The organism is Algoriphagus sp. PAP.12 (assembly GCF_026652115.1).
Classification (GTDB): Bacteria; Bacteroidota; Bacteroidia; order Cytophagales; family Cyclobacteriaceae; genus Algoriphagus.
Map to the genome: position 1 here is coordinate 1 of NZ_JAPPSQ010000018.1, position 57,671 is coordinate 57,671.

The window sequence follows — 57,671 nt, forward strand, 5'->3', positions numbered from 1 at the left end:
TTATTCAATGCTACTTATTGCTTCAATAATGGCCAAAAAACAGGTTTTACCCAGACCATAATGGTATAAAGTGACTAAATCGATCCGAACTACAACTGGAGATCTGATCAATCAATTTAGGGCAAAACAGTTCCATTTGAAAATAGAAATATCTTTCTAAAAATCATTTTCATACGCAAATCATATGCAAATAAAAAAGGAGTTATGAGATTTTAACTCATAACTCCTTGATAATCAAGTCGGGGCGACAGGATTTGAACCTGCGACCACACGCCCCCCAGACGTGTACGCTAACCGGACTGCGCCACACCCCGAAATTTCAATTCATATCGAATATAAAAGTTTATTGCTTATCCACTTTACTCCCCCACCAATCCTCATTTGGTTTCCAGTTTTTATCCAGCATCTCTTTTCTAGCCTTTTCCAATCTTGGCTTCAAAACCTCTCTATAGGATTTCAGCTTCATGTCCAATGAATCCTGACTGAATTGAGGATCTTGCTCTGGATACAAGGCATTTTCACTTTTAAGCCATTGAAGCAATTCATTATCAAGCTTTTCAGCTAATTGTGAAAATTCAACTGATATATCATTCGTTTCCCCAATGTCTTTTCTCAAATCATAAAGCTCAACTCTATCATCTTCCCAATAATGAATCAATTTCATCCCTTCCTTTTGAATAGTAGAATTTGGCTCGCCTCCTTGATTGCCATAATGAGGGTAATGCCAGTAAAGCGCCCTAGATTCCATTTCCTCACCATTCAGTAAAGGAACCAAGCTTTTACCATCAATTTCATTTTCATCAACTTCCACTCCAGCTATTTCAAGGATAGTTGGGAAGAAGTCAGCACCTGAAACGGGAGTTTCAACGACTTCTCCATTATCTCCTTTCCAAGGAATGTATATAAAGTAAGGAACCTTAGTTCCTCCTTCCCACTGATATCCTTTTCCACCTCGCAAAGACAAGCTATTGGTTGAATAATTATCTCCTGAAGCTACTCCTCCATTATCGGAGGTAAAAATCACAATGGTATTTTTATCCATACCTTGTTCCTTTAAGGTTTGAAGTACTGAACCTACCGCTTCATCTACCTGTTCAATCAATCCAGCATAAACTGGATTATCCTGTTTTTTGCGTAAAGGGAGTATTCGTTCCATTTCAAAACCTTCTTTTTCAATCCCCATAGCCTCGGCTTTATCACGATACTTTGACCACTTTTCCTCACTCGTCTGGATAGGTGCATGGACCGCATAAAATGCCAAATAAGCCAAGAATTGAGAGTCTTTGTTTTCAGTAATAAATTGAGAAGTTTCTTTCGCCAATTTCATAGACAAAGTCATCCCTTTTTCCTCGGGAAGGTCTTCTAGATAGGGATTATTGAAAGGAGAAAAATACCCTCCAGTATAAGGCCCTCCGGCATGAAAACCTCCCTTATTAATGTCAAATCCATGATTGGTTGGCAAGGAGGATTGCTCTTCCCCTCCCAAATGCCACTTTCCGGCAAAAAATGTTTTATACCCGACAGTTTTTAAAGCTTCAGGAATAGTTACATATTCATCTTTCAAATAATGAGGATAATCCGGTGGAAGCAGCTTAGTAAACCTGCCATATTTCCTCCACTCTTCTCCAACTGGTGCCCCAATCCAATCAGTCACTTGATGAGTTGCAGTAAATTTCCCTGTCAACAAGCTGGCTCTTGAAGGACTGCAGACGGCACTGGTTGCATATCCATTGACAAAATTCACTCCTTTATTCGCTAGTTCGTCAATATTTGGAGTTTCATAAAACTCACTCCCATTGACGCTCAAATCAGAATATCCCAAATCATCGACTACTATAAAAAGGAAATTTGGTTTCTCTGGAGCTACTTTTTCAACTTTTGAATTGCAGGCAAATAAGGATAAACCAAAAGCTAGGCTATAGAAAGGCTTAAAAGAGTTCATTAAGATATTAATCAGGTAATTCATCAAAAACAGGAATCAAACACTCCCATTTATCTGCATCAGAATCACAAAAAAATGACAACGCCTTTCCTATTTTCAAACTTAGTAGAAAAAATGAATTTAGGCTATTTACCCTAAAAACAAATAGCCGAATTACTCCTAATCACTCACTCCCCAAAATCAATTGGGGTTTCTCTCCTTAAAGAAAACTGAATGAAAAGTATTGGAACAGCAAGTTGGGCATAAACTTGCCATTGGATTTAACTCCTGCGCTTTTCTCATAGCTTCAGGTCCATTATTAAACGGACCCAGATAATCCCTGTCCAAGGATCCGGGAATGGATTCACAATCCCTTTCATGGATTTCAAAATTTCCTTCTTGATTAGGTTTTGAAGACAGGTAAAAGAATTTCATAAGGAGTAGTTAAAATTTATAATCAAAAATACACCCCTTACTAACAGGAGAAAATACCCTATACAGGGTATTTTGCAGCTGAAACTCAAAATTTTTAAGCTCCAAAAATCATATTATATAACTTTTCTAATAAAGCCTAGGAATTATACCTGTCAAATAATTCAAGCCATTCTTGGTCTAAAGTCAAACTAGGTCTTTTCTCTCCAGCTCTTCGATACCAGTAATCAGCATTCCATTGGTCCCCTTCTTTTCTATGCAGATAAGCGTGTATTCTTGCCGCTGATTTCCCTTCCAATTGGTCCACTTGATCATGAGCCAAATCCCAATTTCCTTTCAAATCGTACCACAAAGACTTTAACTCCGGAGAGAAAGTATTTAATGGTGCTTCGAGATTTTTAAAGGTTTCTAAATCCATTTTTAATAGTAAGATTTAATACATTCAATACTAGGTTCACTCAAAATTGTAAATTCTTTGAATTAAGATGAAAAATAAACGAAGCTTTCTCCATCTCTCAATTCTTTTTTCCGTCATTTTTTGGTTATCGAATTCAGCTTATAGCCAATCCACCAAAAATCTTGAGGTAGAAATAAAAAAATTAGTGGAAGGATTTCATGGAGATGTAGGAATTTACATCCAGAAGCTTGGCAATGATGAAAAAATCGAAATAAATTCTGACACAGTATTCTCTACCGCTAGTATTGTCAAAATACCCATAATGCTCGGGATTTTTGATAAAATAGAAAAAGACGAACTCTCATTTCATCAAACCTTGATGTACCGAGATTCTATTAAATATGGTGGATCTGGGTTAATGCAGTTTTACCAAGATTCAACCCAAACAGATTTGAGAACATTAATTGCCTTGATGCTAAGCTATTCCGATAATACTACATCTTTATGGAACCAGGCATTGGCAGGAGGAGGCGCTCAGATCAATGAATTGATGGATAAACTAGGATATACTCACACTAGGGTCAATAGCCGAACTCCAGGCAGAGAAAAAATTTGGGAAAAATACGGTTGGGGACAAACCTCCCCTAAAGAAATGGCTGACATCTTGATTCGTATCTACCAAAAAGATTTGATTTCACCAGCTGCATCAGAAATGATGTATAGATTACTTTCCAATACTTTCTACAATGATTATGCTCTAAGCCAAATTCCACCGGGAGTTAATGTTGCGAGCAAACAAGGGATGGTAAACGCATCCAGATCAGAGGTATTTCTTGTAAATGGACCGGAAAGTGACTTTGTGGTAGCAATATTCACTGATCATAATGAAGATACAAGCTGGAGTCACAACAATGAGGCGTGGGAATTAACCAGAAAAATCACTCATCTTGTTTGGAATCATTTCAACCCCAAGAATCCCTATTCCCCAGCTGCTGGATCACAAAAATATTTGGAAGGATTAGGCTATGAATGATCATTATCATCTATTTACCCCGTTTTAATAAATAGATAATTTCTAGACACTTAAACGAATACGCATCAAACCCAATCAATCACTGCCAAATAATTAAAAAATCAAATCATTTTTTAATTTAATGACAATAAACATCGTAATACCTCGATAAAAACCACTTTTTATTCGGAGTTGGCAGGTTTCTTAGAAATTATATATTTGCTCAATTAATAATTAACCAAAACAACTGAGTAAATAAATTTATGGAACAAGCGGTGATATATCTGGTCCCTGCATTAGGCATACTGGGATTGATCGTAATGGCGATCAAATCCGCCTGGGTTAGCAAGCAAGCCACGGGCGACAAAAACATGATGGAATTAGCAGGCTACATCGCCGATGGAGCTATGGCATTCCTCAAGGCAGAATGGAAGGTTTTAATATATTTTGCCATCATAGCTGGAATTCTTTTGGCCTGGTCCGGAACCACTGTGGAAACCTCCAGCCCAATCATCGCAGGTTCATTTCTTATAGGTGCAGTATTCTCTGCTTTTGCCGGCTACATCGGCATGAACATCGCCACAAAGGCCAATGTAAGAACTACACAAGCCGCCAGAACCAGCTTAAAGCAAGCTTTGAAAGTTTCATTTACAGGTGGTTCCGTAATGGGCCTTGGGGTGGCAGGATTAGCTGTACTTGGGTTAGGCTCTCTGTTTATTGTTTTCTACCAAATGTTTGTAGTAAGTGCTGGTGCCGGTGTCAATGGAATGGAAATGGAAAAAGCCCTGGAAGTTCTAGCTGGTTTTTCATTAGGTGCTGAATCAATTGCCCTTTTCGCAAGAGTTGGCGGTGGTATCTATACTAAAGCAGCTGACGTTGGAGCTGACTTAGTTGGAAAAGTGGAAGCTGGAATTCCAGAAGATGACGTAAGAAACCCTGCCACTATTGCTGATAACGTTGGTGACAACGTTGGTGACGTTGCCGGTATGGGGGCCGATCTTTTTGGTTCTTATGTAGCAACCATTCTTGCCACCATGGTATTGGGCAGAGAAATCGTTTCTGCAGACAATTTTGGAGGAATAGCTCCAATTCTACTTCCGATGGTTCTGGCAGGATTGGGTATCGTATTTTCTATCATGGGAATGGCATTCGTCACAGTAAAAGACGAAAAAGGGGATGTCCAAAAAGCCCTGAATATGGGAAATTGGTCTTCTATTGTTTTCACAGGTATCGCATCTTTCTTTGTAGTAAATCATATGCTTCCTGAAAATCTAGAGATCCGAGGATATGAATTCACCAATATGGATGTATTCTATGCTATCATTTTGGGACTTGTAGTAGGAACTTTGATGTCTATCATCACCGAATACTATACTGCAATGGGAAAAAGACCTGTTTCTTCTATTGTAAAACAATCAGCTACTGGACACGCTACCAATATCATTGGTGGGCTTTCTGTAGGAATGGAATCAACAGTACTACCTATATTGGTATTGGCAGGTGGTATTTATGGCGCTTATGAATTTGCCGGTTTATATGGTGTAGCAATCGCTGCAGCTGGTATGATGGCAACAACAGCAATGCAATTGGCTATTGATGCATTTGGACCGATAGCAGATAATGCCGGAGGTATTGCAGAAATGAGTCAACTTCCAGAAGAAGTAAGAGGTAGAACAGACATCTTAGATGCTGTAGGTAATACTACCGCTGCCACAGGAAAGGGATTTGCTATCGCTTCGGCTGCATTGACTTCTTTGGCTCTTTTTGCAGCATTTGTTGGTATTGCAGGAATCGATGCCATTGATATTTATAAAGCGCCTGTATTGGCAGGCTTATTTGTAGGTGGTATGATTCCATTTATCTTTTCTTCCTTGGCAATTGCAGCTGTAGGTAGAGCTGCCATGGACATGGTCAATGAAGTTCGTCGTCAATTCAAGGAGATCCCTGGAATCATGGAATACAAGTCCAAGCCAGAATACGATAAGTGTGTTGAGATCTCAACAAAAGCTTCTATCCGCGAGATGATCGCACCGGGAGCCATTGCCTTGATCACTCCTATTATAGTTGGTTTCGCATTTGGGCCAGAGGTTTTGGGAGGCTTATTGGCAGGTGTAACAGTATCGGGGGTATTGATGGGAATGTTCCAATCAAACGCAGGAGGCGCTTGGGATAATGCTAAAAAATCCTTCGAAAAAGGTGTAGAAATCGACGGTGAGACCTACTTCAAAAAATCCGAGCCGCATAAAGCTTCCGTTACAGGTGATACCGTGGGTGATCCTTTTAAAGACACCTCAGGCCCATCCATGAATATTTTGATTAAATTGATGTCAATCGTAGCCTTGATAATTGCACCACATATAAGTAAAGGTGTTCACGGTGGACATGCTATGGCAGAAAAAGTAGAAGTAAAGAAAGAGATCAAATATGAAAACGGTAAAAAAATAGTGACCGAGACTAAAAAGATATTTAAGTAACAATTACATAAACCCAACTGAAAAGGCTGCCCAATGGTAGCCTTTCATTTTTTATACAGATTATCAGCTTATTGCAAATTTCACATATATATTATTGCATAAACATGCAAAAGAGAATATTATTTTGAACGAGAAAAAAATAATCTCCTCCCATCAAAAAATTAACTTAAAACTTGAATTTAGGTCTACAAACTTTTTAAATTAAGCAATCAATCAAATTAGGAAGGATTTAAAACCCTCAAAAACTTAGAAAACTAGGTTTTTTTAACCCAAACAAAGAAAAAAGCGAAGGAACTTCAACCGCATATTTTGCGCATTTTTGTGCTGTATTTGACTGCATATCTTGAAATATTCATATCTAAAACGGTAAAATAATGCAAGAAGTGATTGATAAACCAATTTTATAATCTATAAACTCAATTCAAATGAAAAACTGCTACAAATCAGCGATGCTTCTCTTGATTGGTTTTTTGGCGTCCATATCATTGTATGCCCAACAAACTGTATCTGGGAAAGTCACCGCATCTGAGGATGGTTCTCCGCTTCCCGGAGTAAGTATTCTCATCAAAGGAACCTCGACAGGTTCTGTTTCAGACATTGATGGAAATTATTCCATCTCGGTACCAGAATCAGGATCGGTTTTGGTTTTTTCCTTCATAGGCTATGAGACTAAGGAGGTTACTGTTGGCTCATCTAGCCAAATAAATGTATCACTCAGTGTCGAAGAATCGGAACTCGATGAATTCATTGTGACTGCTTTTGGTATTTCTCAGGAGAAAAAAGCCCTTGGCTATGCCGCTCAAAGTATTGATGCAAACGAAATCACCAAAACTAAGCAAAACAATGTTGTCAATGCCTTACAGGGTCAAGTTGCTGGTGTACAGGTCACCAATTCTGGTGGTGCTCCTGGTCAATCTGCAAGAATTATCATCAGAGGTATCAACTCTTTGGATCCATCTGCTGACAACCAACCATTATTCGTTGTCGATGGCGTACCGGTAGACAATTCAACTGTTGAAGCTTCTGGTACTCCTAGAGGGATGTCAAATAGAATTGCGGATATCAACCCTAATGATATCGAATCCATGTCTGTCTTGAAAGGCGCTGCAGCTACAGCACTTTATGGTGTCCGTGCAGCTAACGGTGCTGTAATCATCACCACCAAAAAAGGAAAAGCAGGCCAAGTAAGAGTGAATTTTAATTCTTCTGTTGGCTTGGACAACTTGGTGAAAAAGCCTGAACTCCAAAATCAATATGGTCAAGGCTTTAGTGGTGTCAGAGATGATTCTAGTTTCTGGCCTTCCTGGGGTGCTAGTTTTGCTGAAGAAAATGACCCTAACTATGTATATCAGGACAATTGGAACAGAGCTTTTGACACCGGATTACAAGTCGACAATAGCTTAAGTGTTTCTGGTGGTAATGAATCAGCAACATTCTATGCTTCTCTGGGTAGATTGGATCAAAAAGGGATCATTCCTTTCTCCACTTGGGATAGAACAAGTGCGAAGTTTTCAGGAACTGTAAAAGTCAGTGAAAAATTCAATTTCTCTGGATCCATGAACTACACCAATTCAGGTGGTAACCGTGTTCCTCATGACAGATTCTTGGAAAGAATGATGTATTGGTCAGAATCCACTGACGTAAGAGATTACATCAATGAAGATGGTACCATGAAAACTTATGGAAACACCAACCCGATCTATGATGCGAGATTTGCAACCTATAAAGATGATGTAAACCGAGTGATCGGTAACATGAACTTCAATTACAGCCCAACAGATTGGATGACTCTATCTTATAGAGTAGGTATTGATAATTATACTGATTCCAGAGAAGAAATCACTCCTGGACCTAAAGGCATAGACGGAGAGGTAGCCTTAAGCTCAACCGGTTTTATTGAAGAAACTAGAATTGTTTCCCGTGACCTAACTTCGAACTTTTATATCAGTCTGAAAAAACAATGGAATAACGACTGGAATACAAGTTTAAGACTTGGAAATGACGTCTTTGAAAGAAAATATGACAGAGTTTCTCTTTCTGGTAGCAACTTCGTAATACCTGGCTTTTACAATGTAAATAACACAACTCAGGTATTTGCCAGCCAAGGAAAAAGCATCCGTAGACTGGTGGGTTTCTATGGAGATTTGATGGTTGATTATAAAAACTTCTTGTTCTTAAACGTAACGGGAAGAAATGATATCTCCTCAACTCTTCCTAAATCCAACAATTCATTCTTCTATCCCTCTGTGAACTTGGGATATGTTTTCAGTGAAAACTTTGACCTTCCTTCTTGGATCACATTTGGAAAGTTGAGAGCTTCTTGGGCTCAGGTAGGTAAAGACACCAATCCTCACATTTTGGGAGCTACTTTCGTTTCTCCAAGTGTCTTCCCATTGAACGGCCAGGTTGGTTTCTCCAGAAATTCGACTTTCGGAGATCCAGAATTAAAGCCTGAATTGACCACTTCCATTGAATTCGGTACCCAAATGGCTTTCTTCAACAACAAGGCAAATCTGGATGTAACTTACTATAAGTCAAATGCAGTGGATCAAATCATCCCGGTTCCGATTTCAGATGCAACAGGATTTTCATCCTATATCACCAATGCTGGTGAGATTGAAAACAGAGGTTGGGAAATCGTATTAGGCGGAACTCCTGTAGAAAGCGGAGATTTCAGATGGGATGTTACAGCTAACTTGACAACCAATAAAAACGAAATCAAAGCCATTCGTGAAGGAATCGATCAGATCGTCGTTGGATCTCAGTTTGGTTATGTAGGTAGTACAGTAACCATGATTTTGAAAGAAGGTGAAGCATATGGAAATATCTATGGATCTAGCTATGTAAGACCGGGAGCGGCTGAAGGGGCTACTGAATTAGACCGAGACCTTCCTATGTTGATCGGTTCAAACGGTTTTCCAGTAAGAACAGGAAACCAACTTATTTTGGGAAATGCAGTTCCTAAATTCTTTGGAGGATTGAGAAATGAGTTCTCTTATAAAGGATTTGAATTCTCATTCCTGATAGATTTCAGAGCAGGATTACAACAATACAATCAGTTCGCAAACTTCTTGGCAGCATTCGGAAAACAGAAAGACTCTGAAAGAAGAAATGACATCGTGGTATTCCCAGGAGTTTTGGCTGATGGATCTGAAAACACCAAAGAAGTTTGGTTAGGTCAAGGTGTTGGACCTGATGGAGTCGATTATGGAGCTGGATACTGGAGAAATGCCTATCGGGCAATTTCAGAAAACTTCGTAAATGATGCAAGTTTCATCAAGTTGAGAAATGTAACCTTGGCATATAGTCTTCAACAAAATGTATTGGAAAGAACTCCTTTCCGTTCTGCAAGACTTTCTGTCGCTGCCAACAATATCATCCTTTACACCCCATGGGATGGATTTGATCCTGAATCATTCTCTGCCGGAGCCGGCGGAAATGCCGTAGGATTTACCGGTCTGGGCTTCCCAGGCGTACAAAGCGTATTCTTCACTTTGAACTTGGGACTGTAAACCTTAAAGCACGAAAACGATGAAATATAGAAATAAATTAACGGCTATAATGGGAGCATCAGTGATCCTGATGACCTCTGCATGTGACTCCTTTTTGGATGTCAATGAAAACCCCAACAACCCTGAGGATGCCCCTATCACAGGATTGCTGACAAACAGTACCTATGAAACTTCTCTTAATGTTTATAGAGGAGGAAGTGCCATCAGCAATTACGTCCAATATTTGGCTTCTCCAAACCCAAGTAGTTCCTCTGACATCATGGACCCCACTGATTTCAGTGGCACCTGGTTCAGCTTATACAATGTCATGACCGATTTGGATGTGATCATCAAGAAAAGTGAGGAGCAGGATGCTGGTCATTACAAAGGTGCTGCTCAAATCTTAATGGCCCTAAACTTAGGGATGACAGTGGATTTCTTTGGAGATGTTCCATTTTCTCAAAGTTTCAACTTTGAAACTGTAACTCCTGCTTATGATGATGATCAGCAACTTTACAACCAAATTATAAATATGCTTGATGAAGGAATCGCCAACCTTCAAGGCAGCACTTCTATTTCTATGGATGCAGATGACTTTATCTATGGAGGAGATGTGGATGCTTGGATCAAATTTGGCAATACTTTAAAAGCAAGGTTCTTACTTCACACGAAGGGTTCCTCTGCCTACAGTGCCTCAGAGATTCTTTCTGCAGTAGACGCTGGGTTTACATCTAATGATGATGATGCAAAAGTAGTTTTCTTTGAGCAGCGATTTAATCCTTGGGCTCAAGTAGCAATCAATAATGAAAACCTACTATTGGGAGGTTGGATATCCGAACAGTTTGTTCAAGCTTTGGATGGCACTACATATCCAGCAGTCGATCCAAGATTGCCTTTGATGATTGGCACCACTGATAATGGAGAATATATCGGAACTGTCAATGGGGCAGGTAGAGGTGATGCTCCAGAACAAGGCGCAAGATCTACATTGATACCTGGTCAATATTACACTTCTACGCTTTCTCCATTGATGATAGCGACTTTCGCAGAATTGAAGTTTATCGAGGCTGAAGCTGCGTTGGATACCGACAAAGACCGAGCATATGCAGCCTATTTAGCTGGAATTGAGGCTCATATGGATATGTTGGGCGTTTCTAATGAAGCTAAAGCTGCCTATCTAGCAGATGCAAGCGTGAGTGTGGGTGCAGATGCTTTGACAATCGATGACATTATGAAAGAAAAATGGGTTGCTCTTTTCTTGCATCCAGAAACCTGGAATGATGCCAGAAGATTTGATTATGGATACAAAGACATGGATTTGCCTGCAAACTTAAATCCTGACTTGAACAATCAATTCATCAGAAGATTGGCTTACCCAGCCAGCGAAGTCAGTAGAAATGGAAACAATGTTCCTTCTGTGACCCTTTTGGATAGAATCTGGTGGGATCAATAAAATTTAACAATCCTATTAAGTCTCCTGCGCAAATGCAGGAGACTTTTTTATTTTAACAGTATGAAAAAACTTTTACTCGCCCTTGCGGTATTGACTAGTTCCTGTACCGTTCAAAAAATCAATAAAAGCTTCACCAAATCCGATGTTTTTGACAAAGGGCATTTGGGTTTTATGCTTTTGGATCCAGATAAAGACAAAGTTTTGGTCGATATCAATTCTGATAAATATTTTATCCCTGCATCCAATACTAAACTTTTCACTTTTTACACTTCCTACACCGTTTTGGGCGATGAGTTGGTCAACGGTCTGAACTACCTGGAGAGAGGAGATTCATTGATCTTCTGGGGAACAGGTGACCCAAGTCTGCTTCATCCTGACTTGAAAAATGATGTCGTGATCGATTTTCTGAAAAAATCCGACAAGCAACTGTATTTGTTGGACAACTTTGACCAAGTGGATGCATTTGGTCCGGGTTGGTCTTGGGACTGGTACAATGCCTACTATGCTACCGAAAGATCATCCATGCCGATTTATGGAAATGTCGTCCGATTTAAGCAAGAGGATGGTGAAAGTAAGTTCAGAGTAATTCCGGATAAATTCATTTCGAAGCTGGAGGGAAAAGGTACCGAAAATTGGAATGGATATAGATTTCGGAGGGATCACCTCAATAATGAATTCACTTTCCAAATCCCTACCGAAGCTTATACAAAAGAGTTTGAAACAGATATCCCTTTTATCACTTCAGCAAAATTGACAGCACAGTTTCTTTCTGATGAAAGCGGTAAAGAAATCAACTTGATCAAAAACTCCCGTTATCTGGAAATGGATCCAAAAAAGCTCCAAACAGCTCCTGCGGATAGTATTTATGCTCAAATGATGAAAATCTCTGACAATTTCTTAGCAGAGCAACTGATGCTTTTGGTGTCGGACCAGCTGAACAATAAACTCAGCACCAGAGATGCAATTGATTATGCGAAAGAAAACCTATTGAAAGACCTTCCAGATGAACCGATTTGGTATGATGGTTCGGGCTTATCGTCCAGAAATATGTTTACACCTCGCTCTATTATTGCGCTTTTAGGAAAAATCAGAACCGAAGTTCCTTTGGAAAAAATCAAGGCCTACTTCCCTGCCGGAGGAGAATCAGGCACTATCCGAAGCTGGTATCCTGCCGATGAAGGGCAACCTCCCTACATCTATGCCAAAACCGGGACATTAAGCATGACCAATGCTCTAAGCGGATATTTGATTACCAAGTCAGGAAAAATCCTCCATTTCTCTTGTATTTTCAATAATTACGCAATCCCTTCCAGTGAATTGAAAACCGAATTGCAGAAGGCCTTGTACCAAATCCATGACAGCTATTAATTAATGAAAAAGCAAAGCACCTTCCTCCTAGCATTCTTATTCTTCTCCATGGCTTCCTTTGCTCAAAGGTTCACGATGGCTGAAGTGGGAAAATTCTCTTTCCCCTCAGAACTAACCAGTTCACCTAATGGCGAAAAAATTGCCTGGGCTATGAATGAGCAAGGAAAACGAAACATTTATTTCGCCAAAGGTCCAGATTTCAAACCAGTCAAAATGACTCAATTCAATGAGGATGACGGACAGGAAATCAGCAGTCTGCAATTTACAGCTGATGGAAACTGGTTGGTTTTTGTAAGGGGCGGAGACCATGGAGGAGGAAATGCATCCTCAACAGTCAATGCCCAAAACCTACCCACCCTTCCCAAAGTGGAAATTTGGAAAATAGCAATCGATGATCCTCATCCGACTCCGATTTTGGAGGGAGATGATTTTACACTTGGACCTCAAAATCAACTTTTATATCTCAAAGGTGGACAGGTTTGGACTGCAGATTTGGAAGGTATAAACAAGCCCTTCCAGCTCTTTCAGGTTAAAGGGAATGTCAATTCACTGGAGTTTTCCCCAGATGGAAAAAAACTGGCTTTCACCGTTAGCAGAGGAGGCCATCAATTACTGGGAATCTATGAAAATCAAGAGACTCCCATCCATTGGATTGAGCCTTCGTTTCACAGATATTCTCAACCCAAATGGTCTCCAGACGGAACCAAAATCGCTTTTATCAAAACACTAGGTGGTCAGGGAGCAGCATTTTCACTCTTAGAGCCAAGACATGTCCCATGGGAGATTTGGATTGCTGAAGTAGAATCTGGTGAGGGGAAGCAGCTTTGGAAATCACCTGAAACACTAAGAGGTTCTTACCGCTATTTCTTCTTCTCTTTTCCTAATGAAGAGGAGCTGATTTTCGAGTCCTATCAAGATGGTTGGCAACATTTGTACTCTTTGAATTTGAACACTGAAGAAACAAAGCTTCTTACTCCTGGTGATTACATGGTCGAGCAGATCAAATTAAGTCCAAGTAAGAAAAAAGTCCTTTTCTCAGCAAATACAGGTACTCAAAAGGAAGACCTAGACCGGAGGCATATCGGGAGTATTGATTTAGCTACAAAACAACTCACCTGGGAAACTTCTGGAACAGGAATCGAAGCCTATCCAGTAGCTGTCGGAAATAATGGAACACTAGCTTATTTTTCTGCAGATGCTCAAAGATCGCATTTGGTGACAATCCAAAATTCAAAAGGAACCCAACTTTTACAGGAGGAGATCATACCTTCTGACTTTCCTCAAAAATTACTCGTCACTCCAAAACAGGTCAGCTTTATAGCCCCGGATGGAACCACTGTTTACGGCCAACTTTTTGAAAAAGAAGGTGGGCCTGCAAAAAAGCCGGCTGTCGTTTTCGTACATGGTGGACCTCAAAGGCAGATGCTTTTGGGGTGGAGCTATATGGACTATTACTCCAACACCTACTCAATCAATCAATATCTGGCAGAATTGGGATTTGTCGTTCTTTCCGTCAACTATCGCTTGGGAATTGGTTATGGATATGAGTTTCACCGGCCAGCTTATGGCTATTACCAGGGAGCGGTTGAATATCAAGACATCAAAGCTGGAGGAGAGTTTTTAGCATCTCTTCCTCAGGTCAATTCAGAGAAAATCGGGATCTATGGAGGAAGTTATGGAGGCTATTTGACTTCATTGACTCTGGCACGAGACTCAAAACTTTTCAAAGTAGGAGTTGATATTCATGGGGTTCATGACTTGGATGGTAGATACGATTTGCCGGAAGGCTATGAAGTGGCACCCGATTATGAAAAAGCCAAAGAAATTGCCTGGAAATCCTCTCCAATGCCTGATCTGAAAACCTGGACATCACCTGTTCTGTTCATTCATGCAGACGATGACAGAAATGTTGCAGTCAGCCAAACCACAGATTTAATCCGTAGATTTGATGAAATGGGCAAGCCATACGAATCTATTTTGATTCCAGGAGATACACATCATTGGATGAAATGGGAAAATATGATCCGAGTGGATCAAGCTACAGCAGATTTCTTAAAAAAACACCTAATGGATTAAAACATGGCTGAAAACAAAACCCAACCTACAGATGCATCGGTTGATGAGTTCATCAATCTAACCGAATCTCCTAAAAAGCGAGAAGATGCCTTCCGCATCAAAAAAATCATGGAAGAAGAGACCGGTGAAAAAGCCGTGATGTGGGGACCTTCCATCATTGGTTTCGGCCAGTATCATTACAAATATGAATCAGGAAGGGAGGGCGATTTTCTGATTACGGGGTTTGCCCCAAGGAAATCTGCAATTTCTCTGTATCTCTTGGGCTGTATGGAAACCAGTTTTGACGAGCTATTTGCAAGACTAGGAAAATATAAGACTGGGGCATCTTGTGTATATATCAATAAATTATCCGATGTAGACGAGACAGTACTCAGAGAATTAATCAGAACAGCCTATCAATACATGAAAGATAAATATCCGACGAAATGATTTTCCACATCCTCAATGGCGATGCACTTTCCTACCAATTCCCAAAGGACATCCCCGGTGAAAAAATTATTTTTAGGGAATGCCTGGTGGATGGACCAGTCCATGCTGATTCAGAGGAAGAATTTTGGAAAAAGCGAAAAGAATTTATTGAGTTAGAGTTTTCGGAGGCCGACTATGATTCTTATTCCAAGGCTGAAATTTTAAAAATCACACAAATTCCAGCAGAATCCAAAGTTTACTTTTGGTTCGAAGAAGACCTGTTTTGCCAAGTGAATTTCTGGAAGGCCTGCACTTTGTTACCAACTGCTTTTAATCAAGCGTTTTTGGTTCTTCCTGGAAAAGATTCTCCTTATTCTTTTGCTCAGGTAAGTCATGAAAATTTGATTTCCAATTGGAAAAACGCCCAGGAATTAGGCGCGGAAGACATTCCAGTTTTTCGAAACTTATGGAGTTATTTTCAAAATTCCGAGCCTCAAAACGCCTTGAAAATAAGCCCTGAAGTTGAAGTTAAATTCCCTTTTTTAATTCCAGCGATCAAAGCTTGGAAAGAGATGATTCCAAATGAAAACTCTGAAGGTCTTCCAAAAGAAGAGTTGAAGAAAATACAAACAGAACTCCACACAGAGGATTTTGGGGAGATTTTTAGAGAATTCCACCGAAGACTTCCTATCTATGGGTTTGGTGACACGCAAGTGTTTAAACTTTGGGAAAGCATAAAAAAGGGGAGCTGATTGCTCCCTTTACTCATTCAATCCCCTCTAAAAGATCCTGTGCTTTTTGAAGTGCCTTGTCATATTTCCTAAAAGCCCAACTTCCAAAAATATAAACGCATATCAAACCAATTGGCACATATACTATCCAAAACTTCGTATTGGAAATCATATCTACCCTTCCCAATAGCTCGGCCAAAGGTGGTAATATCGTGATTGCAAACATACCTGAAAGAATCAATGTTACTTTTTGGAAATTCCTGAAAAACACACTGTTCTTTTTAAATTTTTGCAACAATTCCATTGGGCTTTCTCCTACGATATCTAGTTTATTCAACTTATATAAAGTAATCAGACTGATCGTAGGAAGAATGATCATAATGGCAGTGTTGAAAACAACAAACACTTGGTTAACAGGCAACTGCAACCTTTCAAACTGGGTAATGAAATAGGCCGCGTAAATAAAGGAGATAACACTCCCTAATATTTCTGGGAGATAGATTTTTCCCAGACTGTTCTGATATTTTTTTCTAGTCATTTTCATTAGTTCTTCTTTCTTGATTTTTTCTTGATTTTCAACTTTTCCACTGAGATCACCCCAAATGGATTTCATTTCTTCGAGTTCCATGATTATGTACAATTAATAGGTTTGAACTCCTTTTCTAAGCTTTTCTTTGATGCGGGAAAGTCGCGTTCCAACATTGGTAACACTGATTCCGACGATTTCTGCTATTTCTTCATGGTTTTTACCTTCCAGAAATAAAAAGACAATACCACGATCCAGCAGTCCCAGTTTCCTGATCTCAGCATACATCTGTCGGATTTGCTCTTCTTTTTGGGAATCGTCGTCCTCCATCAGGTTCAATTCCAAACCATCCATGGGTACTGCAGTTACCCGCTTTTTAGATCGGTTTAGATTGGTTATCGCAGTATTCATTCCCACCCGATATAGCCAGGTACTTGGCTTGGAGGCTTTTTTGAATTGGTCAAAAGACTTCCATGTCTGATAGACTATTTCCTGACACAAATCCTCCTGCTCTTCTCGATCGCGGGTATAGATGGTCGCGATTTTGTAGATCAGTCCCTGATTTTCCTGAATGAGTTGAATAAATTCGTCCTCTCGCTTCATGAATTAGCTTTTGACATATTAGTCTGAAGGAAAAGCAAAAAATCACACTAGCCTCTCACTTTTTTTCAAAAACTAAATAGAAATTTCGATTTGAGCCTCCACAATCTCTTAAATTCACATTATGCAATGGTTTCTGGACTTCCCAATTTCGCCACTTCCCCATCAAATCACCAATCAAAGTAAAATCCTAAGTATGGGTTCTTGCTTCGCTGATGTGATCGGAGGAAAAATGCAAAACGTCAAATTCGACACTTTGGTCAATCCTTTCGGCACCATTTTCCATCCTTTGATTTTGGGCGATCTTTTGGATCATGCCATTTTCAAAGATGAATTGGATATCGAAGGAATTTTAGAAAGAGATGGACTCTTTTTTCATTATGGAGTTCATTCTGACCTAAAAGGAAAAAGCAAAGTAGATCTTGGTCAGAAATATTTATCACAAATTCAGCGAACCAAGGAATATCTAGAAAAAGGAAGTCATTTGATTTTGACTTTTGGAACTTCATGGATCTATGAACTTCCTGAGTATGGAAGAGTCGCCAATTGTCACAAGCAGCCTCAAAAGCTTTTTGAGAAAAGGCTTGCCTCACTGGAGGAAATGCAAAGTCACCTAGCTCATGTCTTTGGAAACATATCCAGAGCCTTCCCCCAACTCAAAATCATCTTGACAGTCAGCCCAGTCAGGCATACTAAAGATGGTATTTCCGAAAATCAACTTAGTAAGAGCCTTTTGAGAGTCCTTTGCGGTAACCTTGAAAAGCAATTCGACTTTGTAAGCTATTTCCCCGCATATGAAATTATGATGGATGAATTACGGGATTACAGGTTTTATAAATCCGATTTGATCCATCCAACAGCGGAGGCTGAAAATTACATTTGGGAAAAATGGAAAAAGGCTATTTTCGATGCAGATACGAAGCAAAAAGTGACAGAAATCGCTAAAATCCAGCTTGAATTAGCCCATCGACCTCTTAATCCAGAATCGGATTCACATAGAAAGTTTCAACAAAACTTATTAGCTAAACTGGAACGATTGGATGGAGAATTTGATTTTTCAAAAGAGATCAAAGACCTCCAAGGGTTATCAAAACCCAAGTAGCAACAACAAACAAATCTTAGATAAATACGATTTAACCCCTTGGAGGTCAAACCTTCGAACCTTTCAACTTATCACCCCTATGAACCGCCTTATCAATTCCCAAAGTCCTTACCTCCTACAGCATGCACATAATCCTGTGGATTGGTTTCCTTGGGGACCCGAAGCTCTCAGGAAAGCTGAAATTGAAAACAAGCCGATTTTGGTTTCAATTGGCTACTCTGCCTGCCATTGGTGTCATGTTATGGAGCGGGAAAGTTTTGAGGATGAGATTACTGCAGACTTGATGAATGATCATTTTGTCTGCATTAAGATCGATCGGGAAGAAAGGCCAGACTTGGACAATATCTACATGGATGCGGTTCAGGCTATGGGATTACAGGGGGGTTGGCCCTTGAATGTATTCTTGATGCCCAATCAAAAGCCATTTTACGGAGGCACCTATTTCAAAAATGACCAATGGAAAGGCTTATTGGCCAACATTGCAAATGCCTTTGAAAACCATCATGATCAGTTGGCAGAGAGCGCTGAAGGCTTTGGTCACAATCTGAATCGATCGGAAATTGAAAAATATGGAATACAAGCAGGAGAACCAGATTTCGATCCAGATGACCTGATTGAAATCAGCTCTAAACTAAGCTCTCAATTTGACAAAGAATGGGGCGGGATGAATCGCATTCCCAAGTTTCCCATGCCTGCCATTTGGAATTTCGTCTTGGATTATGGCTTTATTTCCAAAAATCAGGACCTACTAGATTCAGCCTATTTCACTTTGAAGAAAATCGGAATGGGTGGAATATATGATCAGCTTAGAGGAGGATTTGCTCGGTATTCAGTAGATGGGGAATGGTTTGCTCCTCACTTTGAAAAGATGCTCTATGACAACGGACAGTTGCTGGAGCTCTATTCCAAAGCATTTCAAAAAAGTCAAGATCCAATTTTTTTGGAAAAAATCACCGAAACCATCGGATGGCTCAAATCAGAAATACTAACTCCTGAAGGAGCTTTTGAGGCCGCCCAAGATGCGGATAGCGAAGGGATAGAGGGGAAATTCTATACCTGGAGATATTCCGAGCTTCAAGAAATAGTCGGAGATGAAATGCCTTGGTTCAGCAAATTGTACAATCTAAAAATCCATGGCAATTGGGAGGATGCCGTGAATATTCTTTTTCAAACCCAGTCTTATGAAGAAGTCGCTTTGGAATTCAAAATGAGCGAATCCGAACTCCTTGAAAGACTAAATCCCATCAAAGCAAAGCTTCTTAAAATCAGAAACCAGCGAATATTCCCTGGGAAAGATGATAAAATCTTAGCAGGATGGAATGGCTGGATGAGTGCTGGTTTGATTCAAGCTTTCATCTCAACTCAAGACAAATCTATCTTTCAATTGGCATTGGATAACCTTGACTTCATTCAAGAAAAAATGATACTAAATGGAGTGCTGTTCAGATCTTATAAAAACAATCAAGCTTACACACCCGCCTTTTTAGAAGATTATGCCGCAGTCATTAAAGCTTCTTTGATGGCCTATCAGACAAGTGGTAAAGAAAACTATCTGAAATTGGCCAAGTCATTGACTGATTTTTGTCTAGATCATTTCTACGATGAAGTTGATGGTTTTTTCTTTTTCAATAATCCAGACGCTGAGAAGTTGATCGCCAACAAAAAGGAGCTTTTTGACAATGTGATTCCCGCCTCCAATTCCGTGATGGCAAGAAACCTCCACCATTTGGCATTATTGACTTATGAGGAGAACTATGGGTCAATTTCAAAAAAGATGATCAGCGGAATGAAGGATTTGATCTTAAAAGATCCTGGGTTCCTGAGCAATTGGGCGAACTTACTTCTAGAAAACATTGTCCCTACTGCTGAAATAGCGATTGTAGGAAAAGGAGCAGAAGAATTGGCTTTGGGCATTTTAAAAAGTCATCCTTCCAACTTAGTAGTGGCTTGGTCTGAAGAAATGACAGAAACTGCCCCACTTTTGGCGGGAAAACATGCAGATCAAAATGGAAATGCCTTAATTTATGTTTGCTTTGATCATGCCTGTCAAAAACCTGTCGGCACGATCAAAGAGGCCATTAGCCAATTACCCTATTTAAACTGATTCTGTGCAAAACCTTTTTGGAGACGAGGAATATGGAAACCAGGAGTCCGGAAAAAACTTTGCGGACATCATTTTGCCGGTTCCCATTCCCCGGATGTTTACCTACAAAATCCCATTTGCTCTAGCTCCCCAAATTCAAATCGGAGCCCGAGTAATTGTGCAATTTGGCAGGAAAAAGGTTCTGACAGGAATCATTGGAAAGGTTCACAACAAACCTCCTCAGGCTTATGATGCCAAGCCGATTTTGGAGGTTCTCGATGATCAACCGACAGTTAATCCGATTCAGATTCGCTTTTGGGTCTGGATGGCCAACTACTATTGTTGCCATATCGGTGAAGTCATGCATGCAGCGGTTCCCACTGGCTTGCGCCTGAGCAGTGAGTCCAAAATCCAGGCAAATCCGAACTTTGACCGAGAAAACAGTCCCTACCCGATGGATCCAAGGGAAGATATGATTTTGGATGCATTGGAAAACCAGTCAGAACTCAACTATGAGGACTGCGAAAAAATATTGGGCATCAAAACCATTCACCCAATTCTGAAAAGTCTTGTCGCCAAAGAAGCGGTCTTGATTTTTGAGAAAGTTCAGGAAAAATACACTCCAAAAGTCGAGACAAGAGTTAGGATTGTTCCAGAAATAGCTTCAGACAGAAAAGCTTTGGGAGCAGTTTTTGAAAGCCTCTCCGGAAAAGCCAAACAAGAATCCATCTTACTCAAATACCTTCGCGATGTCCCGGTTTTTCAAAATCTCAAACTCAACGAAAAAGGACTAGCAAAAACCTCTTTACTAGAAGAAGGTGATTCAGAAAGTTCACTTAAGACGTTGATTAAAAATGGAGTTTTTGAAACATTCAAGTTGGTTGTAAACCGAATCGAGGAAGCGGAACCAGAAAAAGAGCCAGCGGTACTATCTGAATCCCAAAACCAAACTCTTGTTGAAATCAAGCAACATTTTGAGGAGAAACAAACTGTCCTGCTTCATGGAGTAACAGGAAGTGGAAAGACAGAGATCTACATTCAATTGATCCGTGAGACCTTGGAAAGCGGCTCTCAAGTTTTGCTTTTACTTCCAGAAATCGCTTTGACTACTCAAATCGTCAGTAGACTCCAACAGGTGTTTGGTTCCCAGATGGGTGTATATCACTCCAAATATTCAGACAACGAACGGGTTGAGGTATGGAATGGAGTTTTGAGTGGAAGATTCTCTTTCGTAGTGGGTGTGAGATCCTCAATTTTCCTCCCATTTGATAGCTTGGGACTGATTATCGTAGATGAGGAACATGAGGCCAGTTTCAAGCAATTTGATCCTGCTCCTCGCTTCCAAGCACGCGATTCAGCTATCATGCTTGCCTATTTTCATCAGGCAAAATGCATTTTGGGTTCGGCTACACCGTCCTTTGAATCTTATTTTAATGCCACACAGGATAAATACGGCTATGTTCAATTGACTCACCGATATGGAGATGCAACTTTACCGGAGTATCACCTTGCGAATTTAAGTGCGGACCGAAAGAAAAACTTGTTGAAACTGGACTCGACCAGATTGATGCGCGAAAAAATCCAGGCAGCATTGGATAAAAACGAGCAGGTTCTGATTTTCCAAAATAGAAGGGGCTATTCACCCTATATCCAATGCGAAGATTGTGGCTGGACGGGTCAATGCATCCAATGTGATGTGTGCTTGACTTATCATCAATTTACAGAGGAATTGCGCTGCCATTATTGTGGCTATAAGGAAAAGGTACCCAGCTCCTGCCCTGCTTGTGGCAGTACGCAACTGACAACAATGGGCATGGGAACCGAGCGGATTGAGGAATCTTTAAGTTTACTGTTCCCAGAAGCAAGATTGGGAAGAATGGACCTGGACACCACCCGAAACAAATATGGCTACCAGCGAATTCTGGATGAGTTTGGGGCAGGCCAAATCGATATTTTGGTAGGCACCCAAATGATCACCAAAGGATTGGATTTTGGAAGAGTGACAGTTGTTGGGATTTGGGATGGAGACCGAATTTTGAATTTCCCTGACTTCAGAGCAGGCGAACGTGCTTTTCAACAAATCACCCAAGTAGCAGGTAGAGCCGGAAGAAGATCAGAAAAAGGCCAAGTCATCATCCAATCCCGAAATCCAGACAATGAGGTTTTTGAAAAAGTAATTAAGGGTGATTATTATGAATATTTTCGTCATGAAATGATGGAAAGGAAAAGCTTTTACTATCCTCCTTATGTCAAATTGGTAAAGATTACTACCCGACATACGGACTTTAAAATCACTGAAAAAGCAGCTTTGGCACTTCATCGGGAAATGGCCCATATTCTTGTCAAGAAGATTGTCCTGGGACCGGAAAAAGCGCTCATCGGCAGAATCAAAAACCAGTATCAGTTTGAAAGTCTGATCAAATTGGATAGATCCGGTGCCACACAAACTGAGTTTAAAAATCAGCTCAATCAGATTTTGGAAAACCTACAGGCCATTCCCGAATTTCGATCTGTTCGATGGATCATCGATGTGGATCCCAATTGATTTTAGCTTCTAAAGCTACCCGTTGCTTAGGTGTTTTTTTGTTAGTAAGTTGAGGAATATCATAGAATCTCTCGAGATAGTGAATTTCTTTTGCAGTAGACAACCCAGCAAGCGATGAAAAGATCAATAGGATCAATCCTAATTTTGGCTAGTGTATATTTTTATTCCTGTTCGGGTTCTGATGAAGAAACCATTAGTCCCGAGACAAAAGCCATTACTGAATCTGTTTATGCTTCTGGCATCGTCAAAACAATCAATCAATACGATGCCTACCCAATGGGTTCTGGTCCGATTCAGGAAGTTTTTGTCCAGGAAGGGGATTTGGTCAAAGAAGGTGACCCCATTTTAGCCATCTACAGCGAACGAGAAAAACTAAGCCGTGAAAATGCCGAGCTAGCTAAAACTTTTGCAGATTTCCAGCAAAATCAATCCAAGCTTCGGGACCTCCAACTTTCAATTGATTTTGCCCAAAGCAAGATGCACAATGACTCACTTTTATATGTCAAGCAAAAGCATCTTTGGGATCAAAATGTAGGAACTCAAGTGGAGCTTGATCAGAAAAAACTGAACTATGAAAACTCATTGACAGCATATGAATCTGCTCAAATCCGATACGATGATTTGAAAAGAGAAATTGAATACAACTCCAAAAGTGCCTCCAATAATCTGGCTATTAGCAAAGCCTTGGAAAGTGATTATATCTTGAAAAGCAAAATAGACGGAAAAGTCTATGCACTCCCAAAGGAGAAAGGTGAAATGGTCGGTCCACAAACCGTTGTCGCAGTTTTGGGAAGCAACGAAGAGTATCTTTTGGAGCTACAGGTTGATGAATATGACATCTCCAAAATAGAATTGGGTCAAAAAGCAATCATCTCTATGGATAGCTACAAGGGAGAATCTTTTGAAGGAAAAATCACCAAGATTTATCCATTGATGGACAACCGATCCAAAACTTTTAAGGTTGAGGCAAAATTCACACAAGCCCCTACGACCCTGTATCCTAACTTGACTTTGGAGGCAAATATTATAACCGCAGTCAAAGATCAGGTATTGGTAATTCCGAGAAATTATCTTTTCAAAGATCAGTTTGTAATCACTGAAGACGAGGACACCATTCAGGTTTCGGTGGGAATTAAAAACTATCAATTTGCGGAAATAGAAAGTGGGATAACAGATTCCACTATTCTCAAAAAACCGAATCCATGAAGTGGTCTCTCATCATTGAATTATCCAAAGCATTGATGTTTGCAAGACTTAAGCAGACGGGAGTTGCAGCTGTGGGTGTCATGTTTAGTATCACGATGTTTGTGGCCTTATTGGGGTTTATGAATGGGCTCAATGCCATGCTGGATGGATTGGTTTTGAATAGAACACCTCATATCCGTTTTTACAATGAGATTAAGCCCAATCCCAATCAGCCGGTGGATGAGAGTCCGGAATTTTCAGGCTCACTGAATTTCATTCGGTCTATCAAACCCAGCACAAGCAGATTGGCTATCCATAATGCCGAAAAAATCATCCAAACATTAGAGTCAGACCCACGAGTTTTAGGAGTCAGTCCCAAGATTTCATCGCAGGTTTTTTTCAATGTTGGAACAATCGACCTCACGGGGGTGGTCAATGGAATTGATGTAGAAAAAGAAGCTCAATTATTCTCTTTTACAGATTATGTAACATCGGGAAACTATGAGGATCTCAATCAGACCAACACCATTCTTTTGGGAAAAGGCCTTGCAGATCGTATGCTCGCCGACATAGGAGATGTGATTCAAGTGACTACTGCCCAAGGCAATCAGGTTCAACTCAAAGTAGTGGGTTATTATCAATCTGGGCTAGGTGATTTTGACAACGCCAATAGTTTTGCCTCCATCACCACCTCCCAAAAATTATTGGGAGAATCGCCCTCCTACATTACAGACATCCAAGTAAAACTTTACGATTTGGATCAGGCCCCTCCCATGGCTAGAGAATTGGAACAGATATTCGAAATTGATGCTGACGATATCCAGACTGTCAATGCACAATTTGAAACAGGAACAAATATCAGAACGCTGATCAGTTATGCTGTGGGAATAACGCTATTGGTAGTTTCAGGCTTTGGGATTTATAATATCCTAAACATGATGATTTATGAAAAACTAGATACCATCGCCATTCTTAAAGCTATCGGTTTCAACAGCACTGATGTCAATCGTATTTTCATCACCATCGCCCTGAGCATTGGAGTGATTGGAGGAGGAATAGGCTTGATTTTAGGCTTTTTGACATGCCTAGGCATCGATCAGATTCCATTTGAAACTGAAGCCTTGCCAACTATCAAAACCTTCCCAATTGACTACAACCCGAAGTATTATCTAATCGGAGGCTCATTCAGTTTGATCACCACCTATTTCGCAGGTTTTTTCCCTGCAAGAAAAGCTAGTGGAGTTGACCCCGTAGACATTATCAGAGGAAAATGAGCGAAAAAGAAAAGTCAGTCTTACGAGCTGAAGGAATCGACAAGTTTTTCTTCAGTCCCAATAAAAACCAAGTCCTCAAACAGGTTTCCTTCAATATCAATCGGGGCGAGTTTGTTTCGGTGGTTGGAAAATCAGGCTGTGGTAAATCCACCTTACTCTATATCCTTTCTACGATGGATACAGATTACCAGGGAAAATTACATTTGGATGAGGAATTGATTTCTGGAAAACCCCATGATTACCTTGCCAAGGTCCGAAATCAAAAAATCGGATTTGTCTTCCAGTTTCACTATTTATTGAATGAATTTTCTGTCTTGGAAAATATTATGATACCCGGGTTGAAATTGGGAAAAGTCTCAAGAGATGAATTGGAGCATCGAGCCATGGAAAAGCTTAAAATTTTTGAGATGGAAGAGCATGCACTCAAAAAAGCCAATCAGCTATCAGGAGGACAAAAGCAGAGAGTAGCAATTGCCAGAGCTTTGATCAATGATCCATTGGTTATCATGGGAGATGAACCGACAGGCAATTTGGACAAAAAGAATTCAGATATCGTATTCAATAAATTCAAAGAACTAGCTCAGGAATTTAAACAGACCATGCTGATTGTAACCCATGATCCTGAGTTCGCTGCTGGAACCGATCGAATTATCGAAATGGAGGACGGAAGAGTTATTAGACATTAATAATTACCTTTTTATCTTTCTTTAAGCAACAATCAAAATCCTCTTTGATTTAGAGGCTTGATGACCGATGTCCGATGTTCCCGAAAATTGAACTTTATGCCATCTTTCTAGGCATTCTCAATACAAATTGAAAAGATTACGAAATAACAAAGATCCAAAACACATAACCATGAAAAAGATCCTTTACCTATTCCTCTTACTGATTTTGAGCTTTTCAATCAGCTCACCGGCACAAAACAAAATTTCAGAGGACAGACTAACCCGTTATGATGAGTTTTTAAATTCTGAAATCGCCGATGGAAAAATCCCTGGGGCCGTAGTTCTGATCTATAAGGATGGCGAAAAAGCCTATGAGAAAGCCTATGGATCAAGTGATATATCAACAGGAAAAGTCATGGAAAAAGAACAAATATTCTTTATCCAGTCTATGACCAAACCCATTGCTACAGTTGCTCTAATGATGCTCTATGAAGAAGGGAAATTCTTCCTTTCGGATCCCGTAGAGCAATACCTTCCTGAATTTCAAAATCTAAGAGTTCTGAAAAACCCAGAAGATGGGAAAGACGGCGATACCGAGCCTGCCAAACAAAAAATCACGATAGCTCAAGTATTAAGCCATACGGCAGGCTTTTCTCATGGGTTGGGTCCAAGCAAGCAGGAAGAAGATGTGCGAAACGCACTTTATATGCAACCCCAAGAGAATATTGAATCGCGCGTTAAATCTTTGGCGAGCATCCCTCTTTTAGGTCAGCCGGGAGAACAATGGTACTATTCTGCTTCGCCGGATATTGCAGTGCGCCTAGTTGAAGTGTTTTCAAATATGCCTTATGATCAATATCTACAGAAAAAGATTTTAGATCCACTAGGAATGAAAGACACTGGCTACAACCTAACTGAAGAGCAAGCCAAGAGATTGGTAGCCCTTCATGGACATACTGAAGATGGAAAATTGGTCAAAATGCCAAACCAACCAACAACGAAAGGAAACACGGTATTTGGAGGAACACACGGCTTATTTTCAACCGCCCAAGACTATTCGATTTTTGCCAGAATGCTTTTGAATGGAGGAAGCTGGAATGGACAACAATTCTTGAGTCCCAAGACCATTGATTTGATGACCAGAAATCATATTGAAGGTTTGGAATATGATCCGGGATATGGTTTCGGATTGGGTTTTGGAATTTTGGTAGATATAGCGGAAGCAGATATTATTGGATCTGAAGGACAATATTTCTGGAGCGGAGCCTATTGCACCTATTTTTTCATCGACCCCAAAGAGAATATGGTTTCATTCCTGATGACCCAGTACAATCAGTACAGCAACTTCTATTCGAATAAAATGAGACAAATGGTTTATCAAGCTATTGTCAAATAAAAAAGAGGCCCGTAAAATTACGGGCCTTATTTATGTTTTAGACTTTCGGTTCCTGCTGACTTAGGCAGTGGAAACTTCCTAGTCCCCAAATAATATCCGTAGAATCAATTCCCACCACTTTTCTATCAGGGAAACAACCTGAAAGGATATCCAAAGCCCTCTGATCATTTTTATCTCTGAAAACTGGAACTACTACTACATCATTTCCAATATAAAAATTGGCATAGGACGCAGGAAGTCTTTGGCCTTCCCAAACAACTGGTCCTGGCATCGGCAATTCCACAATATTCAAAGGCTTCCCATCCTGGAGTTTCATTTGTTCCAGCATCTCAAGATTTTCCTTTAGGATATCATAGTTCTCATCTCCTTTGTGATCTTCTATGACAGTTACAACTGTTTCCTCATTGACAAAACGAGTGATATCATCAATATGTCCATCCGTATCGTCACCCACAATACCGTCACCAACCCAAAGGATATGGCTGACCCCATAAAAATCACACAGATACTTTTCGATCTGAGACTGATTCAAATGTGGGTTTCGGTTCTGATTTAGCAAACAGGCTTTGGATGTCAAAAGAGTCCCTTTTCCATTAAATTCCACAGACCCTCCTTCCATGACGATTCCCGGTTTGAAGCAAGGAATGCCCAACTCTCCGGCTATTCGAATAGGAATCTGGTTATCCAAATCATGAGGTGGATACTTTTCACCCCAAGCATTGTAATTCCACTTAACCAAAGCCTTTTTAACTTCAGCTTTCGGGTTAATCAAAAATGCAGGACCATGATCTCTGCACCAAGCATCATTAGTAGGGAAGAAATAAAAAGAGATCTTGCTTAAATCCACTCCTGCTTTATCCAAATGTCCCAAAGCAAAATTCTGCATTGCCTCATCAGCAACATTAATATTTACTTTTTGACCTTGAGAAACCTCTTTGATAAACTGAGAATAAGGTGCGTAAATGGAATCGATTTTCCCCGGCCAAGACTCCTCTTTATGTGGCCAACTTAACCACATGGATTCTTGAGGAGCAAATTCCGCGGGGAAATAATAACCCAATTCAGCTGGAGTAGCTGCTCCAGTTTCAGCCAATTTGAAAATATCTTTCATCAATTAATCTTCGTCGAGGAAACGCTTGGTAATAGGTTCGTAAGAATCAATTCTTCTGTCACGAAGGAATGGCCAGTGGGTTCTGTATCGATCCGAACCTGTTAGATCCAATTCTTCTACGTGAATTTCTTCCTCCAAATGAGGCGCTTTGTAAACGACTCTACCAAATGGATTGGCTACAAATGAACCACCCCAGAACTGCATTTCCGCTTCTTCACCTGTTCTGTTGACAGAAACTACCGGAATACCATTGGCAACGGCATGAGAACGTTGAATCGTCTGCCAAGCTCCATACTGCTCCTCATTGGTCGCATCATCCTGAGATTTGGCCCAACCGATTGCCGTAGGGTAAACCAAGAAATCAGCACCTTTCAAAGCTGTGATTCGAGCTGCTTCAGGATACCACTGATCCCAGCAGATCAACACACCAATAGTAGCAAATTTGGTTTTGAATACTTTGTAGCCCAAGTCTCCAGGTGTAAAGTAGAATTTCTCATAATATCCCGGATCATCAGGGATATGCATCTTGCGGTATTTACCCAAATAGCTTCCATCTGCATCCAAAACAGCCGTCGTATTATGATACAATCCTTCAGCACGCTTTTCGAAAAGAGAAGCGACGATTACCACTCCCAATTCTTTGGCGATTTCCCCAAGAGTATCGGTTGAAGGACCAGGAATGGCTTCAGCCAAATTGAAGTTTTCATAATCCTCCACATCACAGAAGTAAAGAGACCTAAAAAGTTCCTGCAGGACAACTACCTGAGCGCCTTTAGCGGCTGCCTCACGAATACCTACAATTGTTTTCTTCATGTTTTCGGCCACATCCCCAGAGCAACTGAGTTGAACCAGACCTACTTTGACGTTTTTATTTGCCACGGCTTTTGGTTTTGAATGAGTCGGTAAAGTTACAGGAGAAGAAAGGGATTGACAAATGAGATTTTGGATTGAAAAATGAAAGATTGAAAAATTTGAAAATTAGCAAGGAGATTATTTAAAGACTAAGTCAGAAGTCTTTAAAATTTGAGGATTCTTTTTAGTTTTTCCACTATTAAATGGTGAAAAGACATTTCATTTTCATATCAAATCAATTCCAATAATTCTTTGATTTTTATTAGTTTAGGAAGCTATAATTCAAGCCCATGAAAAAAAAGTCAATAATCTTTTTAATCCTCCTTTTTTGGACTTTTCGCCTCCAGTCTCAAACGATAACTTTTCCAATCCAAATGGATTCTCAGGCCTTCAAAGACTCTTTGATAACCCTTTTTAATTATCCTGTAAAGCCAAAATCACCAGAAGGCTTTTCCGGTCAGCTCTTTGCAAGATTTCCTTGGGTCAAAACAATTGACAATCATCCTAGATACCATCTTTCTTTCAGTTTTGAAGAGGATGACCTATTAGCCGGATATGGTCATCTCAATAGCATCCAAATAAGCAGTGTAAATAGTGTAAATGGAAGAACTCTGGGAGATTATGCCACCATTACCTTACCTTTTGAGTCCTTCAATACTGGAGATGTTTATACAGTATCTGAACTCGATAGTAAAAGTGGCTATCGCAAAATAAACACTTTGGACTATGGCTATTACCGAAAGCATTATTTCCTTCCGGATGGCTATGATAAGGCAGGAATTATCTTCCAAGTGGTCAAAGAAGACCCCAAAGAATACAGGTCCGTCACCAGACCGGATGGCGCCAAGTTTGACAAAGATGGCGGTGACGTAATCAGCGGATATATTATCCGAAAAATTGTGAGAGAGGATTATGATGAAGAAAGCAATCTGGATTTTTCAGAGAAAGACTGGAAGCGATTGGATGCTTTGCAGCGAAGCTATTTCGCAAATTACTTTTTTAACAAACACATCGATTACTTTGAAAAGTATAGCATTGAACGCGAGATATTAGAACCTATAATCGCTGGTAAATCTCTCATCGAAGGTGAAAAAGAACCGGATCTGGATGCAGCTGTTGCAGCCTATCGATTTCAGCAAAAAGTCCCCGAATACTATGAGTTACTCAAAGCAGAATACAAGCTATTAGGACCTTTTGGAATTGATGAGGCAAATAATGCGATGGTCAGTTCCACTATTTATCCATGCATTGATGGCAATTGTATTTATGGGGAAGGGACAGTTGATATGGGCAAAACGACTTATACGGGGACTTTTGCCAACAGCTTTGCAACCACGGGAATAATTACTGAAAAAAGCTCTGGTATCAAGATTAAGGTCAATTTTCGCCCCGGAAACTCTAAACAATTAGCCAATGGGGAATACATCAGTGATCCAAATCTAACAGCATCTTTCATAAGAAAGAACGATAGCATTTATTTTGATGTGGACACTCCTACATTTAGCTATGTTGGCACTACCAAGGGTCTTTCAGGAAGAAGTGGGATTGTAGATGGAATTCACACCATAAAAAAAGAGACCCATCTAGAAACCTATACCTATAAAAATGGAATAGCTGACAGTAAATCGGCAACCATTAGAGAGCGATCAGTTGGAGAATTTGAATACACTGGAGCTTTCAAACAATCAGAAGAAGGCGATATTTACCCTTTTGGAGAAGGCAGAGTTGGATTCCCCTATTTTTCGGATGAGACTGTTCCCATAACCGTTACCAGTACCCTATTTGAGGCAATTCAGGAATCCCCAGAAGCAATGGAATTATTGGTAGGGATCTTTGCAAAACAAAAAGAAATAAATACTCCCTATTTAAAGAAATGGCACCAACAATACCTCAGTTTAGTTGAAGCCAACAGATATGAAACAATTCAAAAACTTTCTGACGAAGAGTTGATTCAATATGTTTTCATGGAAAATGAAAAAAAATTTAAATACTTAAATCTCGCCCGCGGAAACTTATCCGAATTAATTAATCGGGATTGGATCAGAGAATATGACTCCTGGACCATCATGCTCATCAATAAGAAAGACGGACCTTCTTCCTTTTGCTTGAAAACCCAAACCGGAGGAATCGCTCAAGTCAAATATACTTATGATGAAAAATGTGTCAATTTTGAAAAAAGAGGAGATGTAATGGAACTCAACCTCAAAGTTTTGAGTAAAGGCCGCACTCTAATTAAACTTATCTGTGATGATTGCAATGTGGATGATTATTATGCAATCGCGTATTAAGCAAACAGTCCATGGTTATTAGATTTTTCCTTATCCTTTTACTTATTCCCCTATTTGCCCAAAGTCAAATTCATCCTCTTCAAATACCAAATAGGAAACCCAATTCCGAGACTGGTACCGCATTTATGACTCGAATGATTCCCTTATCAATGGAAGAGCGGGAGGAAGAAATCTACAAAGCTTTGGCAGAAGGGAATTTGCCTGATTTCCTGAGAAAACCCATTCAATTAAAAGCCCCTTTTGAGGATGCAAATGGTGGAATTCATGAAGTAATCTATGAGGTCATGCCGGATTATTTAGCTGTTGGTTCTAGTGATGACTTTTGCCGAATTCCCATGAACCCACATACCGCACAACGGATTGCTAACGTATTCGGGGCCTCGTTAATCACTGCCAAAATCAGCGACCATATTTATGAGAATGCTGAGGTGAAGCTGGATCCATTTTTCTACAAACCAGTTGGCAGAGAAAATGAAAGCATTGAAAAATTCATCCTTCACAATGAACAAATTGAGAAACAAATAGCTGAAGAAAATGAAAAAAATGGGCCGCTAATCGCAGGAATAAAAAAAGATGTCATCCTCTCCTATCATTTGAAAGATCTTCCTGAAAAGGTGGTGATTTACGGTTGGCACAAGTTGGATGGGAATCCCATACAGCCTGTTTACAATGGACATGTGGATTGGTATGTCGATTACAGTCATGGTATCCGGCTGATGAATAATAAAGTGATTTTAGATGGAGAGGTAGTTTCAGTAGCCCAAATTCTAAGTGACCCAATTTTATTCAAATTGTTAAGCAATGAGGATCAACCAATGGAGCAAACGGAATATCTAGAAAACTAGATGGTTGCGATTAATTATTGTTAATTCAATTTCCAGAATCCCTCATTTTCCTTTAATTCAATCAAAATTCAGGATAGCCATCCTATCAACTCGGCCTCATGCTTTTGATTTCCAACTTTTCTAAAAAATACCCCAGTGGATTTGAAGTTCAGATTGACACTTTGAAGTTGGAATCAGGGATACATTTTATCCATGGAGCTAATGGTTCAGGGAAATCTACACTCCTAAAAGCCTTGGCTGGTATCCATCCATTTCAGGGAAAAATCGAATTGAATGGAACTGATTTGGGAGAAAAACCCCTGGAATATCGGGCGACCATAGGATATGCAGAAGCGGAGCCTCAATTCCCTGATTTTTTGAGTTTAGATGATTTGATTCAAGTAGTCGCTAAAGCAAAAAATGCAAATCAAGAAGAAATCAATCTGTTGAAAAGTACCTTTGGAGCTGATTCATTTTCAGGCTTTCCTGTTGGAACATTCTCATCCGGAATGCTCAAAAAATCTGCTTTGATTTTGGCCTTTTTAGGTAAACCCCAGTTGGTGATTTTGGATGAACCATTTACCACCATTGATACCCAAACTCAACATCAATTGACAGAAATGATCAAAAATCTGGCAGCACAAGGTGTTACTTTCTTAATTACTTCACATCAGAATAGCCCCATTGCTAACTTGCCTATCCAAGGTATATTTAAGATGGAATCAGGTAGACTTTCGGAAAATGGATAAGCTGTTTTTCAAACCCTTCACGATTCCCTTCTACCGAAAAACGCTCGGTTTTTGGGTTTTGATTTTAGTGTTTGGAGGAGTCTTCATGGAAGTCAAGCAACATATTCTTCTAGCCAAGTTTTTATTCAGAAATCCTTTAGCTTTCAGCATTCTACCACTCAGTTTTCTGGGATTTTCAATTTTTCACTTGAAAATCATGAAAGCATTACTCTCTCAAAGAGAATACAAAATATTTCACCAGATAGGACTTTTTAAGCAACGAGACAAATTTCAAATCTGGCTAAAAATCATCTTGGTCAACCTGGCTTTTTTCCTCTTCTATTTCCTTTTTGTTAGTTTTTATGGAGTTCAAGAAAATGCATGGATCCTCCTTTTAATTTTATGGTTTTCTGTCATCTTGGGAATTGGCCTGAATCTTTGGACAATCAATCGAGCTCAAGAAAAACCTATTCCTGAAACCATTCTTAAAAGACCCAAAGTCAACTGGAACCTACCACGATTTTCATGGTTGATTTTAGAATTAAGGCAGAATCGGCCTTTACTCTTTCTTCTGACCAAAATTTTAAGTTTAGCCCTTCTAAATGGATTTTTCGTCTCTTTTGCTTCCGGGGTTTATGATATCCGATGGATGCAGTTTGGAGTACTGGCCACCTCCTTTTTCCAAATCCCAATATTGATGGAAAAGGCAGAATTCGAACTGATCAAACAAAGTTGGTTTATCAGCATTCCTTTCAGGTCCATTGAAAAATTCTCCTATCATTTTCTTTCGATAATTCTCGTATCCTTTCCAGAATTATTGTTTTTAATTTGGAAAGGCGTCTATCCATTTAAGGGCTTAGAATTCCTGAGTTTACCTTTTCTACTTCTAGGAAATCAACTGATTTTGTTAGGAATCCAATACTGGAAATTTAGCAGCTCTTACCTTTCCAACTGGTTCATCGCTTCCTTTTTCATACTTTTTCTTAGCGTAATTTTTGGAATTCCTTGGTTTGTGATTTGTGGGATATCGCTGGTTTTCTTCTTCTATCAAACACGCTCTCCTTACCATCTTTGACCCAGCTCATTCACTTTCAGCGAAACAAGAAAGATCTAACACTTTGTGATTTAAATTCCATAAATTAAAATTTTCAAATAGTTAGACATCAACTTGAGAAAGCACATAGCCAAAATACACCTAATCATAGGCTTAGGCATAGGTTTTCTGTTTTTTATCACCGCATTTTCTGGTGCATTATATACATGGGAGCCTGAATTCAGCTACTTCACTTACCATCAAAAGGTAACTAGCGAAGACCGCCCTTTTATTTCGATTTCGGATATCAAAAACACTCTGAAAACTGAATTTCCAGAAGGTGATTTTCGTACTGCTTTATTCAGAAATTCCGAAAGTGCAATTGAAGTTCTTCTTTATGTCCCGGGCACCTATTATCACGCTTACCTAAACCCCTATTCAGGTGATTTGATCCATTTGCAGGACATGAATAAAGGCTGGATCAATTATTTAAAGAAGCTGCATAGAAATTTCCTTTTGGGACCTTTTGGACGAGAGCTTGTTCATTGGGTCACTTTGTTGGCTCTGGTGATGCTTATCTCTGGATTGGTGGTATGGTGGCCGAGCAAAGGAAAACCTGGAAAACATATGTTCCTCATCAAATGGTCTATTTCACCCAAAAAACTGAATTATGACCTTCATAATATCCTTGGATTTTATGCATCATGGATCCTGATTTTCACTATTGGAACAGGAATTTTCTGGGGATTTTCGATAGTTCAAGAGACATTGAAAGGGGTCAGTGGTGAAAATAAAAAAACTTGGGAAACGCCTATTTCTATCCCTACCTCTACTGATCCAAAAATCGCTAATGATGAAATCTTGAATATGCTTATCCAGGAATATCATTCTAAATACACAGATTCAGAGATTAGAGTCAGTATTCCTCACAAATCTGATGAGTCCATCCACCTATCAGTCATCAACCCAAATAAAGGAATCAATGCGGTTGATCATTTCCACCATGACCAGTATAACGGAAAGCTTTTATCTGGGAATTTTCAAAGCGGATTAGCTCAAGACAGAAGTACTTTTAGCAAAATAAATGGACTAGTTTATGAAGTTCACTTTGGTAGTGTATGGGGACTTCCAGGAAGAATATTGGCCTTTTTGGGTTCTTTGATAGGAGCTTCTTTACCAATTACTGGATTTATCGTGTGGTTGAATAAAAAAAAGAGGAATTAGCTAGGCCTGCTCCCTAGCAGCAATTATTTTTCAGAAGCTTACTTTTCCACAAAATACATATCGACTTCACCTTTGTTTTTAGCCTGGACTTTTCCTCGATAAGTACAAGAAAAATGGTCTTTTACCAATTCATAGGTAGAGCCTGAAATATTGATTTTCCCAGCCTCTCCGCTACTTTCCATTCTGGATGCAAGATTCACTGTATCCCCCCAGATATCATAGGCGAACTTATTGAGTCCTACTATTCCAGCTACGATATTTCCTGTGTGAATTCCTATTCTCAATTCGAAAATCGGTTTGTTTTCTTGAATACTTCTTTCTTTTTGAGATTCAATAAATTTCTGAATCTCAATAGCGGCATTGATAACATCTATTGGGTGAGTATCATTTTTAATAGGAATCCCTCCTGCAGCCATGTAGGAATCTCCTATGGTTTTAATTTTTTCGATCCCATTTCTTTCAATGATTCGATCGAATTCTTTGAAACAAAAATCAATTTCAGAAACCAAATCCACTGCATTCATTTGCTCTGCTATCATTGAAAAGCCTTTGAAATCAGTAAACATCACAGTCACACTTTCATACTTTTTGGATTCAGCTTTCCCCTTTTCTTTCAATTCCCTTGCGATATCCATAGGAAGAATATTAAGTAAAAGTTCATCTGACTTTTCCTTTTCGACCTGCAGGTCCAATGTTCTTTCTTTGACCTTAGACTCTAGATTCGCATTGTATTCCTCTAGCCTTTTTTCATTTAATCTTAGACTTTCCTCTACGCCTTTTCTGACTTCTACCTCTTCAATCAATTTCTTATTGAGCTGATTCGTACTTTCCAAAAGCATGGCATTTTGGAGTGAAATAGCTGTCTGTGTAGCCATCACTTGAAGGATTTCTACTCTTTCTTTTGTAAATGCTCCTGAAAGCAATCTATTCTCCAGATACAAAATCGAGAAACCTACACCTGAATGCTTTTGGGGAATACAAAGAATCGATTTCACTTGGTTTTCCTCTATATAATCTTCGTCAGAATAAGGTAAAATCTTGGTTGCATCATCTAGCACTAAAGTTTCACCGGATCGAAGTACATAATTGATTACTGAATGACTGATCTCTTCAAAATCCTCGTATGGAATATTTTGTAGGACTTGAATATCGTTTGTCGAATTATCAATAGATGCTTTGATCTGCTTATTATTCTCTTCGATAGTAATTAAAAAAGCTCTGTCAGCTCCAGCATTTTCGCTTACCAGCTGCATCAACCCAGTGAGAATATTCTCCAATTTCATTTCTCCTGAAATCAACTTAATCGTTTTCAGAATTGTATCCAGATCAAGAATATTGGAGTTCACACCAATTTCCTCTGGGGAAATGAACTGATCGTAAACCTCCTTCATTTGAGTAAGCTTAGCTTTTGCTCCCCATTTCTCATAAGATTTGTAGGCATTCGACAAGTAAAACTGAGCTGCTTCTGGTTGTTGTTGTGAATTAAAATAATTGCCAGCCCGCTCCCATATCAACGCCTCATCCTGAATGTATTTATGGATCCTGGCATATCTGATCGCATAGGTATACGATTTGATAGCTAAATCAAAATTCCCATTGAGAGTTTCCAATTCTGCTTTCATGAATTCATGCCTGTGCTGGAAATTCACCTCGGAATGCTTCAACATCCCTCCGATCAATCTGATGTTTTTCTTGCAGATTTTAAGCAATTCCTTTTGTTCTTGCTTGGTTTTGGAAGCATATATTGGTGTAATGCAAAGGTTTTCATAAAACAAAAACAACATCTCAGTAATGGAGCCTTTCACAGGAATCAGGTGATTTTTCTCCAAACAACAATATTTCCAAGCAACTTCATTTTGATTGAAAATCAATGCCAAAATCTTCTTTTGGGAGTAGAGATTGTGGTAATACAAACTGAAGGCAGGTACATCAGGAAAATCGACTTGCCTTTCATCGAATAGCTCTCCTCTCAACACCTCAAAATCTTCGACTCCCTCTAATAGGCTATGGGCTGACTGGCGAAACAAATCTATTCGCTTGATCTGCATGATCTGATTGAGCGGCATAATTTGTTTTGCGAGTAATTCCCCTCTCATTAATATTTTGGGAATGGCCTCACCCCCATAAAAATTCCAATAAATTATCAATTGACCAATGATGGAGGTAAACTCAAAATCACCGGTTTCAAGCCCCTTTTTCAATGCTTCTTCCAACTCTGGGATGCTATCTGCCAGGTGCTTTAACCAATGCGAAATAAACATCACATATACTTGCTTAAAAGAAACAAACTCATCCTCATTTTGGATGATTTCGAAAACACTATTACCCAATTGACCCATTTTGAGTCCTTTGGCTGTATTCCCCATGAAAGCAATATTGATGTAACCGAAGACTACAAAGGCCATGGGAGTTTTGGGACCTAATCCAAATCTTAAAGTGAGCCGGATTAGCTCAAACATCAATAAAGGCAGCAAATTGGGTTCTGTAAGATAAGCTGCCAAAGCCATGTGATGCATGATCGACATTGCTATCAACAACTTTTCATCTTTAATCTCTGGCAAGCTGAGGATCTTTTCTTCTGAAAAAGATGCAAGCCGAATGTTGGTCCTTACAAATCCAAAAAGAACATTCAGTTGATTGGGATGCGCCTTCATGTCAATCTGTACCAGCTTCAGGATTTCCAAGCCTATTTCAATAACCCGCTTTTGATCATTTTCTACATTGGCATTTTGGATTTTGAGGTTGGCAAGTTTCAATTTGTCCAAAGTACTCTGCGCATTTATATCAAGCAGACTGATATACTTTTCAAATAGATTTTGATTATTACATTGATAGGCAGCAGAGGCGGATTTGAGATAAAGATCATAAGTAAAATCACGATCCTTTTCCCAGGCATCTTCAGGAAGTAAGTCCAAGGAATTTTCAAAATACTGCATTGCCAAGATGTATGCAGTCGAATTTTGTGCTCTTTGACCCGCTATACTATTGAGCTCGCAAAGAATTTTAAACTCTTTGGGATCAGTTATCAGTTCTTTCCCAAAATTGTATTGATTGACAATCTCAAAAATCCCTTCCTTCAGGTTTTTTTCTTTTGCCGAATGGAGGAATGTCCGGGCAATTTTTAGATGAGTTTCTTTTTTTCCATCCTCATCGATCAATGAATAGATTGCCTGCTGTACGCGATCATGGACGAAAAAATAACTACCACTCAGATTCTCAATCACTAAATCCAAATCCAGTGCAAGATTGAAATCCTTGACAACCATTCCTTTTTCCTTTTCAGAAATAGTTACCAAATCCTGAAGGTTGAATTTATTTCCTATACATGAGGCTATTTTCAAAATAGATTTTGTGCTCTCAGGTAATTGGTTGATTGTCTCCAGAAATAAATTCACAATATCTCCTTCAACATTGAAGCTGATCAGTTTATTAAGATCCCATTTCCAAGAACCTTCATCACTGTCGAAAAACAGCATTTCATTTTTATAAATTGCTTTTATAAACTGATTTGCAAAGAGTGCATTTCCAGCTGATTTCTTAAATACTATGGTTGCCAATTCATCCAAATCTCGATTAGAATTACCTAGCACATTAGAAACCAAAAGCTTGACATCTTCTTCTTTTAGGTTTTCTAACAATATCTCTTCTGGTTGGATCCCAAGATCCTCCAATTCCATTTTAAATTGCTGAAACAAATGTCCTGGTGTTATTTCATTGTCCCGATAAGCTCCTACAATGAGAATATTATTTAGTTCCGAATTGACAAGAATGGTTTTCATTAAGTCCAGTGAAGAAACATCAGACCATTGCAAGTCATCGATGAAAATAAAAACTGGTTTTCCCAATTCTGCAAACACCATGAAAAAACGTGTGAGTGCATAGTTAAATCTCAATTGTGCTTCGGCTCCTGTCAACTGAGGAATTTCAGGCTCATTGGTAAGCAACTTTTCCAAACCAGGAATCACCTCAAATAGGACTCTTCCAATAGGCATCAATAAACTATGGAGTTTGGTCTTCCATTTATTTAGCTCAGTTTCGTTTAATAACAATACTTGATGGATCAATTTTCCCAAGGCCTGAGAAAATGCTGAATAAGGGACATCAGCACGTAGCTGATCAAACTTCCCTGATATAAAAAAACCTCCCGATTGAACTACTGGACGGTAAAGACGCTCCACCAAAGCGGATTTGCCCACACCGGAGTTTCCAAAAACATATACCAGATTTTTCTCATTTTCCGAGGCTCGGGAAAAAGCATCCATAAGTTGCTTAATCTGCTTGTCTCGAGCATATAATTGATCGGAAAACAAGAGTTTGCCTGATGAATCTTGAGTTCCTAGCAAAAAACCCTGAATATCGAAATCATGTTGCAAGGCTTCCAAGATCATTTGAAGATCATACAAAACACCTTGTGCAGAATGATATCTGAACTGAATATCCTTTTCAATCATTTTCATGATCAAATCTGAAAGTACTGGTGGAATATCTAAAAAATCAGAAAGCCTCTTTGGGGTAATAGCAATGTGGGCATGGATTTTAGCTGCTCTTTCTTTTGACTCAAAAGGTAATTGATTAGCAAATACCCAATAAAAAATGATGCCTAGTGAATAAATATCAGAATAAAAGCCGATTTCTGTACTGATTCTACCTGTTTGCTCAGGAGCAATAAAATCATAATCTGCCTCCAAAAACACCAAATCTCTTTCCAGACCGATTTTCCTTTTCATTCTGGTGGCTAAACCAAGGCTGATAAAAAAAACTTCTTCTGTTTGGTCCTCGATTAGGATATGGTCGGGATTTAAATTCAAATGAACATATTCCTTCCGATGAACCTCGACCAGTTTCTTGGTAATCTTAATGCAAGTTTTTACTTTTTCTTCAAGGCTTCTGGGCTCGGACAGATACTCTCTCAAGCTTACACCTTTTATAGATTGAAGTTTGAGGATCAAATCAGCTCCATTATTTTCAGATTCTAAGACTTTTCTAAAACCAGGAACAGGAGTACCCAAAAATGAAACTTCATTATTTGCTTTTAAAGTCTCTATCTGGGAAAGGCTAGAAAGAGCTGTTTTTTTAGTTACAAAATTTTGATCCACTACTGAACCTGCCTCTTGAGCAGCAGAATCAACGGAAGAATACAAAATTTGCCATTTCATAAAAAGCCGAGTTTAACTAATAAATTATTACTGCCTATCATTGATTCAGAATATTATTAGGAGCAGTATGCTAAATTTAATACAATATTCAATATATAAAATACAAAATAAAACTCCCAAGTATTATCTCCTTGAGCAAATTTTTAAGTACATTCCCTTAATCTTTTTATTTTTTTCAACCACATTTTAAAGGAAAATGTCAAGAACAAACGAAACTCCAAAAAAAATTGGCCATGAGTATGTTCAGGCGGATGAAGATCAAATTGCCTACAAATTACTTCAGGAATTCGAAGAGCAGGTCACCAGGATGTACAAGGACAAAAAAATGCTCCGACAAGTCCACACAAAAATGCATGGATGCGTTAAGGCGGTCTTTTCTATAGTAGAAGATTTACCTCAAGAATTAAAAATCGGAGTGTTTAAAGGTGAGATTAAAGAATTTCATGCGTGGGTCCGTTTTTCTAATGGAAACACCAAACCCCAGAAGGATAAGAAAAAAGATATTAGGGGTGTTGCTATTAAACTTCTGGGAGTCCCAGGTGAAAAAATATTAGACGATGAGTTACATGCAGAAACTCAAGATTTTTTATTGATGAGCAGTGAGACTTTTTTTGCAAAATCCATCAAAGAACTGAGTCGCTTACTCAATGCAATGACCTCTCCTAATTTTTTTAAAAGTAAATTATTCATCCTAAACCCTTTACTCTGGCCAATAATCGTTCGAGCTACAAAGAGTAAAGTGGCCTGTAAAAACCCAATAGATATTCCTTATTGGAGTACTCAGCCTTATCAATTTGGAGACATTGATCATGCAGTAAAATATCATCTTCGCCCCAGCCCATGTAATACTGTAGTGGTCGAAAATACGACTGATGAGAACTATTTGAGGTATAACCTTGCTCAAACCCTGCATGACAATGAGGCAAAATTTGATTTTTTCATTCAATTGCAGACTGATGCGGACGCAATGCCCATCGAGGACCCAACTGTTGCCTGGAGCTCCCAATACATCAAGGTGGCCACATTAACTATTCCACCTCAAATTTTTGACACCAATGCACAAATCGAATTTGGTGACAATTTATCCTTCAATCCCTGGCATTCCCTACCAGAACACCGTCCCTTGGGCGCATTTAACAGAGTGAGAAAAAGAGTTTATGAGGCAATGTCAAAATTCCGGCATCAATACAATAAACTACCTGATGCAGAACCAAAAGACAGTGACGATTTCCTAAAAGACATCAACGAAATAAACACAAAGGTCACTCTTGATCAGCAAGTTCCTTCCAAAGGAATTTTGTTTACCACTGCGGAAGTTATAGTCAACTGTGATAAAAAGAAGGCTTATGAATTTGTGGCTAGTGTAAATAAACTTTCGAGTTGGCTTTTGAAAGCAGGCCCAATCTATGGTGTTATCAAAGTAACGAAACTACGTGGCCATTGGGAAAAAGTAGGAGACAATAGACTAGTCGAGAGAGGAGACTCAGCCACCTTGGTTGAGGAATTGATTTCAGTTCATCCCTATTCAAACTATGCCTATCAAACAACTGAATTCAGTGACATTTTCAAGCATTTCACCAAGAAGACCTATGGACACATGTGGTTTGATACGGTTGATGATAAGACTAGACTTCGATGGGTCTATACTTTCACCTACAAAAACCTTTTATCAAGGATCTTCTTGTCTTTATTTGTCCCTATATTTTTGAAAAAATACCTTCAAAATGGCCTCAATAATGCCAAAGAGTTTCTGGAAGATTAGTGGAAGAAATTCTTAAATAGTCGAGAGATATCTCAGCACATTAATGGAAGGCAGGAAAAAATATCCACCGCCTTTGACAGTAATGACTCTTGGGATATTTTTCACTGTTTTGCTTACGGGCAAGTCCTGAATAGTAAAATTCTGTTCTTCCCCAGCTTCTAGTTTTTCCCTAGCTCCGATTATAGGATCCGGATCATTATATAGTTCCTTGTTTTTAGGAAGGTTTGACCAGGTGTACTGAAGAAATTCAAATTGACGACTGATATCTGCATTAAAGCATACAAAAAGCAGCCCTACTTCACCATTTGGTGTCAAATTCGTAGGAGACCCTTCGTAAATCTCCCCATAAAGGCGTGCTCTTCTGATAATTCTATGCTGTTTACTCAATTTTAGAGATTCTTTTTTGCCGTGATCATCCACATTATCTCTTGGATTTTGCCTTCTCAGATGAGATCCAAAGGGACATTTTAAGCCATCTTTATCGAATTTTGCATAGCCAAAATCATTGACCAAACTGGAAATACCCGGGTCTTTATCCGGAAAAAGTGTAATAGGAGCGCCATTTTGCCAACGTCCCATAAATTTAGCCCCGAGCTTTAGACTTTCTTCCACGTTGACTGTACCATCTGGGTTTATGGAGTTTTCATTCATAAAACTCCAGAATTTTTTAACATCCTGATCGAGCTGTCTCATGACCATAAATGTTCCGTCACGTCCCAAGTCTTTAAGACCGGATCCCCCTGCATCCGACGAGAGCAAATTCAGATCCCCTTGATCTTTTACTATCAGCGGTGTGTCGGGATAGACTCCAAATTCATTCTTATATCCAAACAAAAACTCTCCAGTCTTGATGACATCATCTTTATCACCTACTCTACCTGAGCCTTCGATAATCGGCTGAGAAATCCCATCTCTGAATCCGAAATGTTCCTTATTATTTGGTTGTGTCTTTCCATCTATAAAAAAGAGCTCTTTCATTCCATTTATCTCAAATTCTGAGGCAAGCTCCCTGTAATAGTTTAAGCAGACATCTTTATCCTTTTCTAAGTTATTTTCGAATTTCTTATCATTCCCGAAAATCATCAAACAAAGATGGATGGGTTCATTCTGTGGGGCACCCCAATTCCAATTCTCAGGGCTACTGCCATCCATATCTCCCAATAATCGAGACCTGTGTGGAGCAACCATTCCTTGACGAAACTCCCTGGAAAAGGCATCTAAATTTTCTTCATTTAATCCAAGAGCCTTTAATCCGTCATGAGTAAAAGACAAATTCAAGTGAGTTGAAGAGATTTTTGATTTATCATGAAAATGCTTCGCTGAGGTCATTTCTTTCCAAGCATTGGATAGCCATGCTTTAGTAGCTTTGGCATCTGTAATCCGCAGGTAAACAAACCTAGAGTATAACATATGTGCATACCCACGGATCAGGTAACCTTGGATATTATCAAGTTCGAGCAGTGTCATAGAAATCGGCTAAAAGAGTTTAAGAAATTTGGCAGCCCTTCGTTCTGAAAGAGTTTTCATCAACTGGACCCTTATCCGGGTATTGTTGTTGATATTTTTAATAGAAAGATCAGGATACGCTGAATACCAATAATTGGTAACCACTTCAGAATTACGGCTCCAGGCTAGAAAATATTCCTCTAGGTACGCCCCTCCAGTGATCAGAAAATTGGTTTTGGGGAAAACCTTGGTATTCGAAAAAATCCCCGTCAAACCCCAACCACTGTTATCAATGAAATCACCCAAATATTGCTGCCAGCTTCCATCAAAATTTGAGAAAAATAATACTCTGGAATTCTTTTCAAACATCACCCATTTGGCAAAGTGAATCGTAGGAATCCCCATTAATTTACCTTGGTTAAAAATAAATTTAATCAAGAAATTGGACAGCAAAAACATGAATTTGATAGATATCAAGCGCACATTCCCCTCTTTCATATCAACCAGTTGACTAAATTGGTTTTGATGTTGCCAATCCTCCGCAATTTCTAGCTCTTTTAAGAGCTCATTGCTTAACTGACTCCTTTTTCTGGTGAAGTTTTCATCTTTTCTCTCATAGAAAAAATGAACAATCAAGGCCCAAATAATCAATAAAGGCAATAGGGCTAAGAGAACAATTCCCAGAAAGAACATCCCTACGTAATTGATCCTAGGCATAGAAACACTTTGTTCATTCAGAAAGCCAAAATCTGGGTTTGAAAGGACTTGATCTTTAATTCGACTGTGTATAGTCTGAGCGGGAACCCCCTTCCAAGACTGCGAATCAATATATTCTCTAATGTAATTTCGAAGTTTCTTTTCCTTTTGAATTTGATCTACAGTCCTGCCCGGAGCACCTATATAAACTGCAGCATCTTTGATGATATGCCTATTGAAAAATGCGATTCTGTCTTCAGTAGTTATTGAGTTCAAGGTTGGATAATCTTTACAAAAAACATAAACAAGGTCGATGAGCATACCTGAATTGTCAAATAGCTTTTGAAGCATTTCATTTTTATTTCCATCATAATCCACTACAAACAATAATTTCGGTTCCCTTTTGACAGTATCGCCGATCCAAGATTTACCATGATCGATTACCACCCAGCGAGCATAATGGATAATTGCCGTCGCATCTAATTCCTTTGAAATACCATTCCTAGAATCCTTTTTGATTGCCTTGAGCTGATCTAACAATTCATGGATTTTTTCCGGGATGATGGGAACCAGAAAAGTTATAGCGTTTTGCTTCATATAGACCTGTTTATATCTATAACTAAGTTAAAATTCAAAAAACAAGCTGAGTCATAATTATTGCTTCTATTCCCCAACTCACTGACCAAAACTAAAATCTAGATGTTTTCAGCCATTCACGTTCAGATTACCATCGGAATATGAAGAACATCCTATTTTGACTTCAAATAAATAGGTCTTATCAATATAAAGTTAAATTTTCATACAAGCAATCCTACCAATAATACAGTTTCAATCTAAAAATAATTATACCCTTAAGGATAATCTATAAGAAAAGGGAGGTTTAAGTAAATCAGCAGAAAATCAAAAAAAATGAGATCTCCTCGAAAAAATATGAAACTCTATACTTGGATCAATATTCAATTAGTGTAGGCGTTCTATTTCATCTTAATCATCAATTTTCAGGGCCTAATTTCCCCTTTGCTTGATTTTTTAAATCTTGGGAATTATAAAACTTCCCTCCTTTGATGACTGTATGAACGGACCTTGTTCGGGTGATGTCTTCTAAAGGGTTTTTCTTTATGATAATCAAATCCGCCCAGTTTCCAGGCTTGATACTCCCTGTTTTATCTTCTATACCCAAAGCTTCAGCATTCTGTTGAGTGGCAAAATATAGCACATCCCCTTCAGGGATTCCGACCTCCACCATCGCTGCCATCTCTTTATGGATAAAAAATCCGCCGATTCCTGCTCCCAGATAATTATCCAATAAAAGTGGGCGATCTGTGCCCACGGTGATCAAACCACCGGCATCATAATACCGCTTGAGAATTTGTTGCTTCACCGGATAAATCAAAGCACCCAGTTCATTGAAACTTGAAGGCTTCTTTGATTTAATAATTTCTAAAGTAAATGGGGTGAAATAAAGGTCTTCAAATGCAAAATCAAACAAGGCTGGCGAATCAATCATTCCTATTGCTCCGTAGGTTGCCAAGGTTGCATCAAAATAAACTCCCTTATCAATGTATAATTGAATGATTTCATTCAAGCGAGGATCTTGTGGATCGATCTGCTTCAAGCTTTGATAAGCATCAATAGAATCCGCAAATAGCCTTCCTCCAAGAAAATGTTCCACACGATCTATCCCCATTTCAATAGCTTCCTGTGGGTTCACTGAGTTTCGAAAACCAGAGTTCAAATGTCCCGTCACAGTCAAGTCATGCTTATGAGCCTGATCAATCAAGACTTCAAGATCTTCTCCTGTGATACCTTTCGCCTTAAAGCCATAGGCTCCCTTTCCAGCCCATTCGTCTACTCTTTTGCGGATATCCTGCTCTGTAAAATCCAGATTCCAATCTGGCGCAGCTGTACCGAAATAAGGTCCTGAATGCAAAATTCTTGGCCCAGGAACCTGCCCTGCATCAATCCTTTCCTGTAAATCCCACATTTTTTCGGGCTCTATTTCTCCGGCAGGAAATGTACTGGTCACCCCATTTGCCAAAAAAATCTTAGGCATGGCCAAAGTATCATCATAGGCTTTCCCATCATAACTTACCCGATAATGGGCGTGCAAATCAATCAATCCAGGTAAAATGTAATCATCCTCTGACAGACTTTTCACCTGCCAATTCATCACTTTTTCATTCCCGGTCCCGAACTTTCCATTGACTATATAAATCGCTCTATTCTTTTTGAAGGTCTTGGTATCAGTATCAAAAACCCATCCTCCAGTTAAGATTTGATGTTGAGAAAAAACTGAATTGCACACAAAAAAGAAGATCAAATTGATCAAAAAATGCTTTTTCATAAAAGGATGGGTTTGGGTCAGATAAATCTTTGTCAATATACAATAATCAAGGTTTAGTAATAATGGAACCCCTCTGATTTCAATGTCATTCAGCTTTAGCTTAGTAAAAGGTTAAGATTATTTTTTAGATCAAAACATTTTAATTACTCAATTAAATAGAAGAATTCGAAATCAGTTTCGTAAAAATTTCTATTTAGTTTTCTGATTTACCCCGAATCTTGTTTTGTTTTACTTATTTTCGACTACTCAAATAACCCTTTCTATGAAAAAACTTATTGTTTTAGTCTGTTTCTCTTTTTTGGCTTTTTCATGTCAGAAAAATGAAGGCACTCCTGTTGAACTCCAAATTTTACCAAGTCCAACATCCCTAACAATTTCCGGAAATTCAGACCTGGATGTATCTGATATCCAGAAAGCCTATCTAGATGCCTATAACTATTTTGTTTCAGAAGGTAATCTGGACACCTGGAATAATGAATCAATTTCTTTCAACTTAGACCTTGGAAAAAACCTAAAAGAAGAAGCCTATGAATTGGAAATTTCAAGTGATCAGGTTTCTGTCATCGCCAGTTCTCAAGAAGGTCTTTGGTATGGTTTGATGACTTTGGGACAAATCTTGGAAGATTCCCAAGACCAAAACGCCAGTTTGCCGTTAGTTCAAATTTCAGACGAACCTTCACTTTCTTATAGAGCCATTCATTGGGATGTCAAGCACCATCTGGAAACAAAAGACTATTACTATGAAATGTTGGATAAGCTTGCCGAACAAAAAATCAATGCAGTTATCGTCGAAATTGAGGATAAATTAGCCTATAAACTAAAGCCCAAAGTAGGCTCCTCTGACGCATTTAGTATCGAGGAATGGAAAGCAATCAGTGACTACGCAAAAGCAAGAAATATAGAATTGAGTCCATTGGTTCAAGGGCTTGGGCATGCTTCTTTCATCCTCAAACATGAAGAATACATGGACCTGAGAGATAATCCTGAAAGTGACTGGGCTTTCAATCCATTAGATGAAAAAACCTACGAAGTTCAATTTGATCTGTATGAAGATGCTCTGAAAGCATTTCCATACGCTACCTATCTACATGTCGGAGGTGATGAAGTTCATACAACCGGGAGAAATAGTGGCAAATCTGCTTTGGAACTTCAATTGATCTGGTTGAATAGAGTCAGTGAATACGCAGACCAAAATGGCCTTACTCCTATCTTTTGGGATGATATGCCTCTAAAAAATGCCGGAGTGTATCAGTCTATTTTCAATGGAAATTTGACAGAATCACAAGTGGATAGTATCTGGACAAAACATGAACCCGAGCTTAATAAATATGTAGACATGTTTCCAAAAAACTGTGTTTACATGAGATGGAACTACAGCATTCCAGAATCACCGGGAAATGAAAGAGCCATGAAATGGTTTACAGATAATGGTTTCCAAGTGATGGGAGCCACTGCGGGACAGACTCGTTGGAATTTGATGCCTTTGGAAAGAAGTAATGCCAAAAACATAAGAGATTTTGCTTTGATTTCTATCAGAAATGGAGCCGATGGATTGCTCTTGACACTTTGGGATGATGATTCTCCTCACTTTGAATTATACGATAGAGGCATCACCAATTTCGCAGAATATACTTGGGCTGGTGAAAAAAGATCAATCGAAGAAATTCAAAAAGCTTTTAGACAAAGAACTTTTGGAAATGAGTTGGCTGATGATTCTTTTGAATTTATCGACTCTTTAGAATTGTCAGTGGCATTCTGGAAAAATGCATTGATTCAACCAAAGCAAGACAGAAACAGGCTTTATATGCAAGGTGACAATGCGATCAATTCTATGATAGAAATGCCCGATTTGGATTCTGTGGGTGCTTGGACTGTAAAGTATTCGGAAAAACTTCAAAAAGCAGCTGAAAATCAAAGACGAATTGAGTCAATTTTGGTACAAATTGAGAAATCAAAAAGGCTAGCTAAAAGGAATACATACAAATTGGAGGTCTACGAACAAGTGGCACAAATTGCACAGTTCTCCAACCGAACCCTCTTAACTTTGGCTGAACTGGACGAACCAAGTGGTGAAAAAAGAAATCAAGCCGAAGCCAAACTCAATGGATTGGCTTCTGAATGGAAAGCGATTGAATCCAAAGTAGAATCAGTCTATGGTAAAACTAGACAATTGAACAAACCGAAAGATTACATTTTGGATCAAGATCATCACCAACATTTAGCAAACCAAGGCATTAAGTTTACAGATTGGCAGTTTCGAGCAGAGCACTTGTTTATAGAAAAAGTTGGCTCGAGATAATCTATCCCTTGCTATTTAATCCAAGCTCCAGTGAATAACTGGAGCTTTATTTTTGCAGAAATGATCTCGATTCTAATAGGAATTGAAAATCCTTTTTTCTATTTTTCCACCTTGACACAATAGACCTAACCCAATGAATAAAAATAAGTTTCACCTTTTGATTGCTTTCTTTTTTTTGAGTCTTTCTATCCAAGCTCAGGAAGCATTATTTAACGCTCAACAAATTATTTCTCCCGAGATTCATGAGGATTCCTCAGTGACTTTTCGACTTTTCGCACCAAATGCAAATTCTGTCCAAATCACAGGCGACTTTTTACCAACTGTGAAAGTTGAAACTCCTCGTGGCACCATGGACGGGCCTGGCAAAGCGGATCTGATAAAAGATGAAAATGGAGCCTGGGTTTACAAGTCAAAAATATTGAAACCAGAGTTATATAATTATTCCTTCATAATTGATGGTTTCAACACGACCGACCCCAACAATCCTTTTTTGATTCGCGACGTAGCTTCCGCCACCAATATTTTTATAATTGGAGGAGGACACGCAGATCTTTTCGAAGTGAAAGATGTACCTCATGGAACTGTTTCCAGAAGATGGTATGATTCTCCAGGTTTAGAGATGGACCGTCGGGTGACTATATACACCCCTCCCGGATATGAAAACTCCAATGAGAAACTTCCAGTCCTTTATCTTCTTCATGGTGCTGGAGGCGACGAAGAAGCTTGGATCAATTTAGGAAGAGCCTCTCAGATCATGGACAACTTGATAGCTGAGGGTAAAGCAAAACCTATGATCGTCGTGATGCCCAATGGAAATGTAATTCAAGACGCCGCTCCAGGAGAAGGCAGCATGGGGTATTATAAACCACAATTTATGGTGCCTCAGACTATGAATGGACGATATGAAGCAAATTTTATGGATATCGTAAAATTCGTTGAGAGTAATTATCGAGTAATCCCTGACAAAGCCCATAGAGCCATTGCAGGCCTTTCAATGGGTGGTTTTCACACCATGCATATCTCACGGTTTTACCCAAACACTTTTGATTATGTTGGGCTATTCTCAGCAGCATTGATGCCTCGTGAAGACGCAACAGGAAAAGTGTATAGCAATATTGATGAAACCCTTCAAACCCAAATGGACAATGGCTACAAGCTCTATTGGATCGGAATAGGAAAAACTGATTTCCTTTACAATGCGAACAAAGACTTCAGAGATAAATTGGACAACATGGGGATGAAATACGAATACATGGAGACCGAGGGAGGCCACACTTGGAGAAACTGGCGAGTTTATTTGAGTGAGGTCGTCCCTATGCTTTTCCAATAATAAACCAATCACAACATGAACCTAAAACAACTTTCAATGGGAATTTGCCTGATACTTTTTTCAGGGACTTTCCAGTTTTCTCAAGCGCAAGAAATCAGTGCTATGCAAGCACCTCAGGTAGTTTCGCCTGATATTGCCGATAACGGATCTGTCACTTTTCGAGTTTTTTCTCCCAATGCAAATGAAGTTTCCGTCAATGGAAGCTGGATGGGTTTTCGAGAAACATTACCCCTGACCAAAGCTGAAAATGGAGTCTGGGAGGTAACCGTCGACCCACTTCCATCAACGATGTATCATTATAATTTCTTCATCGATGGAGTAGCCGCAATCGATGTAACCAATCCTCACGCTTTAAGAGATGGGACTAGATATGCCAGCCTATTGATGATTCCAGGTGAGGGAGCCAAGGTATTCCAACAAAACGATGTTCCTCATGGAAGTCTTTCTAAGGTTTGGTATGATTCCCCTTCCTTGGGAATGAAACGAAGAATGTATGTTTATACTCCTCCAGGATATGATTCGAGCAATGAATCTTACCCCGTTCTGTATCTATTGCATGGTGCAGGAGGTGATGAAGACGCTTGGTCTTCCCTTGGTAGAGCCAATTTAATCTTGGATAATTTGATCGCTTCAGGAAAGGCTAAACCTATGCTGGTGGTGATGACCAATGGAAATGCTTGGCAAAGTTCAACCCTGACTATGGCTCCTGGAGTAACGCCTCCAACTCGAGAAACCTATGCTCAATGGTCTGGTAAATTTGAAAAAAGTCTGGTTGAGGATGTAGTTCCATATATCGAGGATAATTACCAAGTAATAAAAGAGAAAGATTCTAGAGCAATTGCAGGCCTTTCTATGGGAGGTGGCCATACTATTACTGCCTCCACCACTTATCCAGGGACATTTGGCTATATCGGTGTATTCAGCAGTGGGATTTTTGACCCAAATACGAATATGGACGAAATGAAAAACAAGTTCATCGCATTGAAAGACTCAGGTGTAAAAGAATACTGGGTAGGTTGTGGAGTCGATGATTTCGTCATGGAATCCAATAAGCGTCTATTGAGCGTATTGGATGAAACGGGTTTTGAGCATGACTATCATGAAAGTGCCGGAGGTCATACCTGGGCAAACTGGAGAGATTACTTAGCTATTTTCTCACCAATGCTATTCAAATAAGAAACAATTAACCAATCTACCTATCGAGGCACGGTTCGTAAAAGGATCGTGTCTCTTTTTTTAAAAGTAATAAGACAAGCCTAAGTTCAATTGAAGCAAGTTAATATTCAGATTTGCTTTGGTCGAATTTTGTATTTCTGGCAAGACGTCCGGATCTGATGAAATTTTCTTTTTTTCGGTTCTCTCTATCCCGACTACCCCTACATTTAACTCAAAAGCAAAGCCTTGTTTGACTAAAAAAATCATTCCAGGCGTGAAGGCTATCCCATAGCTCCTTTCACTAATATCATAATCTTCCTTACTGTTTCCAGTTTCGGCAGTCTCAGTCCCATTACCAAATCCATACTCGAGGCCTGTCTGAGTGAAAATATAGAACTGGTTTGTTTGGCCTATCGGGAAATAATTCCTGATGAACGGGTTGAAAAACCAAGAAAAGACCTCTGAATCAGAGAGAGTATTTGGCCCGAAAGTATTGATTGACTCAGCTTCAGAAAGGTTAGAATCATAAGTTACACCCATTCCGACTGCAAAATTTTCTTTGAAAAAATAGCCTCCACCTGTATTGACCGAAGTTGAAGATGACTTGCTATATTTTACATTATCGAGGAGGACCTTCGAATTTTCTTTAGAATTCTGAGAATATGAAAAAAGGAGGCCTACATATCCTGTATTCTTTTCCAATTTTTTGGGAGCTTCATCAAATTGAGCTATCGCTTGGTTTGAAAAAAAAGACAATAAAATCAACAATAGGAAACTTAAAAATCGATTCATCTTAAATATGTTTTAGAATATTTTAGAAATTCACTCGTAGCGTAATTTACCTATTCCAATTCGGAAATTGAAAGATAATATTCACGTTATTCAACTAACAATCAAGCTATTTAAAGACCGGCAATTGAAATTCAAAACTAATTACAACAACATATGATCTAGATAAATGTTTGTGATTGATTAGTTAATTTCAATTTCAAGGAAGAGGGGATTTATAAGAAACTAAGGCTTCAGATAATATTCTTATTTTTAAGAGAAAACCAAATCCACCTTTTTATTAAAAAATGCCATGCGCTTATTTTTCATACCTATTTTACTCCTCATTTCTATTTCAAACTTCTCTTATTCTCAGGAGACAGATAGCCTTCCCAAGCAGAAAAAAGTGGAGGTAAGCGTCATGCCCTATATGAGCTACAACAGAAACTTAGACTTTATGATCGGTGTCATTCCCATGGGAATGTATCGGATCAATCCTTCTGATACTATTTCTCCGAAATCGCTTTCTGGCTTAGCCGCTGTTTATACTACGAATGGCTCTTATTTCATCTCTGTTTTTAACAAAATCTATCTGGATGAAGATAAATGGAGAATTACAGCCTTTGCGATGACCGGAGATAGGAACTCCCAATTCTATATAGATGACATGGAAGATCCCGGATTCTATGATTTTGGAACAGAAACCACCTATGCCATGGTTGGATTTCAGAGGCAGGTTTTCTCGGATTTTTATGCAGGATTCAATTATTCCTATACTCATCATTATACCGTATATGAAGATGATGTCCAAGAACCAAGTACCGTCAAAACAAATGGACTTCAATTTACCACTCTATACGACAATCGGAATTCAGTCTACTATCCGACCTCCGGAGTAAAATCCAACCTAAAATTAATTTCATTTCCAACTTGGTTTGGCAATGAAGTTCAAGCCCAAAAAATCACGGCAGAATTTAATGAGTATTTTCCTATGAGGAATGGTCATGACGTCCTAGCAGCCAGATTTGCAGGAAAATTCGGATTGGGCGATATCGCCTTTGAGCAGCAAGTTACTTTGGGAGGAAAAGACATCCGAGGTTATTCTCAAGGAAAATTCAGAGGAGATGGCTTGATTGCCGTGCAAGGAGAATACCGATACAATTTCAAAGAAGGAATGGGCTTGGTAGGATTTTTTGGCCTCGGCACCATCTATGGTTCTGATACGGAAGACTTTAATTGGAAACTCTACCCCGGAGCTGGAGTTGGGTATAGATATGGGGCGTTCAAATCTGTCAAATTTAATATCGGTCTTGATGCAGCTGTGGGAAAAGACGATTGGGGAATCTACTTCAGAATTGGAGAATCTTTTTAATCCCTGAGGAAACTCACTTTTCTACTTTTATTTAATTTTTGTAAAAATTTTCTAAGAATTTGATTTTGAATTAAAATCTTTATTTACTTTGTAATTCAAAGTACTTTTAAAAATGAGAAAACCCGAACAAGAATTAGCGGACATCAAGTCCATGATGGAGCGGAGCACCCGCTTTCTTTCTCTAAGTGGACTTTCCGGTGTCATGGCAGGAATATATGCTTTGATCGGATCCGGAATGGCCTGGTACTGGATAGAGGGAAGTCAAAGCCTTGGTGCTTCCCCAATATCAAATCATTTTGATCTTTTGAACCGTCTGTTGATTTTAGGATCGGTTGTTTTGATACTTGCTATTGGTACGGCTTTCATTTTTAGTAGAAAGAAAAGTCAAAAAAACGCACATAAACTCTGGACCTCAGCGAGCAAAAGATTCATGAGCGCCTTGTTTATCCCAGTGATTGCAGGTGGTTTATTCTCCTTTGGATTAATCCATGAAGGGTACTTCTCTATGATTCCGGCAGCTACTTTGATTTTCTATGGTCTGGGATTGATCAATGCTTCCCATTTCACTATCAATGAATTGAAAAATCTTGGATTAATTGAATTGATTATTGGGCTGGTTGCGGCATTTCATCCCGAAATCGGCCTCTATTGCTGGGCTGCAGGATTTGGAATGGCCCATATTATTTATGGCGCCATGATGTACTACAAATACGACAGATAAGCGTGAAAGGTAGTTACGATAAAGCATTTGAGAACGTCGTCAGACTTCGGGTCATGTCCATTTTGATGGTCAATGATCAGGTAGACTTCAATACGCTGAAGGATCTATTGGAGGTAACTGATGGCAATCTCGCTTCTCATCTCAAGAACTTGGAAAAACAGGAATACATCCAAGTAGAGAAATCTTTTGTAGGAAGAAAACCAATGACAAAATATGAGGCTACAGGTGAAGGAAAAACAGCCTTTCAAGCACATTTGGACTTCCTTGAAAATTTGATCAAAGAAAACAAAACTTAAAAAAATTTACCCATTCACTTTGAAACACAAAGTACTTTCCAATTAGCAATATGAAAAATCAACTGAAATCTTTGCTGGGGCTTGAAGCCAAGTCCCTCTTCCTTCCCTCCATTTTAGGGGCAATTATCCCAACATCCTTACTTATTTTCCTAATGGTCGCCAATTCCGAGTGCTATGAAGTTTGGATGTTTTTTCCATTGCTCATTATCCCATTTGGAGGAGCACTAGGAGGTATATTTTTCTACTTAATGGGTTTCCACTGGTTTCCGAAAGGCAACCAAAAACTCATGGCGTTGATTTTTAGCTGCTTCATCTACATTTTCATCATTTGGTTTTTCTCGGTCATGGCCTTCAATCTCACCGGACATTGGGATTAAAAAAACTTTAACTAAACCACTTTATACATTTTCAACAACAAAAAATGGAAAGACCATCTAACAACTCCGCTTTTAAAAATTTTCAGGATTGGATATCCAATTCCTCAAGCATCAAGCTTTTAGTAATTGGATTCATTGTGCTGATTCTCCTCATTCCACAATCTTATACCACCAATCTCATTGTAGAAAGGCAATTTAGACTGGAAGAAGCTGAACATGAGATCCGAGAAAAATGGTCAAGAGACCAAACCATTACGGGCCCATTTATCAGTTTACCTTATTTTGAATTGAGTGAAATCGAAACTAAGGATGAAAAGAAAGTCATCAAGGAGCTCAATACCGCCTATTTCCTACCTGATCAATTGGAAATCAATGGAAACCTGGAAACGGAATCTCTACATAGAGGAATTTTTGATGTCGCAGTCTATACAAATAAGATAAATTTCTCGGCCAAATTCCTCCCTGTGACATTAGAGAAACTGAACATTCTACCAGAAAATGTACAATGGGATCAAGCTAGTATCCTCATTGGAATTAGTGATTTAAGAGGAATCAGTGGAGATACTAAACTGCTGGTGAACAATGAAGAATTATCTCCAGAACCTTTCACTGATTTCAAAACCAGTCAAAAAGGATTACTTGTCAGTCTGGCTCTAAATCCTGAAAACAATTCTGATTTAATTTTCTCAGGGACCTTGGATATCAAAGGCAGCAAGGATTTCTTCATTGCACCTGTGGGAAAAACAACCAATCTGAGTCTATCAGGCAATTGGCCCAATCCAAGCTTTCAAGGTGAGTTTTTACCTGAATCCAGAAATATCACAGAAACCGGTTTTGAAAGTAGTTGGAAGGTTCTTCACTTCAACAGACCTTTTGGACAGGAGTTTATAGGCTCCATCCCCAACTTTGAGTCCAGTACATTCGGACTTTCATTGGTCAATCCTGCAGATCAATACCAGCAAAGTATCCGCACCACTAAGTATGCATTATTGATTATTGTCTTAAGTTTTCTGTCACTTTTTATGATGGAAATTCTCACCAAAAAGAGCATTCATCCGGTCCAATACACATTGATAGGCTTTGCCTTGGTTCTCTATTATACTCTACTGATAGCTCTCTCCGAACACATCGGTTTTGGTCTTGCCTATTTGACAGCGACGATTGCAACTGTAGGATTGCTTGGACTTTATGCCAAAACTCTTTTTCCAAAATTCAAGCAAACAGCCATTTTCACGGTCATACTTGCTGTATTCTACACCTTCATTTTTGTGATTATAAAGCAACAAGATTTCGCTTTGCTATTGGGAAGTATTGGTCTTTTTGTCGCCCTAGCAACCACGATGTATATATCCAGAAAAATCAACTGGAACAATAATTCTCCTGCATTGACGCAGGCATCATAAAAACCAATTCGTTAAATTACTCTAACACTCAATAATATGAAAGATCAAATCCTTTCCCACTTAAATTCTCCCTCCGAGTTGGAAAAACTCTATCGAAAAAATAGAGGCAGTTTTAAAACTGCCTTTACCGAACTTTTCCCTCAGATTCAGTCAAGCAATTCAGTATTGGCAAATGTTTGGAACGAGCGTCTAAACTATGAATCAGACGGCATTTCTTGGGGCACCAGAAAAGAATTCACATTTATAATCATCATTGCTTTGTTGGCCGGACTAATAGCCAAAATCCCAGAATTATTCTCTATCGACGAAGAATTCTTTTACCCTAGGAATATTGGCTTTATCGTTTTCCCCGGACTTGGGGCATTCTTCGCTTGGAGAAATCAACTAACCCAGCGAAAAGTCTTGATATTAGGACTTGTTACGATCTTGACATGGATTTATGTCAACCTCCTTCCTAATAACAAAGAAAGTGACACCTTGATTTTGGCCTGTATTCACCTTCCTCTTCTTCTATGGGGAGTTTTAGGAGCTTCTTTCTCGGGCAATGATTGGTTAAATCTCAAAAATCGATTGGCTTATTTGAGATTCAATGGTGACGCCATCGTCATGGGAGCTGTATTAGTTCTTTCCGGAATGGCATTGACTGGTTTGACTATTGGGCTTTTTGAATTGATAGGATTAAATATCGTCGAATTCTACACCAAGTACATCCTTATTTTCGGAGCAGCTGCAATTCCACCGCTTGCTACTTTCTTGACACAAACAAACCCTCAATTAGTCAATAAAGTCTCGCCTGTGATTGCTAAAATCTTCAGCCCCTTAGTGCTTGTGATGCTGATCATTTATCTCTTTGCAATCATTTTTACGGGAAAAGACCCCTACAATGACAGGGAATTCCTTTTGATGTTCAACTTGCTTTTAGTGGGTGTAATGGCTTTGATTTTCTTCTCCATTGCAGAAAACTCTGATAAAAATAAAAGTTCAGGCAATTGGATTCTATTAGCCCTATCCCTAGTAACCATTATCGTCAATGGAATCGCCCTTTCCGCCATTATTTTTAGGATATCAGAGTGGGGAATCACGCCAAACAGGTTAGCTGTTTTGGGAGTGAATATCCTCATGCTAATTCACTTGTTGATTGTATCAAGGTCCTTATTTGGGGTAGTTAGCAAGAAATTAGAAGTCGAAAAAGTAGGGATTTCAATCGCTTCCTATCTTCCGATTTATTTCATCTGGACTTTGGTGATTATTTTCTTATTCCCGATTCTATTTGGATTTAAATAAAGAGAGGTGGGGATCCCCACCTGTCTTTATTTTTCAAAAACAATTTCTTCCAGTTCCGCTCCT

Annotated in this window: 43 protein-coding genes and 1 tRNA gene (1 of these 44 running past the window's edge); 30 read left to right on the forward strand and 14 right to left on the reverse strand. The window is 39.1% G+C overall.

Annotated features, from left to right (window positions below):
• Window positions 1-239 precede the first annotated feature (239 nt).
• The 4 genes from O0V13_RS17695 to O0V13_RS17710 form a co-directional block, all read right to left on the reverse strand.
• Window positions 240-314, reverse strand: a tRNA-Pro gene (locus O0V13_RS17695).
• Between the two features lie 29 nt (window positions 315-343).
• Window positions 344-1,942, reverse strand: a complete 1,599-nt coding sequence (locus O0V13_RS17700) for a sulfatase (RefSeq protein ID WP_268036317.1) — start codon at window positions 1,940-1,942, stop codon at window positions 344-346.
• Between the two features lie 180 nt (window positions 1,943-2,122).
• A complete protein-coding gene (locus O0V13_RS17705) occupies window positions 2,123-2,356 on the reverse strand; it encodes a hypothetical protein (RefSeq protein WP_268036318.1) in 234 nt (77 codons plus the stop codon).
• Between the two features lie 136 nt (window positions 2,357-2,492).
• Window positions 2,493-2,771 carry a hypothetical protein gene (locus tag O0V13_RS17710; RefSeq protein WP_268036319.1) on the reverse strand — a complete coding sequence of 93 codons (279 nt, stop codon included), beginning with the start codon at window positions 2,769-2,771 and terminating at the stop codon, window positions 2,493-2,495.
• A gap of 67 nt (window positions 2,772-2,838) precedes the next feature.
• On the opposite strand from O0V13_RS17710, the gene O0V13_RS17715 reads away from it, so the two are divergent.
• From O0V13_RS17715 to O0V13_RS17750, 8 genes are all read left to right on the forward strand, one after another.
• A complete protein-coding gene (locus O0V13_RS17715; protein WP_268036320.1) occupies window positions 2,839-3,783 on the forward strand; it encodes a serine hydrolase in 945 nt (314 codons plus the stop codon).
• Window positions 3,784-4,025: 242 nt separating this feature from the next.
• Window positions 4,026-6,236, forward strand: coding sequence for a sodium-translocating pyrophosphatase (locus tag O0V13_RS17720; RefSeq protein ID WP_268036321.1), 2,211 nt, complete (start codon window positions 4,026-4,028; stop codon window positions 6,234-6,236).
• 425 nt (window positions 6,237-6,661) lie between these two features.
• Window positions 6,662-9,748: a SusC/RagA family TonB-linked outer membrane protein gene (locus tag O0V13_RS17725; protein ID WP_268036322.1), complete on the forward strand. Its 3,087-nt coding sequence runs from the start codon at window positions 6,662-6,664 to the stop codon at window positions 9,746-9,748.
• A gap of 19 nt (window positions 9,749-9,767) precedes the next feature.
• Window positions 9,768-11,180: a SusD/RagB family nutrient-binding outer membrane lipoprotein gene (locus O0V13_RS17730; RefSeq protein ID WP_268036323.1), complete on the forward strand. Its 1,413-nt coding sequence runs from the start codon at window positions 9,768-9,770 to the stop codon at window positions 11,178-11,180.
• A gap of 60 nt (window positions 11,181-11,240) precedes the next feature.
• Window positions 11,241-12,548, forward strand: coding sequence for a D-alanyl-D-alanine carboxypeptidase (locus O0V13_RS17735; RefSeq protein ID WP_268036324.1), 1,308 nt, complete (start codon window positions 11,241-11,243; stop codon window positions 12,546-12,548).
• A 3-nt stretch (window positions 12,549-12,551) separates the two neighbouring features.
• Complete coding sequence (locus tag O0V13_RS17740; RefSeq protein WP_268036325.1) at window positions 12,552-14,624, forward strand: S9 family peptidase; 2,073 nt, start codon at window positions 12,552-12,554, stop codon at window positions 14,622-14,624.
• 3 nt (window positions 14,625-14,627) lie between these two features.
• Window positions 14,628-15,053 (forward strand): DUF1801 domain-containing protein, encoded by a 426-nt coding sequence (locus O0V13_RS17745; RefSeq protein WP_268036326.1) that lies wholly within the window; start codon window positions 14,628-14,630, stop codon window positions 15,051-15,053.
• Window positions 15,050-15,784, forward strand: coding sequence for a DUF1835 domain-containing protein (locus O0V13_RS17750; RefSeq protein ID WP_268036327.1), 735 nt, complete (start codon window positions 15,050-15,052; stop codon window positions 15,782-15,784). Before O0V13_RS17745 ends, O0V13_RS17750 begins: the two co-directional genes overlap by 4 nt.
• Before the next feature lie 13 nt (window positions 15,785-15,797).
• Here the strand turns inward: O0V13_RS17750 and O0V13_RS17755 are convergent, their stop codons facing one another.
• Both O0V13_RS17755 and O0V13_RS17760 read right to left on the reverse strand, forming a co-directional pair.
• A complete protein-coding gene (locus tag O0V13_RS17755) occupies window positions 15,798-16,391 on the reverse strand; it encodes a hypothetical protein (RefSeq protein WP_268036328.1) in 594 nt (197 codons plus the stop codon).
• 12 nt (window positions 16,392-16,403) lie between these two features.
• Window positions 16,404-16,892, reverse strand: coding sequence for an RNA polymerase sigma factor (locus tag O0V13_RS17760; protein ID WP_268036329.1), 489 nt, complete (start codon window positions 16,890-16,892; stop codon window positions 16,404-16,406).
• Window positions 16,893-17,013: 121 nt separating this feature from the next.
• On the opposite strand from O0V13_RS17760, the gene O0V13_RS17765 reads away from it, so the two are divergent.
• The 7 genes from O0V13_RS17765 (at window position 17,014) to O0V13_RS17795 (ending at window position 27,139) form a co-directional block, all read left to right on the forward strand.
• The gene (locus tag O0V13_RS17765; protein WP_268036330.1) at window positions 17,014-17,991 is read left to right on the forward strand and encodes a GSCFA domain-containing protein; all 978 of its coding nucleotides are present in this window, start codon (window positions 17,014-17,016) and stop codon (window positions 17,989-17,991) included.
• A 79-nt stretch (window positions 17,992-18,070) separates the two neighbouring features.
• Window positions 18,071-20,095: a thioredoxin domain-containing protein gene (locus O0V13_RS17770; RefSeq protein ID WP_268036331.1), complete on the forward strand. Its 2,025-nt coding sequence runs from the start codon at window positions 18,071-18,073 to the stop codon at window positions 20,093-20,095.
• A 4-nt stretch (window positions 20,096-20,099) separates the two neighbouring features.
• Window positions 20,100-22,619 carry a replication restart helicase PriA gene (gene priA / locus O0V13_RS17775; RefSeq protein ID WP_268036332.1) on the forward strand — a complete coding sequence of 840 codons (2,520 nt, stop codon included), beginning with the start codon at window positions 20,100-20,102 and terminating at the stop codon, window positions 22,617-22,619.
• A 114-nt stretch (window positions 22,620-22,733) separates the two neighbouring features.
• Window positions 22,734-23,825: an efflux RND transporter periplasmic adaptor subunit gene (locus O0V13_RS17780; protein WP_268036333.1), complete on the forward strand. Its 1,092-nt coding sequence runs from the start codon at window positions 22,734-22,736 to the stop codon at window positions 23,823-23,825.
• Window positions 23,822-25,078, forward strand: coding sequence for an ABC transporter permease (locus O0V13_RS17785; RefSeq protein ID WP_268036334.1), 1,257 nt, complete (start codon window positions 23,822-23,824; stop codon window positions 25,076-25,078). The genes O0V13_RS17780 and O0V13_RS17785 overlap by 4 nt, the downstream gene beginning before the upstream one ends.
• Entirely contained in the window at window positions 25,075-25,764 is a 690-nt protein-coding gene (locus O0V13_RS17790) for an ABC transporter ATP-binding protein (protein ID WP_268036335.1), read from the forward strand. The genes O0V13_RS17785 and O0V13_RS17790 overlap by 4 nt, the downstream gene beginning before the upstream one ends.
• Window positions 25,765-25,933: 169 nt before the next feature.
• Window positions 25,934-27,139: a serine hydrolase domain-containing protein gene (locus tag O0V13_RS17795; protein ID WP_268036336.1), complete on the forward strand. Its 1,206-nt coding sequence runs from the start codon at window positions 25,934-25,936 to the stop codon at window positions 27,137-27,139.
• Window positions 27,140-27,176: 37 nt separating this feature from the next.
• Here O0V13_RS17795 and O0V13_RS17800 read toward each other — a convergent pair whose 3' ends face one another.
• Window positions 27,177-28,250, reverse strand: a complete 1,074-nt coding sequence (locus O0V13_RS17800; protein ID WP_268036337.1) for an agmatine deiminase family protein — start codon at window positions 28,248-28,250, stop codon at window positions 27,177-27,179.
• A gap of 3 nt (window positions 28,251-28,253) precedes the next feature.
• Window positions 28,254-29,129 carry a carbon-nitrogen hydrolase gene (locus tag O0V13_RS17805; protein ID WP_268036338.1) on the reverse strand — a complete coding sequence of 292 codons (876 nt, stop codon included), beginning with the start codon at window positions 29,127-29,129 and terminating at the stop codon, window positions 28,254-28,256.
• A 347-nt stretch (window positions 29,130-29,476) separates the two neighbouring features.
• Between O0V13_RS17805 and O0V13_RS17810 the strand changes: the two genes are divergently transcribed.
• The 5 genes from O0V13_RS17810 to O0V13_RS17830 all read left to right on the forward strand — a co-directional run bounded on the left by O0V13_RS17810 (window position 29,477) and on the right by O0V13_RS17830 (window position 35,199).
• Window positions 29,477-31,390, forward strand: a complete 1,914-nt coding sequence (locus tag O0V13_RS17810) for a hypothetical protein (RefSeq protein ID WP_268036339.1) — start codon at window positions 29,477-29,479, stop codon at window positions 31,388-31,390.
• An 11-nt stretch (window positions 31,391-31,401) separates the two neighbouring features.
• Window positions 31,402-32,235 (forward strand): hypothetical protein, encoded by an 834-nt coding sequence (locus tag O0V13_RS17815; protein WP_268036340.1) that lies wholly within the window; start codon window positions 31,402-31,404, stop codon window positions 32,233-32,235.
• 98 nt (window positions 32,236-32,333) lie between these two features.
• Window positions 32,334-32,963, forward strand: coding sequence for an ABC transporter ATP-binding protein (locus tag O0V13_RS17820; RefSeq protein WP_268036342.1), 630 nt, complete (start codon window positions 32,334-32,336; stop codon window positions 32,961-32,963).
• 196 nt (window positions 32,964-33,159) lie between these two features.
• On the forward strand, window positions 33,160-34,017 hold the full coding sequence (locus O0V13_RS17825; protein WP_268036343.1) for a hypothetical protein: 858 nt from the start codon (window positions 33,160-33,162) through the stop codon (window positions 34,015-34,017).
• 93 nt (window positions 34,018-34,110) lie between these two features.
• A complete protein-coding gene (locus tag O0V13_RS17830; RefSeq protein ID WP_268036344.1) occupies window positions 34,111-35,199 on the forward strand; it encodes a PepSY-associated TM helix domain-containing protein in 1,089 nt (362 codons plus the stop codon).
• A 38-nt stretch (window positions 35,200-35,237) separates the two neighbouring features.
• Here O0V13_RS17830 and O0V13_RS17835 read toward each other — a convergent pair whose 3' ends face one another.
• Window positions 35,238-40,355, reverse strand: coding sequence for an adenylate/guanylate cyclase domain-containing protein (locus O0V13_RS17835; RefSeq protein WP_268036345.1), 5,118 nt, complete (start codon window positions 40,353-40,355; stop codon window positions 35,238-35,240).
• A gap of 196 nt (window positions 40,356-40,551) precedes the next feature.
• On the opposite strand from O0V13_RS17835, the gene O0V13_RS17840 reads away from it, so the two are divergent.
• The gene (locus O0V13_RS17840) at window positions 40,552-42,117 is read left to right on the forward strand and encodes an SRPBCC family protein (RefSeq protein WP_268036346.1); all 1,566 of its coding nucleotides are present in this window, start codon (window positions 40,552-40,554) and stop codon (window positions 42,115-42,117) included.
• A 12-nt stretch (window positions 42,118-42,129) separates the two neighbouring features.
• Here O0V13_RS17840 and O0V13_RS17845 read toward each other — a convergent pair whose 3' ends face one another.
• The 3 genes from O0V13_RS17845 to O0V13_RS17855 form a co-directional block, all read right to left on the reverse strand.
• The gene (locus O0V13_RS17845; RefSeq protein WP_268036347.1) at window positions 42,130-43,584 is read right to left on the reverse strand and encodes a Dyp-type peroxidase; all 1,455 of its coding nucleotides are present in this window, start codon (window positions 43,582-43,584) and stop codon (window positions 42,130-42,132) included.
• Between the two features lie 9 nt (window positions 43,585-43,593).
• The gene (locus tag O0V13_RS17850) at window positions 43,594-44,856 is read right to left on the reverse strand and encodes a hypothetical protein (protein ID WP_268036348.1); all 1,263 of its coding nucleotides are present in this window, start codon (window positions 44,854-44,856) and stop codon (window positions 43,594-43,596) included.
• Window positions 44,857-45,250: 394 nt separating this feature from the next.
• A complete protein-coding gene (locus tag O0V13_RS17855) occupies window positions 45,251-46,603 on the reverse strand; it encodes an amidohydrolase family protein (protein ID WP_268036349.1) in 1,353 nt (450 codons plus the stop codon).
• A 262-nt stretch (window positions 46,604-46,865) separates the two neighbouring features.
• On the opposite strand from O0V13_RS17855, the gene O0V13_RS17860 reads away from it, so the two are divergent.
• The 3 genes from O0V13_RS17860 to O0V13_RS17870 all read left to right on the forward strand — a co-directional run bounded on the left by O0V13_RS17860 (window position 46,866) and on the right by O0V13_RS17870 (window position 51,408).
• A complete protein-coding gene (locus tag O0V13_RS17860; RefSeq protein ID WP_268036350.1) occupies window positions 46,866-48,902 on the forward strand; it encodes a family 20 glycosylhydrolase in 2,037 nt (678 codons plus the stop codon).
• A 133-nt stretch (window positions 48,903-49,035) separates the two neighbouring features.
• Entirely contained in the window at window positions 49,036-50,232 is a 1,197-nt protein-coding gene (locus tag O0V13_RS17865; protein WP_268036351.1) for an esterase, read from the forward strand.
• A 15-nt stretch (window positions 50,233-50,247) separates the two neighbouring features.
• Window positions 50,248-51,408 (forward strand): alpha/beta hydrolase, encoded by a 1,161-nt coding sequence (locus tag O0V13_RS17870; protein WP_268036352.1) that lies wholly within the window; start codon window positions 50,248-50,250, stop codon window positions 51,406-51,408.
• A gap of 60 nt (window positions 51,409-51,468) precedes the next feature.
• On the opposite strand, the gene O0V13_RS17875 is transcribed toward O0V13_RS17870, so the two are convergent.
• Window positions 51,469-52,179: a DUF3575 domain-containing protein gene (locus O0V13_RS17875; protein WP_268036353.1), complete on the reverse strand. Its 711-nt coding sequence runs from the start codon at window positions 52,177-52,179 to the stop codon at window positions 51,469-51,471.
• Between the two features lie 289 nt (window positions 52,180-52,468).
• Here O0V13_RS17875 and O0V13_RS17880 point away from each other — a divergent pair, with 289 nt between their 5' ends.
• The 6 genes from O0V13_RS17880 (at window position 52,469) to O0V13_RS17905 (ending at window position 57,608) form a co-directional block, all read left to right on the forward strand.
• Window positions 52,469-53,527 carry a BamA/TamA family outer membrane protein gene (locus O0V13_RS17880; protein ID WP_268036354.1) on the forward strand — a complete coding sequence of 353 codons (1,059 nt, stop codon included), beginning with the start codon at window positions 52,469-52,471 and terminating at the stop codon, window positions 53,525-53,527.
• 112 nt (window positions 53,528-53,639) lie between these two features.
• Entirely contained in the window at window positions 53,640-54,248 is a 609-nt protein-coding gene (locus tag O0V13_RS17885) for a hypothetical protein (RefSeq protein WP_268036355.1), read from the forward strand.
• 2 nt (window positions 54,249-54,250) lie between these two features.
• Window positions 54,251-54,544 carry a winged helix-turn-helix domain-containing protein gene (locus O0V13_RS17890; RefSeq protein WP_268036356.1) on the forward strand — a complete coding sequence of 98 codons (294 nt, stop codon included), beginning with the start codon at window positions 54,251-54,253 and terminating at the stop codon, window positions 54,542-54,544.
• 50 nt (window positions 54,545-54,594) lie between these two features.
• Window positions 54,595-54,921, forward strand: coding sequence for a hypothetical protein (locus tag O0V13_RS17895; protein WP_268036357.1), 327 nt, complete (start codon window positions 54,595-54,597; stop codon window positions 54,919-54,921).
• Between the two features lie 44 nt (window positions 54,922-54,965).
• Window positions 54,966-56,324, forward strand: a complete 1,359-nt coding sequence (creD, locus tag O0V13_RS17900; RefSeq protein WP_268036358.1) for a cell envelope integrity protein CreD — start codon at window positions 54,966-54,968, stop codon at window positions 56,322-56,324.
• A gap of 36 nt (window positions 56,325-56,360) precedes the next feature.
• Window positions 56,361-57,608 (forward strand): DUF4153 domain-containing protein, encoded by a 1,248-nt coding sequence (locus O0V13_RS17905; RefSeq protein ID WP_268036359.1) that lies wholly within the window; start codon window positions 56,361-56,363, stop codon window positions 57,606-57,608.
• Window positions 57,609-57,634: 26 nt separating this feature from the next.
• Here the strand turns inward: O0V13_RS17905 and O0V13_RS17910 are convergent, their stop codons facing one another.
• Window positions 57,635-57,671, reverse strand: the final stretch of a protein-coding gene (locus O0V13_RS17910; RefSeq protein ID WP_268036360.1) for an FAD-binding oxidoreductase. It continues 629 nt past the right edge of the window; the window shows 37 of its 666 coding nt (coding positions 630-666); the start codon falls outside the window, past its right edge; it ends in the stop codon at window positions 57,635-57,637.

Coding starts and splice junctions, on each gene's coding strand:
- O0V13_RS17750 (WP_268036327.1), top strand. CDS start 15,050: ATGATTTTCCACATCCTCAATGGCGATGCACTTTCCTACCAATTCCCA.
- O0V13_RS17720 (WP_268036321.1), top strand. CDS start 4,026: ATGGAACAAGCGGTGATATATCTGGTCCCTGCATTAGGCATACTGGGA.
- O0V13_RS17885 (WP_268036355.1), top strand. CDS start 53,640: ATGAGAAAACCCGAACAAGAATTAGCGGACATCAAGTCCATGATGGAG.
- O0V13_RS17790 (WP_268036335.1), top strand. CDS start 25,075: ATGAGCGAAAAAGAAAAGTCAGTCTTACGAGCTGAAGGAATCGACAAG.
- O0V13_RS17865 (WP_268036351.1), top strand. CDS start 49,036: ATGAATAAAAATAAGTTTCACCTTTTGATTGCTTTCTTTTTTTTGAGT.
- O0V13_RS17785 (WP_268036334.1), top strand. CDS start 23,822: ATGAAGTGGTCTCTCATCATTGAATTATCCAAAGCATTGATGTTTGCA.
- O0V13_RS17855 (WP_268036349.1), bottom strand. CDS start 46,603: ATGAAAAAGCATTTTTTGATCAATTTGATCTTCTTTTTTGTGTGCAAT.
- O0V13_RS17815 (WP_268036340.1), top strand. CDS start 31,402: ATGGTTATTAGATTTTTCCTTATCCTTTTACTTATTCCCCTATTTGCC.
- O0V13_RS17700 (WP_268036317.1), bottom strand. CDS start 1,942: ATGAACTCTTTTAAGCCTTTCTATAGCCTAGCTTTTGGTTTATCCTTA.
- O0V13_RS17880 (WP_268036354.1), top strand. CDS start 52,469: ATGCGCTTATTTTTCATACCTATTTTACTCCTCATTTCTATTTCAAAC.
- O0V13_RS17795 (WP_268036336.1), top strand. CDS start 25,934: ATGAAAAAGATCCTTTACCTATTCCTCTTACTGATTTTGAGCTTTTCA.
- O0V13_RS17735 (WP_268036324.1), top strand. CDS start 11,241: ATGAAAAAACTTTTACTCGCCCTTGCGGTATTGACTAGTTCCTGTACC.
- O0V13_RS17760 (WP_268036329.1), bottom strand. CDS start 16,892: ATGAAGCGAGAGGACGAATTTATTCAACTCATTCAGGAAAATCAGGGA.
- O0V13_RS17780 (WP_268036333.1), top strand. CDS start 22,734: ATGAAAAGATCAATAGGATCAATCCTAATTTTGGCTAGTGTATATTTT.
- creD (WP_268036358.1), top strand. CDS start 54,966: ATGGAAAGACCATCTAACAACTCCGCTTTTAAAAATTTTCAGGATTGG.
- O0V13_RS17840 (WP_268036346.1), top strand. CDS start 40,552: ATGTCAAGAACAAACGAAACTCCAAAAAAAATTGGCCATGAGTATGTT.
- O0V13_RS17725 (WP_268036322.1), top strand. CDS start 6,662: ATGAAAAACTGCTACAAATCAGCGATGCTTCTCTTGATTGGTTTTTTG.
- O0V13_RS17905 (WP_268036359.1), top strand. CDS start 56,361: ATGAAAGATCAAATCCTTTCCCACTTAAATTCTCCCTCCGAGTTGGAA.
- O0V13_RS17810 (WP_268036339.1), top strand. CDS start 29,477: ATGGATTCTCAGGCCTTCAAAGACTCTTTGATAACCCTTTTTAATTAT.
- O0V13_RS17715 (WP_268036320.1), top strand. CDS start 2,839: ATGAAAAATAAACGAAGCTTTCTCCATCTCTCAATTCTTTTTTCCGTC.
- O0V13_RS17740 (WP_268036325.1), top strand. CDS start 12,552: ATGAAAAAGCAAAGCACCTTCCTCCTAGCATTCTTATTCTTCTCCATG.
- O0V13_RS17820 (WP_268036342.1), top strand. CDS start 32,334: ATGCTTTTGATTTCCAACTTTTCTAAAAAATACCCCAGTGGATTTGAA.
- O0V13_RS17800 (WP_268036337.1), bottom strand. CDS start 28,250: ATGAAAGATATTTTCAAATTGGCTGAAACTGGAGCAGCTACTCCAGCT.
- O0V13_RS17730 (WP_268036323.1), top strand. CDS start 9,768: ATGAAATATAGAAATAAATTAACGGCTATAATGGGAGCATCAGTGATC.
- O0V13_RS17875 (WP_268036353.1), bottom strand. CDS start 52,179: ATGAATCGATTTTTAAGTTTCCTATTGTTGATTTTATTGTCTTTTTTT.
- O0V13_RS17755 (WP_268036328.1), bottom strand. CDS start 16,391: ATGGAACTCGAAGAAATGAAATCCATTTGGGGTGATCTCAGTGGAAAA.
- O0V13_RS17845 (WP_268036347.1), bottom strand. CDS start 43,584: ATGACACTGCTCGAACTTGATAATATCCAAGGTTACCTGATCCGTGGG.
- O0V13_RS17765 (WP_268036330.1), top strand. CDS start 17,014: ATGCAATGGTTTCTGGACTTCCCAATTTCGCCACTTCCCCATCAAATC.
- O0V13_RS17850 (WP_268036348.1), bottom strand. CDS start 44,856: ATGAAGCAAAACGCTATAACTTTTCTGGTTCCCATCATCCCGGAAAAA.
- O0V13_RS17860 (WP_268036350.1), top strand. CDS start 46,866: ATGAAAAAACTTATTGTTTTAGTCTGTTTCTCTTTTTTGGCTTTTTCA.
- O0V13_RS17745 (WP_268036326.1), top strand. CDS start 14,628: ATGGCTGAAAACAAAACCCAACCTACAGATGCATCGGTTGATGAGTTC.
- O0V13_RS17870 (WP_268036352.1), top strand. CDS start 50,248: ATGAACCTAAAACAACTTTCAATGGGAATTTGCCTGATACTTTTTTCA.
- O0V13_RS17770 (WP_268036331.1), top strand. CDS start 18,071: ATGAACCGCCTTATCAATTCCCAAAGTCCTTACCTCCTACAGCATGCA.
- O0V13_RS17835 (WP_268036345.1), bottom strand. CDS start 40,355: ATGAAATGGCAAATTTTGTATTCTTCCGTTGATTCTGCTGCTCAAGAG.
- O0V13_RS17825 (WP_268036343.1), top strand. CDS start 33,160: ATGAAAGCATTACTCTCTCAAAGAGAATACAAAATATTTCACCAGATA.
- O0V13_RS17710 (WP_268036319.1), bottom strand. CDS start 2,771: ATGGATTTAGAAACCTTTAAAAATCTCGAAGCACCATTAAATACTTTC.
- O0V13_RS17895 (WP_268036357.1), top strand. CDS start 54,595: ATGAAAAATCAACTGAAATCTTTGCTGGGGCTTGAAGCCAAGTCCCTC.
- O0V13_RS17705 (WP_268036318.1), bottom strand. CDS start 2,356: ATGAAATTCTTTTACCTGTCTTCAAAACCTAATCAAGAAGGAAATTTT.